The 42,356-nt window shown below is 71.8% G+C and carries 44 protein-coding genes and 1 pseudogene; 16 read left to right on the top strand and 29 right to left on the bottom strand.

What is annotated here, in order from left to right:
- From ABZS42_RS27805 to ABZS42_RS27785, 5 genes and pseudogenes are all read right to left on the bottom strand, one after another.
- Positions 1-274 (bottom strand): FxsA family protein (locus ABZS42_RS27805; RefSeq protein ID WP_355150168.1); only part of this gene is annotated, 274 nt, incomplete at its 3' end.
- Positions 275-349: 75 nt separating this feature from the next.
- On the bottom strand, positions 350-1,135 hold the full coding sequence (locus ABZS42_RS27800; RefSeq protein WP_355150166.1) for a polyprenol monophosphomannose synthase: 786 nt from the start codon (positions 1,133-1,135) through the stop codon (positions 350-352).
- Positions 1,136-1,173: 38 nt separating this feature from the next.
- A complete protein-coding gene (gene lnt / locus ABZS42_RS27795) occupies positions 1,174-2,721 on the bottom strand; it encodes an apolipoprotein N-acyltransferase (protein ID WP_355150175.1) in 1,548 nt (515 codons plus the stop codon).
- Between the two features lie 121 nt (positions 2,722-2,842).
- Positions 2,843-3,457 (bottom strand): class I SAM-dependent methyltransferase, encoded by a 615-nt coding sequence (locus tag ABZS42_RS27790; RefSeq protein ID WP_355150173.1) that lies wholly within the window; start codon positions 3,455-3,457, stop codon positions 2,843-2,845.
- A 27-nt stretch (positions 3,458-3,484) separates the two neighbouring features.
- Positions 3,485-4,426 (bottom strand): annotated as a pseudogene (locus ABZS42_RS27785) (NAD(P)/FAD-dependent oxidoreductase); the annotation flags it as partial.
- Positions 4,427-4,497: 71 nt separating this feature from the next.
- Between ABZS42_RS27785 and ABZS42_RS27780 the strand changes: the two are divergent.
- The gene (locus tag ABZS42_RS27780; protein WP_355150164.1) at positions 4,498-5,079 is read left to right on the top strand and encodes an XRE family transcriptional regulator; all 582 of its coding nucleotides are present in this window, start codon (positions 4,498-4,500) and stop codon (positions 5,077-5,079) included.
- Positions 5,080-5,489: 410 nt separating this feature from the next.
- Here the strand turns inward: ABZS42_RS27780 and ABZS42_RS27775 are convergent, their stop codons facing one another.
- From ABZS42_RS27775 to ABZS42_RS27750, 6 genes are read right to left on the bottom strand one after another with little or no spacing between them, the layout of a single operon-like run.
- Positions 5,490-6,827, bottom strand: a complete 1,338-nt coding sequence (locus ABZS42_RS27775) for a glutamate mutase L (RefSeq protein ID WP_355150162.1) — start codon at positions 6,825-6,827, stop codon at positions 5,490-5,492.
- The gene (locus ABZS42_RS27770) at positions 6,824-7,222 is read right to left on the bottom strand and encodes a hotdog domain-containing protein (protein WP_355150160.1); all 399 of its coding nucleotides are present in this window, start codon (positions 7,220-7,222) and stop codon (positions 6,824-6,826) included. The genes ABZS42_RS27775 and ABZS42_RS27770 overlap by 4 nt, the downstream gene beginning before the upstream one ends.
- Entirely contained in the window at positions 7,219-7,983 is a 765-nt protein-coding gene (locus ABZS42_RS27765; protein ID WP_355150158.1) for an OAM dimerization domain-containing protein, read from the bottom strand. Before ABZS42_RS27765 ends, ABZS42_RS27770 begins: the two co-directional genes overlap by 4 nt.
- On the bottom strand, positions 7,980-9,590 hold the full coding sequence (locus ABZS42_RS27760; protein ID WP_355150156.1) for a lysine 5,6-aminomutase subunit alpha: 1,611 nt from the start codon (positions 9,588-9,590) through the stop codon (positions 7,980-7,982). Before ABZS42_RS27760 ends, ABZS42_RS27765 begins: the two co-directional genes overlap by 4 nt.
- A 52-nt stretch (positions 9,591-9,642) precedes the next feature.
- Complete coding sequence (locus ABZS42_RS27755; RefSeq protein WP_355150154.1) at positions 9,643-11,208, bottom strand: amidohydrolase family protein; 1,566 nt, start codon at positions 11,206-11,208, stop codon at positions 9,643-9,645.
- 4 nt (positions 11,209-11,212) lie between these two features.
- Positions 11,213-12,262, bottom strand: coding sequence for a zinc-binding alcohol dehydrogenase (locus ABZS42_RS27750; RefSeq protein ID WP_355150172.1), 1,050 nt, complete (start codon positions 12,260-12,262; stop codon positions 11,213-11,215).
- 153 nt (positions 12,263-12,415) lie between these two features.
- Here ABZS42_RS27750 and ABZS42_RS27745 point away from each other — a divergent pair, with 153 nt between their 5' ends.
- Positions 12,416-13,822 carry a lysine 2,3-aminomutase gene (locus ABZS42_RS27745; protein ID WP_355150152.1) on the top strand — a complete coding sequence of 469 codons (1,407 nt, stop codon included), beginning with the start codon at positions 12,416-12,418 and terminating at the stop codon, positions 13,820-13,822.
- 306 nt (positions 13,823-14,128) lie between these two features.
- Positions 14,129-14,263: a hypothetical protein gene (locus tag ABZS42_RS27740; protein WP_355150150.1), complete on the top strand. Its 135-nt coding sequence runs from the start codon at positions 14,129-14,131 to the stop codon at positions 14,261-14,263.
- On the opposite strand, the gene ABZS42_RS27735 is transcribed toward ABZS42_RS27740, so the two are convergent.
- Together ABZS42_RS27735 and ABZS42_RS27730 are read right to left on the bottom strand one after the other, a co-directional pair.
- Positions 14,244-14,573 (bottom strand): YnfA family protein, encoded by a 330-nt coding sequence (locus ABZS42_RS27735; protein WP_076471827.1) that lies wholly within the window; start codon positions 14,571-14,573, stop codon positions 14,244-14,246. The genes ABZS42_RS27740 and ABZS42_RS27735 overlap by 20 nt on opposite strands.
- Before the next feature lie 83 nt (positions 14,574-14,656).
- Entirely contained in the window at positions 14,657-14,848 is a 192-nt protein-coding gene (locus ABZS42_RS27730; RefSeq protein WP_355150147.1) for a CsbD family protein, read from the bottom strand.
- 317 nt (positions 14,849-15,165) lie between these two features.
- On the opposite strand from ABZS42_RS27730, the gene ABZS42_RS27725 reads away from it, so the two are divergent.
- Positions 15,166-15,780: a CatB-related O-acetyltransferase gene (locus ABZS42_RS27725; RefSeq protein ID WP_355150170.1), complete on the top strand. Its 615-nt coding sequence runs from the start codon at positions 15,166-15,168 to the stop codon at positions 15,778-15,780.
- A 66-nt stretch (positions 15,781-15,846) separates the two neighbouring features.
- Here the strand turns inward: ABZS42_RS27725 and ABZS42_RS27720 are convergent, their stop codons facing one another.
- On the bottom strand, positions 15,847-16,557 hold the full coding sequence (locus tag ABZS42_RS27720; protein WP_355150146.1) for an SDR family NAD(P)-dependent oxidoreductase: 711 nt from the start codon (positions 16,555-16,557) through the stop codon (positions 15,847-15,849).
- A gap of 102 nt (positions 16,558-16,659) precedes the next feature.
- Between ABZS42_RS27720 and ABZS42_RS27715 the strand changes: the two genes are divergently transcribed.
- Positions 16,660-17,517, top strand: a complete 858-nt coding sequence (locus tag ABZS42_RS27715; RefSeq protein ID WP_355150144.1) for a helix-turn-helix transcriptional regulator — start codon at positions 16,660-16,662, stop codon at positions 17,515-17,517.
- 169 nt (positions 17,518-17,686) lie between these two features.
- On the opposite strand, the gene ABZS42_RS27710 is transcribed toward ABZS42_RS27715, so the two are convergent.
- Both ABZS42_RS27710 and ABZS42_RS27705 read right to left on the bottom strand, forming a co-directional pair.
- Complete coding sequence (locus tag ABZS42_RS27710; RefSeq protein WP_355150142.1) at positions 17,687-19,654, bottom strand: potassium transporter Kup; 1,968 nt, start codon at positions 19,652-19,654, stop codon at positions 17,687-17,689.
- Between the two features lie 216 nt (positions 19,655-19,870).
- Positions 19,871-20,689 (bottom strand): alpha/beta hydrolase, encoded by an 819-nt coding sequence (locus ABZS42_RS27705; RefSeq protein ID WP_355150140.1) that lies wholly within the window; start codon positions 20,687-20,689, stop codon positions 19,871-19,873.
- 490 nt (positions 20,690-21,179) lie between these two features.
- Here ABZS42_RS27705 and ABZS42_RS27700 point away from each other — a divergent pair, with 490 nt between their 5' ends.
- From ABZS42_RS27700 to ABZS42_RS27685, 4 genes are all read left to right on the top strand, one after another.
- Positions 21,180-22,358 carry an RNA ligase RtcB family protein gene (locus tag ABZS42_RS27700; protein WP_355150138.1) on the top strand — a complete coding sequence of 393 codons (1,179 nt, stop codon included), beginning with the start codon at positions 21,180-21,182 and terminating at the stop codon, positions 22,356-22,358.
- Entirely contained in the window at positions 22,355-23,029 is a 675-nt protein-coding gene (gene prfH, locus ABZS42_RS27695; RefSeq protein WP_355150136.1) for a peptide chain release factor H, read from the top strand. Before ABZS42_RS27700 ends, prfH begins: the two co-directional genes overlap by 4 nt.
- Positions 23,030-23,153: 124 nt before the next feature.
- Positions 23,154-23,564 carry a hypothetical protein gene (locus tag ABZS42_RS27690; RefSeq protein WP_355150134.1) on the top strand — a complete coding sequence of 137 codons (411 nt, stop codon included), beginning with the start codon at positions 23,154-23,156 and terminating at the stop codon, positions 23,562-23,564.
- 138 nt (positions 23,565-23,702) lie between these two features.
- On the top strand, positions 23,703-25,004 hold the full coding sequence (locus tag ABZS42_RS27685; RefSeq protein WP_355150132.1) for a vanadium-dependent haloperoxidase: 1,302 nt from the start codon (positions 23,703-23,705) through the stop codon (positions 25,002-25,004).
- Between the two features lie 86 nt (positions 25,005-25,090).
- Here ABZS42_RS27685 and ABZS42_RS27680 read toward each other — a convergent pair whose 3' ends face one another.
- Together ABZS42_RS27680 and ABZS42_RS27675 are read right to left on the bottom strand one after the other, a co-directional pair.
- The gene (locus ABZS42_RS27680) at positions 25,091-25,435 is read right to left on the bottom strand and encodes a crosslink repair DNA glycosylase YcaQ family protein (RefSeq protein WP_355150130.1); all 345 of its coding nucleotides are present in this window, start codon (positions 25,433-25,435) and stop codon (positions 25,091-25,093) included.
- Positions 25,436-25,447: 12 nt separating this feature from the next.
- Positions 25,448-25,852: a BCCT family transporter gene (locus tag ABZS42_RS27675; protein ID WP_355150128.1), complete on the bottom strand. Its 405-nt coding sequence runs from the start codon at positions 25,850-25,852 to the stop codon at positions 25,448-25,450.
- A 9-nt stretch (positions 25,853-25,861) separates the two neighbouring features.
- Between ABZS42_RS27675 and ABZS42_RS27670 the strand changes: the two genes are divergently transcribed.
- Positions 25,862-26,317: a hypothetical protein gene (locus tag ABZS42_RS27670; protein ID WP_355150126.1), complete on the top strand. Its 456-nt coding sequence runs from the start codon at positions 25,862-25,864 to the stop codon at positions 26,315-26,317.
- 249 nt (positions 26,318-26,566) lie between these two features.
- Here the strand turns inward: ABZS42_RS27670 and ABZS42_RS27665 are convergent, their stop codons facing one another.
- Positions 26,567-26,977 (bottom strand): helix-turn-helix domain-containing protein, encoded by a 411-nt coding sequence (locus tag ABZS42_RS27665; RefSeq protein ID WP_355150124.1) that lies wholly within the window; start codon positions 26,975-26,977, stop codon positions 26,567-26,569.
- Between the two features lie 98 nt (positions 26,978-27,075).
- Here ABZS42_RS27665 and ABZS42_RS27660 point away from each other — a divergent pair, with 98 nt between their 5' ends.
- Entirely contained in the window at positions 27,076-27,933 is an 858-nt protein-coding gene (locus tag ABZS42_RS27660) for an alpha/beta hydrolase (protein WP_355150122.1), read from the top strand.
- Between the two features lie 55 nt (positions 27,934-27,988).
- On the opposite strand, the gene ABZS42_RS27655 is transcribed toward ABZS42_RS27660, so the two are convergent.
- From ABZS42_RS27655 to coxB, 10 genes are all read right to left on the bottom strand, one after another.
- Positions 27,989-28,408: a hypothetical protein gene (locus ABZS42_RS27655; protein WP_355150120.1), complete on the bottom strand. Its 420-nt coding sequence runs from the start codon at positions 28,406-28,408 to the stop codon at positions 27,989-27,991.
- Positions 28,409-28,936: 528 nt separating this feature from the next.
- Positions 28,937-30,670, bottom strand: coding sequence for a cytochrome bc complex cytochrome b subunit (locus tag ABZS42_RS27650; RefSeq protein WP_355150118.1), 1,734 nt, complete (start codon positions 30,668-30,670; stop codon positions 28,937-28,939).
- Positions 30,667-31,533, bottom strand: a complete 867-nt coding sequence (locus ABZS42_RS27645) for a Rieske (2Fe-2S) protein (RefSeq protein ID WP_355150116.1) — start codon at positions 31,531-31,533, stop codon at positions 30,667-30,669. The genes ABZS42_RS27650 and ABZS42_RS27645 overlap by 4 nt, the downstream gene beginning before the upstream one ends.
- Positions 31,530-32,336, bottom strand: a complete 807-nt coding sequence (locus ABZS42_RS27640; RefSeq protein WP_355150114.1) for a c-type cytochrome — start codon at positions 32,334-32,336, stop codon at positions 31,530-31,532. The genes ABZS42_RS27645 and ABZS42_RS27640 overlap by 4 nt, the downstream gene beginning before the upstream one ends.
- Positions 32,337-32,340: 4 nt before the next feature.
- On the bottom strand, positions 32,341-32,730 hold the full coding sequence (locus tag ABZS42_RS27635; protein ID WP_355150112.1) for a c-type cytochrome: 390 nt from the start codon (positions 32,728-32,730) through the stop codon (positions 32,341-32,343).
- Complete coding sequence (locus ABZS42_RS27630; protein ID WP_355150110.1) at positions 32,727-33,608, bottom strand: cytochrome c oxidase assembly protein; 882 nt, start codon at positions 33,606-33,608, stop codon at positions 32,727-32,729. The genes ABZS42_RS27635 and ABZS42_RS27630 overlap by 4 nt, the downstream gene beginning before the upstream one ends.
- On the bottom strand, positions 33,596-33,997 hold the full coding sequence (locus tag ABZS42_RS27625; protein WP_355150108.1) for a hypothetical protein: 402 nt from the start codon (positions 33,995-33,997) through the stop codon (positions 33,596-33,598). Before ABZS42_RS27625 ends, ABZS42_RS27630 begins: the two co-directional genes overlap by 13 nt.
- A gap of 1 nt (position 33,998) precedes the next feature.
- The gene (locus ABZS42_RS27620; protein WP_355150106.1) at positions 33,999-34,622 is read right to left on the bottom strand and encodes a heme-copper oxidase subunit III; all 624 of its coding nucleotides are present in this window, start codon (positions 34,620-34,622) and stop codon (positions 33,999-34,001) included.
- A 55-nt stretch (positions 34,623-34,677) separates the two neighbouring features.
- Complete coding sequence (gene ctaD, locus ABZS42_RS27615; RefSeq protein ID WP_355150104.1) at positions 34,678-36,606, bottom strand: cytochrome c oxidase subunit I; 1,929 nt, start codon at positions 36,604-36,606, stop codon at positions 34,678-34,680.
- Positions 36,607-36,621: 15 nt separating this feature from the next.
- Positions 36,622-37,653: a cytochrome c oxidase subunit II gene (gene coxB, locus ABZS42_RS27610; protein WP_355150102.1), complete on the bottom strand. Its 1,032-nt coding sequence runs from the start codon at positions 37,651-37,653 to the stop codon at positions 36,622-36,624.
- 135 nt (positions 37,654-37,788) lie between these two features.
- On the opposite strand from coxB, the gene ccsA reads away from it, so the two are divergent.
- From ccsA to ABZS42_RS27585, 5 genes are read left to right on the top strand one after another with little or no spacing between them, the layout of a single operon-like run.
- A complete protein-coding gene (gene ccsA / locus ABZS42_RS27605) occupies positions 37,789-38,553 on the top strand; it encodes a cytochrome c biogenesis protein CcsA (RefSeq protein WP_355150100.1) in 765 nt (254 codons plus the stop codon).
- A complete protein-coding gene (locus ABZS42_RS27600) occupies positions 38,550-38,951 on the top strand; it encodes a cytochrome c maturation protein CcmE (protein WP_355150098.1) in 402 nt (133 codons plus the stop codon). Before ccsA ends, ABZS42_RS27600 begins: the two co-directional genes overlap by 4 nt.
- Positions 38,941-40,875 (top strand): cytochrome c-type biogenesis CcmF C-terminal domain-containing protein, encoded by a 1,935-nt coding sequence (locus tag ABZS42_RS27595; protein ID WP_355150096.1) that lies wholly within the window; start codon positions 38,941-38,943, stop codon positions 40,873-40,875. The genes ABZS42_RS27600 and ABZS42_RS27595 overlap by 11 nt, the downstream gene beginning before the upstream one ends.
- On the top strand, positions 40,872-41,429 hold the full coding sequence (locus ABZS42_RS27590) for a TlpA disulfide reductase family protein (RefSeq protein WP_355150094.1): 558 nt from the start codon (positions 40,872-40,874) through the stop codon (positions 41,427-41,429). Before ABZS42_RS27595 ends, ABZS42_RS27590 begins: the two co-directional genes overlap by 4 nt.
- Positions 41,426-42,310: a cytochrome c-type biogenesis protein CcmH gene (locus ABZS42_RS27585; RefSeq protein WP_355150092.1), complete on the top strand. Its 885-nt coding sequence runs from the start codon at positions 41,426-41,428 to the stop codon at positions 42,308-42,310. Before ABZS42_RS27590 ends, ABZS42_RS27585 begins: the two co-directional genes overlap by 4 nt.
- The last annotated feature ends 46 nt before the right edge of the window (positions 42,311-42,356 follow it).

Here is a 42,356-nt window from a genome sequence, read left to right as displayed (position 1 = left end):
CCACGGCGCAGCGGAATGCCGGAACAGGTATGGACGGGACGACGCAGGGTAGGCGATCGGACAGCGCTGACGAACGGGTGGTCGTGCCGGCGCAGCCCCGCCAGGCGCGCATCCCCTCGCGACGCAGCAGCACCAGCCCCAGCAGCGACACCGCGAACACCAGCAGCACCGCCACCCCGAACCCGACGGCCCGCCCCACCAGGACGAACACCGCCAGCTCGATCGCCACCGCGCCCAGCAGAGCCAGTGGTACGAACCTCAGTCCTCGGCGCATCTCACCCCATCGGTCGTCCCGTGGCGCCCTTGGCGCCGGGCGCCCTCGTCCAGCATGACACGTCGGGGCTCAACCTCACGACGCCCGACCCAGGCCGCGCCGCCACGCCCGTCCCCGGTCCTGAACGGCCCAGGTGGTTATCCGCCACAGCGCCTCGGCCACGATCAGCGCGTTCATCTTGCTGCTGCCGTGTTCCCGTTCGGCGAAGGTGATCGGCACCTCGACGATCCGCATGCCCGCCCGGTGCGCCAGACGGGACAGCTCCACCTGGAACGAGTAGCCCTGCGAGCAGACCGACGACAGGTCCATCGCGTCCAACGCGCCGCGCCGGTAGACCCGGTAGCCGCCGGTGGCGTCGGAGACCGGCATACCCAGCGCCAGCCGCGCGTACAGGTTGCCGCAGCGGGACAACGCCAGCCGCCGCAGCGGCCAGTTCACCACCCGCGCGCCCCTGGTCCACCGCGACCCGATCACCACGTCGGCGTCGCGGGCGGCGGAAAGCAGCGCCGGCAGGTCCTCCGGGGCGTGTGACCCGTCGGCGTCCATCTCCACCACCGCGTCGTAGCCGCGTTCCCGCGCCCACTCGAAACCGGCCAGGTAGGCCGCGCCCAGCCCTTCCTTGCCCTTCCGGTGCAGCACGTGCACCCGCGGGTCGGTGGCGGCGAGCGCGTCGGCGATCACCCCGGTGCCGTCGGGACTGTTGTCGTCGGCGACGAGAATTTCCACCGCCGGTGTTTCCCGTCGTACCCGGCCCACAATGTCACTGACATTGTCGGCCTCGTTGTAGGTGGGGATCACCACCAGCACCCTGCCGACACCGTCGACGCCTGCGCGACGTGTCGGGTCGGTCGCCTCGCTCACGGTCCCCCCTCCGCTCCCCGCCGGCGTACCGGCTGGGCCTATCCGGGCCCGACGCGCTGCCGGCGGCGCAACACCGCCGCCGCGGCCAGGGCGGCCACGGCCAGGCCGGCCAACACCACCTCCGGCCACAGTCCCACCCGGGTGGCCAGCGTGCGCCCGTCGGCCAGGGCCAGTTGCCGCACGACCACCTCACGGGTGTTGAACCCGGTGGCGTCGCTTACCCGCCCGTCCGGGGCGACGAACCCGGACACCCCGACCGTGGAGGCCATCAGAGCCGGTCGGCCGTGTTCCACCGCCCGCAACTGCACCATGGCCAACTGCTGGCGGGCCTCAGCCACGTCGAAGGTGGCGTTGTTGGTCTGCACCACGAGCAGCTGTGCGCCGCCGGTGACGGTGTCCCGGACCACCTCGTCGTACGCCACCTCGAAGCAGATCACGTCGCCGAGCGGCACCGCGCCGGCCCGCACCACGCCCGGGGTACTACCCGCCACGAAATCGGACCGCACCCGGTCGACCTCCTTGCTGACCATCCGGGCGATGTTCCGCAGCGGCACGTACTCGGCGAACGGCACCGGGTGCCGCTTCACGTACAGCTGGTCCAGATCGGGGCCGCTGCCGGGGCGCCACAGGATGCCGGCGTTGCGGACCTGCCCGGCGTCGGGACCGAGCAGCACCGCCCCGACCAGGATCGGCGCGCCGATCGTGTCGGCGGCCTGGGAGATCCGCGCCCCGGCGGTCGGGTTGCGCAGCGGATCGATGTCGCTGGAGTTCTCCGGCCACACCACCAGATCGGGGCGCGGCTGCGCACCGGCGGCGACCCGGCCGGCCAGCTCCAGGGTGGCGTCGACGTGGTTGTTGAGCACCGCCTGCCGTTGGGCGTTGAAGTCCAGGCCCAGGCGCGGCACATTGCCCTGCACGATCGCGACGGTGACCGTCGCGCCGCCTCCGGCACGTCCCACCGGCACCAGCAGTCCCGCCGTGCACAGCAGCACCGCCCCGACGGTCAGCCCGGCCACCGGCAGCCACCACCGGGTCTGCCGCCACCGGCCGACGTCCCACCGCCGCCATCCGGCGGCCAGCAGCAGCCCACCGGCCGTGGCGACGGCGAACGTCACCAGCGGGGCGCCGCCGAGCGCGGCCAGCCGCAGCAGCGGCGAGTCGCCCTGGCTGAACGCCAGCCGCCCCCACGGGAACCCACCGAACGGTGTGCGGTCCCGCAGCGCCTCCTGCCCCACCCAGAGCACCCCGGTCAGCGGCGCCCAGCACCACCGGGCCCGGTCGACCAGCGGCGACACCCAGGCCGTGGCGGCGCCGAGCAGCGCCAGATAGCCGGCCTGAAGCAGCGACAGCAGCACCCACGGCAGCAAACCGGTGTGCAGATTCGTCCAGGCCAGCAGCGGCGCGAAGAACGCCAGCCCGGTCAGAAAACCCAGTCCGGCGCCGGCGCGCAGCCGCCGCCGGTGGGTCGCGGCGGCCAGCAACGCCACCCCGACCGGCGCCAGCGGCCACACTCCGTACGGGGGGAACGCCACCAGCAGCGCCAGGCCCGCCGCCACCGCCACCGGCACCGCGACCGCAAGCGGCAGCGGACGCGGGACGGCCGGGCGCGGCCGCGCCCCGTCGGTTCGCTTCTCGTCCGGGTCGACGGTCGTCACGGGCGCCTCAGCACGATCACGGTGGTGAAGGCTACCCGGCCGGGTGGGCCCGTCACGAACGGCGGCGCGCCACGAGTACCGCGTCGTGGATGGTGACCTCCCGCCCCTGCGGGTCCACCACCGTACGGGGCCGCGCCTCGGCCCGCACGTCCCACCCGGCCGGGTCGAGCACCGCCGCGGCATCCTCGGCGGTGTACATCATCTCCGGCAGGTGCATCCGGTTGATGCTGGTGCGCAGGTCCCACGGATGGTGCCCGACGATCAGCAGGGTGCCGCCCACGGCGACGGCGGCGGCCAGCCGGGCGAACAGGACATCGCGTTCATCGCCGGGCAGGTGCATGAACTGGGCGTTCACCAGGTCGTAGCCGGCTTCGACGGGTGGCTGCTCCCGCACGTCGGCGTGGATCCACTCGACGCGGTCGGCGACGCCGGCGTCCTCGGCGTGCGCGGCGGCCCGCTCCAGCGCGACCCGGGAGATGTCCACGGCGGTGACCTGCCAGCCTCGCCGGGCGAGCCACACCGCGTCGGCGCCCTCGCCGCTGCCCACGTCCAGGGCCCGGCCCGGGGGCAGGCCGGTGGCCTCGGCCACCAGCTGCGGGTTGGGTCGTCCGCTCCACACCGACGGCCGGGACGAGTACCGCTGCTCCCACGCCTGCTCGGTGAACATGGTCGCGACCCGGTGCCGGCGTTCCCGCACGGCCTCGCGGGTGTCCTCCGCCACCAGGTCCGCGTTGATCGCCGCGCCGGCGGTCAGGCCGGCGGCGGCGGCGCCGATCACCTGGGCGCGTACGTCGGCGACGTTGCCGGCCACCCACACTCCCGGCACGGTGGTGGCACCGGTCGGGTCGGCGGGGATCTGGGTGCCGGACACGTGCCCGCCCAGCTCCGCTTCGACGGCGGTGAGGCCCAGCTCGGCGAGCAGCCCGGCGCGGGCGGTGAACCGGGGCGCCACCACCAGCGCGTCGAGGTCGACGACAGCGCCGTCGGCCAGCCGCACCCCGGTGAGCGCGTCACTGGCCACCACGAGTTCCTCCACGGGGCCGTCCACAACGGTGATCTCCCGGGCGGAGAGCTGTTCCAGCTCGTCACCGCTGGGCTGCGGCGCGTCGTGCACCAGCAGCAGCACGTGCGGGCTCCACTGCCGCCACAGCAGCGCCTGCTGCACGCCGGTCGGTCCGGTGGCGAGCACCCCGATGCGCCGGTCGCGGGCCTCCCATCCGTGGCAGTACGGGCAGTGCAGCACGTCCCGGCCCCACCGCGTCGCCAGGCCGGGCATGTCGGGTAGCTCGTCGACCAGCCCGGTGGTGACCAGCAGCCGCCGCGCCCGCACCACTGTCGAGTCGGTGAGGGTGAGGGTGAACCCGGTGTCGTCGCGGGCGACACCCGCCACGGCGCCGGTGACGACCTTTCCGCCGTAGCCGGTGACCTCGGCCCGCCCGGCGGCCAGCAGCTCACCTGGCGCGGCGCCCTCCCGGGTCAGGTAGTTGTGCACCCCCTCGGCGGGGGCGTTGCGCGGCTCACCGGCGTCCACCACCAGCACCGAGCGGCGCGCCCGCGCCAGGGCCAGCGCCCCGGCGAGTCCCGCCGCACCGCCGCCGACCACCACCACGTCATACCTGTCGCCCACCTGAGACACCTCCCGGTCGTGTTCCGCTCGCCGCCCACGCTGCACCCACCACCGCCACAACGACAAGTAATGTTGCTGGTATGGCAAACGACGAGGTGTTGCTAGCCGAGGTCGGCCCGCGGCTACGGGCCCTGCGTAAACAACGCGGCACCACACTGAGCCAGCTCGCCGACGACACCGGCATCTCGGTGAGCACCCTGTCCCGGCTGGAGTCCGGCGGCCGCCGCCCCACCCTGGAACTACTGCTGCCGCTGGCCCGCGCCCACCAGGTGCCCCTCGACGAACTCGTCGGCGCACCCCACGTCGGCGACCCGCGCGTACAGGCCCGCCCGATCGTGCGCCACGGCATGACGTTCCTGCCGCTGACCCGCCGCCCGGGTGGGCCGCAGGCGTTCAAACAGATCCTGCCGCCCGGCACCCCCACCGGCGACCCCGGCCAGCAGACCCACGAGGGCTACGAGTGGCTCTACGTGCTCTCCGGCCGGCTGCGGCTGCTGCTCGGCGACCACGACCTGATCCTCACCCCGGGGGAGGTCGCCGAATTCGACACCCGGGTACCGCACCGACTGCTCAACCCGGGCCCCGACACCGCCGAGGTGATCAACCTGTTCGGCCCGCAAGGGGAACGCCTGCACGTGCGGGCCCGACCCCACGCCCGCTGACCCCACCACGACCGGCGCCCGGACATGAAAATCGGGGCGCGGCCAACGCCGCGCCCCGATGCTCCCAGGCCCTTCCCGGCCGGTGGGGCAAGAATGCGGCACGCCGACCTTCGGACCGACCAGACGCGGACTGGCTGCCCCCGCCGGGCCGTTGTCTACTGGCCGTGCGCCTCACTCCACCCGTACACCGGTTACCGCGGCCGGTTCGCGCCGCCCCGCCGACCCCCGCCCGCTGGACCTGGCCGCCGCGACGAACAACTGTGTCGCTCGGCCAGCGGACGAAGGGACGAAGCGAACAACAGCCGCTTCCCGTAGTAGGACTCAAAGACGGTACGTGCTGCCCCCCAGGCCGTGTCAACCCGCCCCCGGCCTTTCGCGTGTCGCAGCCCGGCGTGTCGTGACCGGAAACATCAATCCACGCCCAGATGCCGACCCAGCAACACCCCCGCCACCTGCGGATGCTCCGCCGCGAGCAACCCACCGGCAGCCAACACGTACTCCACGTCCACCACCGGCCGCGCCGCCCTCGGCAACGGCCACCCACCGGCGTGATCGGCCAGCACCGCGCTGAGCACCTGCACCGCCTGCCCGGCCGGGGCGTGCCGCAGCACACCACCGGAACCCACGACCAGCCGCACGTCCCGCAGATCCCGGCCGGCCCGCTCACCGGTGGCGCCACCGCGGGCATGCCGGCGCAGCGCCACCGTCGCGGCCAACTCCGCGATCCGCCGCTCCGCCTCCTGCTGCGCCGCGCCTGCGGGCAAAAACCCCGGCTCGGCGGCCCGCACCGCCGCCGCCCGCGTCAGCTCCTCCTGCTCCCCCGGACCGAGCAGCCGCTCCTCGGCCGCCGCCCGCACCACCCCCGGCGCACTCCACCGCATCCCCAGGTCCCCCTCCACGGTGCGGGCCCGCCACAGCGAACCGGCCACCTCACGACCCGGCCCGGTGGCCCGCTCGTCAGGAGTCAGCACCGAATACACATCGGTGGTCGCCCCACCGACGTCCACCACCGCCAGGTCCCCGCCGACCCGGTCGGCGAGCACCTCCACCCCGGTCAGCACCGCGTCCGGGGTGGCCGCCCGCACCAGCCGCGCGAACCGGGCCCCCCGCGACAACCGCTTCCCGCCGATCACATGCCGCAGGAACACCTCCCGGATCGCCGAACGCGCCGACTCGGGCGCGAGCACGCCGATGCGGGGCAGCACATTGTCGGCCACCGTCACCGGCACCCCGGCCACCGCCAACGCCGCCGCCAGCTCCGCCCGCACCTCGACGTTGCCGGCCAGCACCACCGGCACCCGCCACCGGGCCCGCGCCAGCCGGGTCGCGTTGTGCGTCAACACCTCGGCGTCCCCACCGTCGGTGCCACCGACCAGCAACACCACATCCGGGCGGGCCGCCCGCAACGCACGAAGCTCCGCCGCACCCAACCGGCCCGCAGCCACGTGCACCACGTTCGCGCCCGCCGACAAACCCACCCGCCGGCCCGCCTGCGCGGTCACGAGCTGCTCGTAGCCGACCACCGCCAACCGCAGCCCACCGCCGGCCGACGAGCACACGTACCAGGCCGGATCCCCAGCGCCCAGACCGGCCGTCGCCGCCGCGACGGCCGCGTCCAGGCCGTGCAGCACGTCCGTGCCGACCGTCGTCGGCGCCGCGGCCGCCGCCACCAGCTCACCGCCGTCCAGGTCGACCACCGCCACCTTCGTGTACGTCGACCCGACGTCGGCGCAGACCGCGACGTTCACGCCGCCGGCGGCACGACCACCGTGCCGGTGGCGGTGACCGCCACGACCGGCGCGTCCAGCACCTCCGCGGCCGACTCACCCCGATCCGGGCGGCCCCGGCACACCACCGCGCAGCTCAACTCCAACGTCCGGCTGCGGGTGCCGATCCGGGCGACCCGCGCGGTCACCTCCACCACGTCGCCGGCCCGGATCGGAGCGAGGAACCGCACATCGGCGTAACCGGCGAACAACCCCTCGTCGCCGTCGGTACGGATGCACACCTCGGTGGCGACATCCCCGAACAAGCCCAACGCGTACGCCCCGTCGACCAGGTTCCCCGCATAGTGGGCGTGCGAGTACGGCACGTACCGCCGGTGCGTCACCATCAACCCCAACCGCGGATCCTGCCCCGTCATACCTTCGCCTTCCTGTTCGTGACCAGCGCGTGCGTCAGGTAACTGGCCACCTCACCCGGCGTGGTGCCCCGGCCGAAGATCCGGTCCACACCCAACTCCTCGGCCATCGTCTCGTCGAACCGCGGCCCACCCACGATCAGCAACGGACGCCGCCCCGCCGGCATGGCCTCCCGGAACGCCGCCGACATCTCCCGCGTGTTGTGCAGATGCGCGTCGCGCTGCGTCACCACCTGCGACACCAGCACCGCGTCCGCCTTCTCCACCCGGGCCGCCTCCACCAGCTCCGGCACGCTCACCTGCGCACCGAGGTTGGTCACCTTCAACTCCCGGTAGTACTCCAGGCCCTTCTCCCCCGCGATGCCCTTGACGTTCAAAATCGCGTCGATGCCCACCGTGTGCGCGTCCGTGCCGATGCACGCCCCCACCACCGACAACTTGCGCCGCAGCTTCTGCCGCACCAGGGCGTTGACCTCCTTGGCCGACAGCAACGGATAGTCCCGCTCCACCACCTGCACCGCGGACACGTCCACCAGATGGTTCACCCGCCCGTACACGACGAAGAACGTGTACCCGTCGCCCATCTGCTTCGCGTGCACCAGCATCGCCGGGTCGATGCCCATCTTCGCGGCCAACTGGATCGCCGCGCCCTCGGCCCGCTTGTCGTGCGGCACCGGCAACGTGAACGACACCTGCACCATCCCGTCACCGGTGGTGTCCCCGTACGGCCGCACGATCTTCTTCTCGACACCGCCCGCGCTCACGACCGGCCCGCCGTCACACCCGAGCCCGCCACGTCACCACGCACACCCGCCGGTTCCGCCTCCAGGATCTCCGTGGCCGGATTCCAGTAGTCCGCCTCGTGCCGCGCCACCCCGTCCAAGCCCTTGCCCCGGTCCGGTGGGCGTTTCATGATGCCGAACGTGCCCTCGGCGATCGCCGTCAACAACGACTGCCCACCGATCCGCTCCAAAAGGTCCACCGCCTCACGCAGCACCGCGTACGCCCGCTGCTGGATGAACCCGCCCGGCGCCGGCACGAAATCCTCGTGCAACCCACCCGCCGCGCCCAGCACGTAACGCACGTTCTGCAACGCGATGTCCCGGTCCGACAACCACGGCGTCACCACCGCCTCGGTCATCATCCCCACCAGCAGGATGCCCTGCCCGGTCATCGTCCCCGCCAGGTTGAAGAACCCGTCGAGCAGGTTCCCGCGGAACACGTCCCCGGTCATGTGCTTCGTCGGCGGCATCCACTTCAGCGGCGCGTCCGGGAACAACTCCCGCGCCAGCAACGCGTGCGCCAACTCCAGCCGGAACGACTCCGGCACATCCGGGTTGATCTCGAACGCGTGCCCCAACCCCAACTGCCAGTCCGCCAACCCCGCCTCGTGCGCGAAGAACTCGTTGAGCAGCTGCGACACCGTCACCGTGTGCGCCTCCTCCACCGCGTCGGCGGTGGTGAGGTAGTTGTCCTCCCCGGTGTTGATGATGATTCCCGCCCGCGCGTGCACCTGCCGCGAGAACCGCTGATCCACGAACGTCCGAATCGGATTGATGTCCCGGAACAGGATCCCGTACATCGAGTCGTTCAACATCATGTCCAGGCGTTCCAGGCCCGCCAGGGTCGCCATCTCCGGCATGCACAACCCGGACGCGTAGTTCGTCAACCGCACGTACCGGCCCAGTTCCTTCGACGACACATCCAACGCCGCCCGCATCAACCGGAAGTTCTCCTGCGTCGCATACGTGCCGGCGAACCCCTCCCGCGTCGCACCCTCCGGCACGTAGTCCAGCAACGACTGCCCGGTCGACCGGATCACCGCGATCACGTCCGCGCCCGCCCGCGCCGCCGCCTGCGCCTGCGGAATGTCCTCATAGATGTCACCGGTCGCCACGATCAGGTAGATCCACGGCCGCTGCTTCGGATCCCCGTACCGCCGCACCAGACGATCCCGCTCGGCCCGGCGCCGGTCGATCTGCCGCACCCCCGCGGCGACCGCCCTCCGGGCCGCCCGCCGGGCAGCCGTGGCGGCCTTGCCGGTGGGCTGGCTGAACCGCACCGACCCGGCGGCGGCCTTCTGCGCCAGCAACGTCACATCCGTCAGATCCTCCCGCGTGAGCGCGTCGAACACCGCCGCCGCCACCCCGTGGCCCAGACCCACATCCGCCACCACCGCATCCACCAGACGGTTCACCCACGGAATACCGTCCGGGTCGGCGCCGGTCACCCCGGCCAGCCGCAACACCGCCCGCTCCACCGACACCGTCGTATGGCTACGGGCCAGGTCCACCACCGGCTGCCCCGCGCGCCGCGCCAACTCCCGCGCCCGCGCCACCAGCACCGGATCAAGATCAAGCTTCCCGGTCACGCCGCCGCCCCGCTTCGACACGCCACGCCGACATGCCCGATGATTCGCTTCCTCACGCAGACCCTTCCTCATAGATCACGTCACCGCGCAACACCGTGCGACGGCACACCGGCAGCGGCGTCGGATCCTGCGGCCCCCGCAACTCCGGATCGTCGGCCAGCAACACCGGCAAACCCCGATCAACCCCCGCCGGCGTGTCCCACACCGCGAACGTCGCCGGCGCACCCAACGCGAGCACCCCCTCGTTGTCCAGATGCACCGCCCGCCACCCGCCACGGGTGTGCGCCGCGAACGCCGCCCGCACACTCATCCGCTGCGCAGCACTGTGATGCGCCGCCGCCGCCCGCACCGACCCCCACGGATCCACCGGCGTCACCGGCGAATCCGACCCGAACGCCAACGCCACCCCGACGGAATGCATCGCACCCATCGGATTCGACGCCAACGACCGCGCCAACCCCAACCGCGACTCGTACATGCCACCCGCGCCACCCCACAACCGGTCGAACGCCGGCTGCATGCTCGCCACGATCCCGTACTCCACGAACCCGGCGATCAGCCGCTTGTCCACGATCTCCGCATGCTCGATGCGGTGCCGCGCCGCACGCACCCGCTCCACACCCAGCTGCCGCACCACCGACGCGAACCCCTCAAGGACCGTGCCGATCGCCGCGTCCCCGATCGCGTGGAACCCGCCCTGCAACCCGTGCGCCGCACAGTCCAGCAGATGCTCACGCACCTGCTCCGCCGACAGGTAGCCATGCCCGACGCCCTCCCCGTCCAGGTACGGCTGCGACAGATGAGCGGTACGCGAACCCAACGCCCCGTCCGCGAACAGATCACCACCGGCACCCACCGCACCCAACTCCCGGGCCCGCGCGGCACCACCCAACTCACCCCAGTACCCGTACACCTCCGGCACACCCGCACCCGAGATGCCCAGCAAACCCGTGAAGTCCTCCTCGTCGGAGATCCCCGGCCCACCGCACTCGTGCACCGCCGCGACCCCCAACGACGCCGCCTGCGCCAACGCCAGCCGCTGCGCCGCCACCCGCTGCGCCCGCGGCACCGACCCGAACGCCGCGGCCCGAACCACGTGGTGCGCGTCACGACGCACCCACCCCGACTCGTCGAACCCCGCCGCGGCCACCACCTCCGGCACCGCCGCCAGCATCGCCCGCGACACCAACGCCGAATGGATCGACGCCTGCGACAGGTACACCCGCCGACCACCGGCCGCCCGGTCCAACGCCACCGCGTCCGGCAACTGCGGCGCGCCCCAACGCGACTCGTCCCAGCCGTGACCCAGCACCACCGCGTCCACCGGCAAGCCCGCCGCGAACCCGGCCACCGCGTCCAACAGCTCCCCCGCCGAACGCACCCCCGACAGATCCAGCCCCGACAACGCCAACCCGGTATCCGTCGCATGCACGTGCGCGTCCACGAACGCCGGCGTCACCAACGCCCCGCCCAGATCCACCACCCGATCGGCCACGGGCGCGTCCGCGTCCACCCCCAGCCAAGTGATCCGCCCACCGGAAACCAGCAGCGCGGTCGCGTTCGGGTCGGCGGGGCAGTGCAACATGCCACCGCGGTACAACGTCGAGGGGTTCGTCATGACCTCAGTCTGCCGCCAACCGGGACTCGAAGAGCCGACGGACCCCCGGCTCCGCGCGCAGCAACCCCAACGCCAACTCCGCGTGCCCCGGCACGTACCCGTTGCCCACCAGCATCGTCACGTCCGCCGCGAGGCCCTCCGCGCCCAGCGCCGCCCCGGCGAAACTCGTCGCCATCGAGAAGAAGATCACGGTGCCGCCGTCCGCGGTGCCCAGGATCGCCCCGTGCTCGCAACCCGGCACGTCCACGCACACCACCGTCACGTCCGCCGGCACACCCAACGCCGTGGTCACCGCCGTCGACACCGCCACCGGATCCCTGGCGTCGGCCAACGCCACCGCATCGGCCAAACCCGCCGCCGCCAGCGCGTCCCGCTCCGCCGCCACCGGCACCACCCCGACCGTACGGCCCGCGCCCGCCCGCCGCGCCGCCGCAAGAGACAGCGAGCCACTCTTACCCGCCCCGCCGATCACCGCCACCGTCACCGGCCGGGCATCACCGTCCCGCACCCGATCCGTCACATATCGTGACACCACCCGCGCCGTCAACGCCGGCGCCCCACACACGTCCAGCACCGCCAGCGACAACTGCGGATCCTCGTCCGGCGGCAACACCGCGGCGATCGACCGGGCGAACAAGATCGCGTACCCGTCGCACGGCACCTGCTCACTGCGACCGTCCCAGCGCGCCAACCCGTCGGTGATCACCAGCGGCGTCAACGTCAACGACACCAGCGTCGCCACCCGCCGCCCCGGCGCCAACCCCAGCGGCGACCGGCGGCCCGCCTCCTCCACAGTGCCGATCAGCATCCCGCCCGAACCGGTCACCGGGTTTTGCATCTTCCCCCGCGTGCCGACGATCTCCAGCACCTCGGCGCGCACCGCATCCCCGTCACCGCCGTGCTTCTCCCACAGCTGCCGGAAACTCGCCGCGTCCAGGTTCAGCCGCTCCACCCGGATCCGCACCTCGTTCGCCGCGATCTCCGGACTCGCATCCAGCCGCCAGGCCGCCTGCGGCAGCACCCCCGCCGGTTCCACGACGCGGTGCAGACCCACCGGTGACGTCACGCCGACCTCCCCCTGTCCAACCGCCCGAAGCCCCGGTCAAGGCTCGCATCGCGGGAAAACTTCCGGCAGACTAATTTCTAGGCCGCAGATTTTCCAGTAGCCTTCGGGCGGCTGATCAACCGCACGACACGAGGAGGGGCCGTGACCCAGACCCAACCGGTGGAGACCATCCCCACAGCCCGCCCCACCCCGGTCGCCGCGCCCACCGCCGGCCAGCCCTACGAATACCGACGAACCCCACTCGTCGAACCCGACTGGACCCGCTTCCCCGGCTGGCGCGACATCACCCGCGAACAGTGGGAATCCGCCCAATGGCAACGGGTCAACTGCATCAAGAACATCAAGCAACTCCGCGCCGTCCTCGGCGACCTGGTCGACGACACCTTCTACGACGACCTCGCCACCGACCAGAGCGCGCACGCCACCATGTCGATGCTCGTACCGCCGCAGATGCTCAACACCATGGTCCCGTTCGCCCCCATGACCACCGAGGCGTTCCTGGCCGACCCCATCCGGCGCTACATGATCCCCGTCGCCTCCGACCGGCGCATCGACTGGCCCTCACACCCCTACGCCAGCCGCGACTCACTGCACGAACACGACATGTGGGTCGCCGAAGGCCTCACCCACCGCTACCCCACCAAGGTCCTCGCCGAGCTGCTCTCCACCTGCCCGCAGTACTGCGGGCACTGCACCCGCATGGACCTCGTCGGCAACTCCACCCCCGCCGTCGACAAGCTCAAACTCACCCTCAAACCCGTCGACCGCTACGACGCCCACATCAGCTACCTCAAGGCCCACCCGGGCGTACGCGACGTGGTCGTCTCCGGCGGCGACGTCGCCAACGTGCCGTGGCGCAACCTCGAGTCGTACCTGATGCACCTGCTGGAGATCGAGACCATCCGCGACATCCGGCTCGCCACCAAGGCGCTCATGGGCCTACCACAGCACTGGCTCCAGCCCGACGTGGTCGAAGGCCTCGAACGCGTCGCTCGCACCGCCGCCCGCCGCGGCGTCAACCTCGCCATCCACACCCACGTCAACCACGCCCAGTCACTCACCCCACTGGTCGCCCGCGCCGCCCAGACCGCCCTCGACGTCGGAGTCCGTGACGTCCGCAACCAGGGTGTCCTCATGCGCGGCGTCAACGCCACCAGCCGCGACCTGCTCGACCTCTGCTTCGCCCTGCAAGGCGAGGCCGGCATCCTGCCCTACTACTTCTACATGTGCGACATGATCCCCAACGCCGAACACTGGCGGGTCCCCGTCTGGCACGCCCAGCAGCTCCAGCACGACATCATGGGCTACCTGCCCGGCTACGCCACCCCACGGATCGTCTGCGACGTCCCCTTCGTCGGCAAACGCTGGGTACACATGCTCACCGAGTACGACCGCGAGCGCGGCATCTCCTACTGGACCAAGAACTACCGCACCTCCATCGAATCCGCCGACCTCGAAGCCCTCAACCGCCGATACGCCTACTACGACCCGATCGACACCCTGCCCGAATCCGGCCAGGCATGGTGGACCGAACACCGCGACGACTGACAACGACGAGCCGTCACCCCCGCCCACCGCGGGGGTGACGGGAAACAGCCGACCTCCACCAGCCCGACCAGCCGACTACCCCGCACCCTCGAGGAACACCTCGACTGGAGTGGGCTGGGCCGCGTCATCCTGATCTTCGGCCTGCTCCGGTACCTATACTCCGGCTACGCCTGGCTGAGCGCGGCCGCCAGCTTCCACATCCGCGCCCCGCACTTCGTCGAACGGCACAGCCTGCTCGTCATCGCCGACGCCCGCCGGATCCTCGGTACCGGCCGTCGTCCCAGCCGACTGATCACCGCCGCCCTGGTGCTCGCCACCATCCCGCTCGGCGCCACCGTCGGCGCCGCGTTGCGTCTCGCCGTGGTGATCGTGCTCCTGGCCGGGATGCTGCTGATCGACGGTCACCCGGGAGGCCGCCGGGTCAACGCGGCGCGTACATGATCACCGCGACTCCGAACAGGCAGATGACGGCGCCGGTCACGTCCCACCGGTCCGGGCGGAACCCGTCCACCAGCACACCCCACACCAGCGATCCGGCCACGAACACGCCACCGTACGCGGCGAGGATCCGGCCGAAGTTCGGATCGGGCTGGAACGTCGCCACGAAGCCGTAGATCCCGAGCGCGACCACCCCAGCGGCGACGAACCACAGCCCCCGGTGCTCCCGCCACCCCTGCCAGACGAGCCAGGCCCCGCCGATCTCGGCGAGCGCGGCCAGGGCGAAAAGCAGCAACGAACGCAGCACGGTCACGCCCTGAGGGTAGTTCGACCGGCCGCGCCGGATACGGAGCGGCGGCCCAGGGATCAACCCCTGGGCCGCCGCCGCTCACACCGTCACCGGAAGGCGTCGCGTGCGTTCTTGCCGGTTTCCTTGGCGCTCTGACCGGCCTGCTTGACCCGCGCCTCGCTCTGCTGCGTGGCGCCCTCCGCCCGCATGCTCTCGTTGTTGGTCATATCGCCGACCCGCTCCTTCGCGGCACCGGTCATCTGCTCCATCTTGTTCTTGGCCTTGTCGGTGAAGCTCATCTCGCCTCCTTGGTTGCGGCGTTCCCCCGGTGCGTGCCCGGTGTGGCTCGGTGCAAACGAGGTGCGAGGGCGCACGTCGCGTAAGGCATCCTAGGAAGATAGGTTGTAGCCTGATCGGGGCGTTGGAGTGTGTCGGAAGCGGTGCGTCACGTCTGCCGCCGACTGGAGAGCCCTCACCGATCCGAGGCGACACGGGCCGGAAAATGGGTGTGCTGGACAGGCGGGATCTCGCGATCATGGGCCTGGTCACGGACCCACGACCCACGAGGAGCCGCTCCCCCATGCCTCTGCCCGCCGACCCGACCCGCCTCCATCCGATGCCCGAGCAGCCACGCGTGGTGCTGCTCAAGCCGCTGGTGAAGTCCCCTCTGATCGAGGTCGGGGAGTACTCCTACTACGACGACCCGGACGACGCGACCGCGTTCGAGACGCGCAACGTGCTCTACCACTACGGGCCGGAGAAGCTGATCATCGGCAAGTTCTGCGCGCTCGGCACCGGTGTGCGGTTCATCATGAACGGCGCCAACCACCGGATGGACGGTCCCTCGACCTTCCCCTTCCCCACCATGGGCGGCCTTTGGTCCGAACACTTCGACCTGCTCACCGGCCTACCCAACCGAGGCGACACCGTCGTCGGAAACGACGTCTGGTTCGGCTACGGCACAACGATCATGCCGGGCGTACGGATCGGACACGGCGCGATCATCGGAACCGGCGCCGTGGTCACCGCCGACGTAGCCGACTACGGCATCGTCGCCGGCAACCCGGCTCGCCTCATCCGCACCCGCTACAGCGACCAGGACATCGCCCGGCTGCTGGCCGTGGCCTGGTGGGACTGGCCCACCGACCAAATCACCGCGCACCTGCGCACCATCATGTCGGGCAGTGTCGCCGAACTCGAAGCCGCCGCCCGCGACGTTCCGCGAGACTGACGTGGGCCGTCCCGAGACGGGTGGACTCCACGGCGCCGGTCTCGTACCGATGGCCGCTGCCGGAGATCACCAAGGCAGGCGGCCGTTGGCGTCGAAGTAGGCCCCGGTCGGGCCGTCCCGGTCCACCTGGGCCATCCTGACGATGATCTCGACGCCCTCCTCGACGGTCTGCGTGCCCGTTCGGCCGTTCAGGTCCGTCGCCGTGAATCCGGGCTCCACCGCGTTGATCCTCATCTCGGGCAACGCCTTCGCGTACTGCACCGTCACCATGTTGACCGCCGCCTTCGAGGCGGGATACGCCACCCCCGGATACCCGTACGCCGGCGCAGTCGGGTCGGTCAGCATGCTCACCGACGCCAGCCCGCTACTCACGTTCACCACCACCGGGGCGGCGGAACGCCGCAGCAGGGGCAGGAACGCGTGAGTGACCCGGACCAGTCCGAAGACGTTCGTCTCGAACATCGTCCGCATGTCCTCGGCGGTCACCTCCGCCGCACCGACGATCCCGTTGTCCGGTTTGCGGGCCTCGATGCCGGCGTTGTTGACCAGCACGTCCAGGCCGCTGCCCGCCGCCTCGACGGTCCGCACCGCCGCCGCGACCGAGGAGTCGTCGGTGACGTCGAGCAGGACGAACCGTGCGCCGAGGCGCTCGGCGGCGGCACGGCCGCGATCCGCGTTCCGGCTACCGATCCAGACGGTGTGCCCCGCAGCCAGCAGCCGCCGGGCGGTCTCGAACCCGAGTCCCTTGTTGGCTCCAGTGATCAATGTCGTCGTCATGCCCTCAACGCTGCACCGGCAGCCGGCGACCAGCCAGGCGTCCAGCCTTCCTGGGAACACCAGGGCCACCCTGGGCGTCGTCCGACGGGGCAGACTGGGGACATGACGACGGCGGAGTTCGGGCAGTCGGTGCGGCGCTGGCGCGACCGGGTGCCGCCCGAGGCCGCGGGCCTGCCCGCCGGCGGACCTCGACGCGCGGCCGGCCTACGCCGCGAGGAGCTCGCACTGCTCGCCGGCATCTCCGTCGACTACCTCACCCGCCTCGAACAGGGCCGCGCCTCCCACCCCTCGGCACAGGTCGTCGCGGCCCTGGCCAGGGCGCTGCGGCTGTCCGACCCCGAGCGCGCCCACCTCTACCGGATGGCCGGGCTGGCACAGCCGGCCCCGCAGACGATGCCCGCCGTCATCACCCCCAGCGTTCAGCGGCTGCTCGACCGCATGGCCGGTGTACCCGTCGCGGTCTACGACGCCGCCTGGACGCTTCTCGTGGCCAACCCGCCGTACGCGGCGCTGATGGGCGACCCGTCGGCCTGGCGGGGCAACGAACGCAACGGCGTGTGGCGGCACTTCCTCGGTCCCGGCTCCCGGGTCCGGCTCAGCCCGGAGGAGCGGCGCGGGTTCGAAGCCGCCCTCGTCGCCGACCTGCGTACCGCCGCCGGCCGCTACCCGGCCGACCCGCACCTGCGCCGGCTGATCGGGCAGCTACGGGAAGGCAGCGGACGATTCGCCGAACTGTGGGACGCCGGCGCCGTCGGACGGCACGAGACCGCCCGCAAGACCGTCGAGCATCCGTACGTGGGCCCGCTGACGCTGGACTGCGACGTGCTCTCCGTCGCCGGCAGCGATCTACGGATCATGGTTTACACCGCTGCGCCGGACACCGAGGACGCCGAACGGCTCGCCCTGGTCACCGTGCTCGGCACCCAGTCCCTGCCTGCCGGCCGCCCGCCCACCGCCTGAGCCCGGATCGGCTCGGCCGGCGCTGCGGCCGGTCGGACCGACGACGTCTGGGTCTGCCTCGTCAGTGACCGGCTTCCTCGATCCCCTCGACGGTGCCGGTGGGGGTACGCGGCCGGGCGGCGACAAGACGCGCCGCCCGACGGGGCTGTCCCGCGGGCGACGCGACGGCCTACACCTCGATGTACGAACCCATGATGACCGTGCGATCGCGCGGCAGGCAGAAGTGTTCGGCGGCGTCGGCGGTGATGAACGAGGTCGTGATGAACAGCCGCTTGCGCCAGCGTGGCATGGTCGGCCGGCCGCCGGCGCGCAGCTCGATCTTCGACAGGAAGTACGACGCCTCGTCGGCCTCGATCCGCCCCTCGACGTCACGGGCGTTCAGCCGCCGCAGCATCTCGGGCACGTCCGGGGTCTCCATGTAGCCGAAGTAGGCGCTCACGTGGGTGATGCCGTCGTCGGAGTAGCCGAGGTCGTCCACGACGATCCGCTGGTCCACGGAGACCCGGGGCACCGGCTTGGTCTCGATCGAGAGGATCACCACGTGTTCGTGCCGTACGTGGTTGTGCTCGACGTTGGCGCGCATCGCGAGCGGCACGGTCTGCTTGCCGCGGTTGAGGAAGATGGCCGTCCCGGGAACGTGCCGGGCCCGCCTGCCGTCCTTGCGCAGTTCCTCGACGAAGTCACGCAACGAGCCCTCATGCCGTTGGCGTTCGGTGGTGACGATCTCGCGTCCGCGTTTCCACGTCGTCATGATCGTGAACGCGGCGAGGCCGATCAGCAACGGCACCCACGCGCCGTGCAGCAGCTTGGTCGCGTTCGCCCCCAGGAGCAGCAGGTCCCACACCAGCAGCGGCACCGCGCCCAGACCGAGCAGCCACAGCGGGACCTTCCACTTCCAGCGGCCGAGGTAGAACAGGAGAAGCGTGCTGATCGTGATCGTGGCGGTCACCGCCATGCCGTACGCGAAGGCCAGCCCCGCCGAGCTGCCGTAGGCGACGACGAGGGTGAGCACCGCGACCATCAGCAGCCAGTTGACCCACGGCACGTAGACCTGGCCGATGGTGGACTCGGAGGTGTGCAGGATCCTCAGCCGGGGCAGGTAGCCGAGTTCCGCGGCCTGCGAGGCGACCGAGAACGCCCCGGTGATCACTGATTGGGAGGCGATGACCGTCGCGACGGTGGCGAGCAGGGTCAGTGGCAGTCGACCCCAGTCGGGCGCGAGCAGGAAGAACGGACCGCCGATGTTGCTCGGGTCCTTGAGGATCAGCGCACCCTGGCCGAGATAGCTCAGCGCCAACGCGGGAAACACCAGGACGAGCCAGGCCCGGGTTATCGACCGGCGGCCGAAGTGCCCCAGGTCGGCGTAGAGCGCCTCGGCGCCGGTGACGGCGAGCACGATGGCGGCGAGGGCGAAGAACGCGACCTCGAAACGACCGGCCAGGAACCCCAGCGCGTAGGTCGGTGAGAGCGCCTTGAGGATGTCCGGGTGCGCCGTGATGCCCCGCACTCCGCATGCGGCGACGGTGAGGAACCAGACGATCATGATGGGCCCGAAGAGGCGACCGACCGCGGCGCTTCCCCGGCGCTGCGCGAAGAACAGCGCCGCGATGATCACCACGGTGATGGGCACGACGAGCTCACCCAGCGAGGGTTCGACGACCTTGAGGCCCTCGACAGCGGACAGCACGGAGATCGCGGGCGTGATCATGCTGTCGCCGAAGAACAGCGCGGCCCCGAAGATGCCGAGTGCCGCGAGCAGCGGTACGGCGCGCCCGCCGCGCCGTACGTTGCGGCGCAGCAGGGTGATGAGGGCCATGATGCCGCCCTCGCCGTCGTTGTCGGCGCGCAGTGCCAGCAGCACGTACGTGACCGTGACGATGATCATCACGGTCCAGAACACCAGTGATACCACCCCGAACACGTTCTGCGTGCTGATCGGGACGGGATGCGGATCGCTGGGGTTGAACACCGTCTGCATCGCGTAGATCGGGCTGGTGCCGATGTCGCCGAAGACCACCCCCAGCGCGCCGATGACCAGCGCGAGTCGCGCGCTGTCGCGCGCGGCCGCGCTGGTGGCCCCCAACGGCCGCGCCGCCGGTCCGGTCTCGGGCACGCCCGGTTGCTGCCGCTCGGTCACGGCGTTCCCCCCTGTAGCCGGCGACGACACCGGCTCGACGCCCAGGGCACGCGCCCTTGATGCCAGACGTCGGCATATCGGCACATTACCGGCAGAACGGTGGGTCCGGCGGCCGGTCAGGGACAGCCGCGTCGGCAGCCCGAGTCGATCCGCCGAACGGGAACCGAGCTTCGCCGCTCAGCGCGGCGCCCGCGCATGCCGCCCGCGACCGCCGACTCAGCGCTGGAGCAGGGTCCTGACGTCCGCGAACACCCGATCGTCGGCGGCGGCGGCCTGCGGGGAGGTCGCGTCCTGCTGGACGAAGTTGTGCTCCAGGCCGGCCTCCTGGCGGTGCAACACCCGCACCCCGGCCTCGGTGAGCCGACGGGCGTAGGCGTTTCCCTCATCGCGCAGCGCGTCGTGCTCGGCAGTCACGATGATCGTGTCCGGCAGGCCGTGCAGGTCCGGCGCCAGCAGCGGGCTGGCCGCGGCCCGGTCGGCGGCCTCGGGCGTGAACTGCTCGACCGCCCAGACGAGGAAGTCGGTGTCCAACGCGTGACCGGTCCCCTCTTCGACGACACTCGGCTGCGAGAGTGTCAGGTCGGTGTTGGGGAAGAACAGGATCTGCGCCAAAGGCAGCTGCTCACCCGCGTCCCGCAGTCGAAGGCAGGCCATGGTCGCCAGGTAGCCACCGGCGCTGTCGCCGGCGACCGCGGCCGGCCGGGCCCAGCGCAGCACCGCGACCACGTCGTCGATCGCGGCCGGATAGGGGTGTTCGGGCGCGCGCCGGTAGTCGACGGCCAGCACCTCCACGTCACAGGCGTCGGCGAGACGTCGGCACAGGCGGTCATGGGTGTCCAGGTCACCCAGGACGAACCCACCGCCGTGCGCGAACACCACCTGCGGCCGCGCCTGCTCCCCCGGGCGGTAGTGGCGTAACCGCAGACCGTTCGGCCCCTCGACGTCCGCCACACCAACCAGTTCCGGACCCCGGGGGCGGCCGGCTGCTCGCCGGCGTGAGCCTTCGCGGAGTTCGAACGCGTCAAAGGAAGACATCAGGCTCTCCTTCCGTCCACGACTGATCGGAGATCAGCGGATCGGCCCGCCGGGACGACCTCGTTCACGACGCGGACCGCGGCATCGGCCCGCCGGGCTCAGCCGGCCAGGCCGGAGCACCCGGGCGACGCCACGGCCGGCTAAGTACTCTAACGCCCGCTGGACACGGTGTCCGGTTGGGACAGGAAACCCGGTGGGCCGTCCCGGACCGGCTCCGGCGCGACGCTCGAGCGCCCGCGCATGTCGGCCGATCAGCGGCGGACGTCCGCACCCGGAATCCGAGGTGACACGGCGCTGCCCGCCGCACCGCGGTTCGACGCCCGGGCCCCCCACCGCCGGGATCGAAATTCGGTTGCCGCGCCCGGGCCGGTTCCACCAGGGTGTGCCCATGAGGTACTGACGGACAACATCCACTTTCCCGCGCGGCGCCGTGACACGACCGGCGCCGTACGGTCGTCCGCCCCTTCCCCTCAGCGAAAAGCGAGCATCCTTGTCTCTGCACGCCTCCCCTCCCGGATCCCTCCCAGCCTCCGCCCCCGCCACCGTCACCGTGTTCGCCTCGCCCGAGAGCTGGGTCGAGTCGGATGCGCTCCGGCAGTGCCAGCAGGTGGCCGCGCTCGACGGCATGATCCATGTAGCCGGCATGCCGGACCTGCACCCCGGCAAGGGCGCACCGATCGGCGCCGCCATGTCGTCCACCGTGCTGTATCCGTTCCTGGTGGGCTCCGACATCGGTTGCGGCATCGCGGTGTTCCCGATCAAGCTCAAGCGGGCCGTACCCGAGAAGCTCGTCGCCCGGTTTCCCGACCTGGACCAGCCGCTGGACCCGAAGCGGCACGCCGACGACCCGGCCTGGGCCGTCGTGGCGGGCGACATTCCCGCCGGCCATCTCGACGGTCTCGGCACGGTCGGCCGGGGCAACCACTTCGTCGAGCTGGCGCGGGTCGGTACGGTCTTCGAACCGGACCACGCGGCCCGCCTCGGGCTCGCCACCGGAGATCTCGTGCTCGTCGTACACAGCGGCTCCCGCGGGCTCGGCGAGCGGATCCTGCGCGCACACACCGAGGTCCACGGCGCCGGCCCCGCCGCCGACGTCGCCGCCTACCTGACCTCGCACGACGAGGCCGTGCGGTGGGGATCACTCAACCGGCGGCTGCTCGCCGCCCGCGTCGCCCACGCGCTGGGCACGGAACCCACCGACCCGGTCGTCGACGAGTGCCACAACCTCGTCGAGATCCGCGACGGGCGGTACCTGCACCGCAAGGGGGCGGCGCCGGGTGACGGCCGCGACGTGCTCGTCGCCGCCACTCGTGGCACCCCGTCGTACCTGGTGGCCACCCACGCCGGTCCGGACGCCAACCACTCGGTGGCCCATGGCGCGGGCCGCAAGATGTCCCGCGCGGACGCCCTGCGGCGGGGCCGCGCCAAGCACACGGTCGAGGAGCTGCGTCGCACCCCGGTCGGTTCGGTGGTGGTGTGCGGCGAACGACAGTTGCTCTTCGAAGAGGCCCCCTCGGCGTACAAACGCAGCGAACAGGTCGTCGCCGACCTCGTCGAGCACGAGCTGGCCACCCCCGTGGCCACCACGGTGCCCCTGGTCACCTACAAGACGTCCGAGCTCGGGACCGGGCGGCGAGCCGACCGCCGACGTGGGCGGAGGCGGGCGTGAACGTCCACCTGCTCCTCTCCGCCGGGCGCGGCCCGCAGGAGTGCGCGTGGGCGCTCACCCAGCTGCTGCACCGTCTGGAGGCCGACGCCGCCCGGCGGGGCCTGACGACCCGCCGGATCCAGGTCGTGGCCGGCGACCGGCGCGGCACCCACCGGTCCGCGCTCGTCCTGATCAACGGTGCTGACGCCGAGTCGTTCGCCACCTCGTGGACCGGCACGCTGTGCTGGCAGGCGCCCAGCCCGTACCGGGCGAGCACCGGTCGCAAGAACTGGTACGTCGCCGCCCGGCCCTGCCGGACCGACCTCCCGACGACGACGTTCGCGGAGGCCGACGTCGACGTCGTCGCCTGCCGCACCGGCGGCCCGGGCGGCCAGCACCGCAACAAGGCCAGCACCGCCGTACGGGCCACCCACCGCCCCACGGGCCTCGTGATCGTGGTCGACACCGAGCGACACTTCACCCTCAACCGCCGCATCGCCATGCAGCGGCTGCGGCAGCGCATCGAGGACGACGACGAGGCCGACCGGCGTGACCTGCTCACCGACCGGTGGCGGATCCACGACGAACTCGTACGCGGCAACCCGACCCGCACCGAACGCCCGGCAGCGGGTCAGGGCGAGGCTCCGCGGCAGCGACGACGGCACGCCGGCGAGGCCCGCTCACCGCGCTGACGGCCCCGACCGGCGCTCGTCGCCCGGACCGGGGCGGCCCGCCCGGGCCCCGGCGTCGTGACGCTACAGAGACGGTGGGTGGCGGACCATCTGGCGCACGACCTCTCGTCCCGAGGGAGGAAAGATGGATTCCGTCATCCTGCCCGAACTGCCCACCTACCTGTTCGCTCCCAACCTGGCCGGTGTGCTGTCGTTGGCGCTCACCTTCGTGCTGCCGCTGATCGCCGCACTGTTCATGCGTACGTCCTGGTCGGCGTTTCGCAAGGGTCTCGTGCTGCTGCTCGTGTCGGCCGTGAAGACGTTCCTGGAGGCGTGGCTGGTCGCCGTCGAGGCGGACACCGCGTTCAACGTCGCGGAAACGGCGTACGCGGTGGTGGTGAACTTCGGTCTGGCAGTCGTCTTCTACTCCGGGCTGCTGCGGCACACCCCGCTTCAGCAGGCGGTCATCACCCGCGGCCCGGTCAAGGAGCAGCCGGCACCAGCCGAACCGTCGCCCGGCGACACCGTCGGCGAACGCGCCGAGCCAGTGCCGTGAGTGACGTACGGCGGCGGGACCACCGATGGCGAAACTCGTGCTAACGTTCGCAATCGTCGATTGATTGTCCCGCGCTGCCTGCGGTCGGCGATTGCCCGTCGTCGGCCACACGCATGCTGATAAACGTCGGGGGAACCCATGTCGAGCCACCGCCCGGCGCTCCGGAAACTCTGGTCCCGCACCATCCCCGCAGCCCTCGCGCTCGGCGTGATGCTCGCGAGCACCGCCACGGCGCCAGCGGCGGCCGCCGCGGACCGGGCCGCCGGCAACAGCACGACCAATCCCGTCGTCGCCTGGGACCTCCAGGCGCAGACGGCGATCTGGGACGTCGCGGCACAGCAACCGAACGAGCAGGTACGCAGCTTCGCGATGGTGAACGGCGCCGTCTACGACGCGGTGAACGCCATCGCGGGGACGCCGTACCAGTCTTACCTGGTCGCGCCGGCCGCCCGGGGCACCGAATCGGTGGACGCGGCCGTCGCCACGGCCGCCCACGGCGTGCTCGCCGCTCTCTTCCCCGCCCAGCAGGAACGGCTCCGGGCCGAGTACGACGAGGCGCTCAGCGTGATCCCCGACGGCCCATCGAAGCGGGGCGGCGTCCGGGTCGGGTCCCGGACCGCCGCCGCGATGGTCGCCGCACGGCAGGACGACGGAGCGTACGGCGACCAGCAGTGGACGGTCGGCACCGAGCCCGGTGAATGGCGTCCCACGCCGCCGCTGTTCCTGTCCCAGGGGGCGTGGACGGGGCACATGCGGCCGTTCCTGCTGCCCCGCGCGTCGCTGTTCCGCACGCCCGGCCCACCGGCGGTGACCAGCAGGGCGTACGCCCGTGAGGTCGCCGAGGTCGAGCAGGTCGGCGCGGCGTCGAGCACGGTACGCACCCAGGACCAGACCGAGGCCGCGCTCTGGTGGCACGACCGGCGATCCGCCTCGTGGGAGATCAAGCGTCAGCTCGCCACCACCCAACGGTTGAGCACCCTGCAGACCGCGCGCTTCTTCGCGATGACCGACCTCATCGTGGCCGACTCCGGCGTTGCCTGCTTCAGCCAGAAGGAGTACTGGAGCTACTGGCGTCCTGTCACCGCGATCCAGCAGGCCGGCAACGACGGCAACCCTCGGACGGCGGCCGATCCGGACTGGGCGCCGCTGCTCGTCACGCCCCCCTTCCCCGAATACCCGTCCGGTCACGCCTGTGGCACCGGCGCGCGCATGTCGCTGTACCGGCACTTCTTCGGCACGGACGATGTGACGTTCAGCGGATCCAGCGTGGACTCCGGCACGACCCGGCACTTCACCAGTTTCTCCCAGGCGCTCGACGAGCTCATCGGCGCGCGCGTCTGGGGCGGCGTGCACTTCCGCAGCGCCGACGTCGACGGCGCAAACCTCGGTGCGGCCGTCTTCCGCTACGCGGTGCGGCACCACTTCCGCCCACTGAGATAGTCCGCCGTCGCCGACGGCCGGAGCTAGTGCAGTGAACAGAGACGTTCACCGGGCCGCGACGGGCCCAGACGATCCTGGATACCGCACTAGGTGGCGAATTTGACGTCGGCAAGGGGGATGCCGAGGTACGCGGCGAACCGTTCGGCTTGTTCGCCGATGTTGTCGCGTGTGGTGGCGGAGAGCTTCTGCCACGGCTGCACAGCGACCGTCAACGTGTTGCCGGCTTTGCGGGGACGCCAGGAGCCGACCAGTTCACCATCGACCGGGACGGCGCCGGGGCGGCCCGGCACCGGCCACAACTCCTTGGCATGGGCCGTGCCCGACACGAGAGCTGCGCGGTCTCTGACCTGAAGGAAGAGGTCGAACGGGCCGAGCAGGCGAGTTGTCGTGGCGTGCTGGGTTCCTCGACACGGCCGTGGAACCCACCACACGAGACGCGCTGGTCAGGCGGGCGACTCAGCGCTGTCGAGGTCCGCCCTCGTCCGCCCTTCGGCAGCGGCCGCGACGGTACGCGGCTCCGCGCCGGCCATCGCGCTGGGAGGTTCGCGGCGCAGTTCACGCAGCAGCCCGGCGACCATGCCGACCATGCCGACCATGATGAACAGGAACGGCAGTGCGGCCAGGATGGTCAGCGACTGCAACGCGGACAGACCACCGGCGAGCAGCAGCACCGCCGCCACCAGCCCGGTCAGGGTGCCCCAGAGCGCGACCAGCCAGGCCTTCGGCTCAATGTCGCCGCGTGAGGACAGGGTGCCCATCACCACCGAGGCGGCGTCGGCCCCGCTGACGAAGAAGAGCGCCACCAGCACCATGACCAGGATGGCGGTCACCGGTACCTGCTCGCCCACCCTGAGCAGGTGGGGCGGGCGTCCGGCCGCGAACCCGTGCGCGAGGCGCTGCTGTGGCTGACCCGCGGCCGGTGGCCACGCCGACACGGCCGGCTAATGGTGCCTCGGCTGGCCACGCCGTGGCAGGACACCGGCTCGGCCGAGCGGATCGGCTGGCGGATGCGCGCGGCGAACCTGCGCAACCACGACCCCGGCGACGCCTCCGTACGCGACGAGTACGTCTTCGAGGTCGACTACCAGCTGTGCGGGCGGTGCCGGATCGGCTGGGTCGAGCAGCCCCACACCCTGGATCCCTACCGCCGTCGCGGCCTGGCCGCGCTGCGTACGGAGAACCCTGGCTTCACCTGGCACACCTTGGGTGGGCATATCGACGGCTCCCCTGCCTTCTGGGACACCATCGGTGCCGACGTGCCCGGCGGCTACCGGCCTCGCGGGGTGTGCGAGCACGTCACCGCTGGCGGCTGACCGCCCGGGCGACGTCGGGCTCAAAACGGCGCGGGGCCGGGCGTGCGTTCCGCGGGCGGGATCGGCGGCGCCTGACCGATGTCCGCCAGTTCCTGCGCCAGGTCGGCCCTCGAGGAACATCGGAACGCAGGCTAGCGCTAAGGATGATCTTGGAATGGACGGGCGGGCGCCGATTTCCGGCACCCGTCCCTTTAAGGGCTTGTGTAGGCAACCGGCTGGCCAACATTGCGGTTGATTGCGGGGTGGAACCTACGACGAGATCTCTTCGGTCTCAGCGTTATCTGAGTTCCGAGAGGTGCCGTTGTTGACCGCCACGATCTCGGCCATGTGCTCCTCGGCCCATGCCCGCACTGCTGCGAGCGGCTCGTCGAGGCTCACTCCCAGGGGGGTTAGCCCGTAGTGCACCTGCGGTGGCACGGTGTCCTGCACTCGGCGGGTCACCAGTCCGTCAGCAGCAAGGCTCTGCAGCGTGTGAGACAGCATCTTCTGCGACACCCCTGGCACGCGTCGGCGCAGCTCGGCAAAGCGCACCTCGACGGGATGCGCCTCGGCCAGCACCTTGATCGTCATCGACGTCCATTTGGTGCCGATGCGGTCGAGTAGCAGCCGCGTCGGACAGTTCGGGGCGAACAGGTCTCCACGACGTGCAGAGGTGGTCACCTCCAGCTCACCGCCTTCCTCGTAAGTGCCGTCTTCTCCACCATGGCGGCAGTATCTTACGGTAACCGCGTAACCAGGGGGGACCACCAAGGAGCGCCGTGACCACGGATCAAATTTCTGCAGATCTGCACCTGCGGCGCGTTCCGCTCAAGGACGTCGAACTCAACGTTGCCGTCGCCGGGGACGGTCCGGCGCTCGTACTGCTTCATGGCTGGCCCCACACCTGGCAGGTGTGGGCCTCGGTCCTGCCTCGCCTGGCCCAGGACTACACTGTCATCGCCCCCGACCTCAGGGGTCTAGGCGACAGCTCGCGACCAGCCACCGGGTACGACGCCGGCTCGATCGCCGGTGACATCCGGGATCTGCTCGACGCCCTCGACATCGAGCACGCGGCCCTTGCCGCGATCGACGCCTCCGTCCCGGCCGCCTTCTTGCTGGCGGTCCAGCACCCCGAACGCATATCCCGGATCGTCTTGATGGAATCGGCGCTACCGGCCCTCCCCGGGGCAGAAGGGTTCTTCGCTGCAGGGCCTCCCTGGTGGTTCGGTTTCCATGCAGTGCCCGAACTCGCCGAGACGGTGCTCGTCGGCCGCGAGGCGCCCTACCTCGACCACTTCCTCAGGTCCGGAACCTACGACCTCTGCGGTATCGACCCGCAGATTCGAGACGCATTCGTCGCCGCCTACACCGGAAAGGCCGCGCTGCGCGCCGGTTTCGAGTACTACCGTGCCATGCCAGCCAACGCCGAGCTCATCGGAACCCTGCTCTCCTCGGGTGCACGCCTGACCGTCCCCACACTGGCCATCGGCGGGAACGCCGTAGGAGATGCGCTGCACCAGCAGCTGCACGCGGTCGCCGACGATCTCACGGGACGGCTCCTCCCCAACTGTGGGCACATCGTCCCGCTGGATCAACCCCAGGCGCTCCTGGACACACTGCTCGCGTTCCTGCAGTGACTGTGCACAGGCGCCGAACGCGAGGGTGACATCCGGCCGAGCTTCGGCCGCTGGCTCAGTGCGAGCGGCACGGGGCCGGCGATGTAGCGGGAAGCTGGTCGAGTAGGGCGGCCAGCTGCCGTTCCGGCTCGCAGAAACGATCGTTATCTAGAGCCGGGTATCTGGGTACACGCATTACCTGCATGGTTTCGTCGAGGACGATGTGCGGAAAGAACTGCCGAAGTTCTCCAGCAGGAGACATGAGCAGTCCGGCGCCGTAGCTGCCGGTGCCCTCGACGCCGACTTGGTCGACGACTCCGAGTGCCTGCGCCCAGGCTGTCAGCCGAGCATGGCCGGACGCGGTACTCGGCACGCCGGTCGCGCCGAGCAGGCACCCGTACTGGTCGATCGCCGCGGCTAGGTGCACGTCGGCGTGGGTGTCCACGCCGACCGGGACTCGCACCTCGGCAAGGTCGATCGTCATTGCCACGCCCACCCCAGACCTCCGTCGCGTCGCCTCACTCCGTGCGGCGCCACCGCCAGCGGAATCGCGGGCAGAACTGCAGTGGGATGCTTCGGGCTCCTATCAGGCCACATCGACCCCCGGTCGGCGGCGGCACGGCGACGTCCTCCCGCCGGTCGACGTATCGCTAACAAGGCACCACGGCCCGTTGTTTTTCGGGTCAGACCGCCGGGAAGACGTCGGCGATCATGATGCCTGTAGTTGTTTTTTCGCGGGAGGCTACGGTCGGCCCATATCGTGTACAACCTCCGTGATGTCGGGAGATTCAAGCTCGTTCTGAGCTACTGCGCCGACTGCCTGGTGCCGCTGCTGATCGCGATGACCGGGATACCGGGAGATCGGAAGACGGTCGCTGATCCACGATCGGCGATGGTCCAGCACGGCAGCTCGACGTCCGGGACGTCACTGCAAACCGGACACCACTCTCGGTATCGATCTTAGAGATCACCCTGCGCTTTCATGACAGTTGTGTGAAGTCGCCCGGGGTAGGCACGGGTCTGTTCACGGCGGAGGCTCGCCCGGCCGGTCGGGTCCTCTCTTCCGCGCGCGCCGCTGCCGCAGCGCCGCAACCAGCAGTGACACGCCCATGGCGGCGTTGGCTCCGCGGCGCAACACGGCACGAACCTTGCCCGGCGGTCGGGGCGGCGGCGGGCCCGGTACGACGACCCGGTCGACACCGGGGTAGGCGAGCCGGGCGGCGGAAGCCGCCTCCTGCTCGGTCGACGCCGCCTGGTTGCCCAGGATCGCGACCCCGCGCGGGGCGTCCCGGTAGCGCCAACGCCACACCTCGCCCTCCGGCCACAGCTCGATCCGCTCGCCGGGGCGGTCCCGGGCCGGCCGCTCCGGCTCGTCCACGTCCGCTGTCCCGCCGGTACGGTCACCGGCGGGTGGCCGGCGCGCCTTCGCCAGGTCGGCGCGGGTCAGCTCGCCGACGCGGGCGGCGTCGCCGCGACTGAGGGCCCTGGCCAGCAGGAACGCCAGCGCCCCGGTGACCAGCGGCAGGACGAGCACCACGACGCGCAGCACCGAGAGCAGGTCGTAGACGGACACCCGCAGCAGCCGGGCGATGATGTCGTCGCCCGCCGCGACGACCAGCACCGCGTAGAAGGTGAGCGCGGCGACTCCGACGCCCATCCGGACCGGATGCTCGCGTGGACGGTCCAACAGGTGGTGCTGCCGGCGGTCGCGGGTGCGCAGCCGTTCGAGGAACGGCCAGGCGTACAGGGCCAGGAACGTGACGCCGCCGATCACCGCACCGGGAATGAACGGTGACGGCACCAGGTACCGGCCGATGCGCACCTCCCACGCGGGGAACAGCCGCAACGCGCCGTCGCCCCAGGTCACATACCAGTCGGGCTGGGCCGGTGAGGTCGCCTCGGCCGGCGAGAACGGGCCGTAGAGCCAGACCGGGTTGATCTGCACCAGCCCGCCGAGCGCGAAGAGCACCGCCACCACCCAGGCGAACAGCGCCAGTGACCGCAGCGTGTAGCTGGGCCAGAACCGGGAGCCGACCACGTTGTGCTCCGTGCGTCCCGGGCCGGGGAACTGGCTGTGCTTCTGCCGTACGACCATCGCCAGGTGCACGCTGATCAGGGCGACCAGCACGGCGGGTACCAGCAGCACGTGGCTGACGAACAGCCGCGGGATCATCTCGTCGGAGGGGAACTCGCCGCCGAGGGCGAGGAACGCCAGCCACGCTCCGATCACCGGGATCGACTCCACCACCGAGACGATGATCCGCAGTCCCATGCCGGAGAGCAGGTCGTCGGGCATCGAGTAGCCGGTGAAGCCGTTGGCCAGGGCGAGGGTCAGCATGGTGACGCCGACCAGCCAGTTGAGCTCCCGGGGCTTGCGGAACGCTCCGGTGAAGAAGATCCGGATCAGGTGCACGACGATCGCGGCGACGAAGACCACGGCAGCCCAGTGGTGCGTCTGCCGGATCAGCAGCCCCGCCCGGACGTCCCAACTCAACCGGACCGTTGAGGCGTACGCGGCGGAGGTGCTGCTGCCGTCAAGTGGCGCGTACGAGCCGTGGTAGACCCGGTCGGCGGAGCTGGCCTCGAAGAAGAAGGTCAGGTAGACGCCGGTGAGGATCAGGGCGATGAACGAGTAGAGGGCGATCTCGCCGAGCATGAACGACCAGTGGTCCGGGAAGACCTTCGCGAGTGCCTTCCGGGTGATCGGGGAGAGCCGCAGTCGGTCGTCGACCCCGCGCGCGAGCCGGTCGAGGATCATGGCCAGTTCCAGAAGCCGGCGCCGGGCGGCGCGGTGAAGTCCGCGGTGGCGCGCAGGAACCCGTCCGGGCCCACCTCGATCGGCAGTCCGGGCAGCGGCCGGGCGGCCGGGCCGGCGACGGGTTCGGCTCCGGCGAACAGATCGAAGGACGACTGGTGGCAGGGGCAGAGCACCCGGCCGGTCTCGTGCAGGTAGAGCCGGACCGGGCAGCCGGCGTGGGTGCAGAGCAGGGAGTGGACGACCAGCCCGTCGAGGTGGCCGCCGGCGGGCGGCCGGGTGAAGCGCTCCGGTTGCAGGCGAACCGCGAAGGCGGGAGCGTCCCCGGCATCGAGGTCGCCCTCGGGGAAGACCGCGACCACGGTGCCGGTGGGTACGTCCGCGGGGCGCAGCGGTCTGCCGTCGGCCGTGACCAGCCGGACGCCGGGTCGCCACGGGGTGTCCTTGAGCGCCTCGACCGGGCGGGTGCGGTCCCACGGCAGCAGTGAACGGAGCGGGAACAGGGCCGCGGCGCCGAGCGCGGTCAACGCGAGGGCGAGCGCACCGAGCAGGCCACGACGACGGATCGGGCTGTCCGGAGCCGCGAGCGCGTCGCCGGCCATCGCCTGCTCCCTCGGCGGTGGCGTGAACCCCTCGTGTTCCTCGACGTACCCGCCGGTCGGCACCAGTCGCCGCCCCCAGACGGCGAGGCCGGTCGCCAGCCCGGCGAACGCGACGGCGAGGCAGACGCCCTCCCACTGTGTCTGTCCACCGAGGCCGTACGTGACGGCGAAGCCGATCGCGCCGGCGGCGCTGACCAGGAAGGAGCACACGATGCGGCGGTTCACCCCTGGCGGGGCGGGCGGCACCGGGGGGCGCCTGCTCATTCCTCGGCCCTCCTGCCCAGCCAGCGGGCCGCCGCGACGAGCAGCCCGAGGGTGGCGATCCAGGCGACCAGACCCTCGGCGAGCGGGCCGAGCCGGCCCAGCGGGTTCCCGCCCCGGTCCAGCCGCTCGCTCTGCAGCCGCCGCACGTACGTGGTGAGGTCGTCGACCTGCTGATCGGTGAGCACCTGGCTGGGAAACACCGGCATGAGCCCGGGTCCGACCCGCACCGCCTCGGCGATCTGCACGGCCGTGGCCTCGTACAGGGGCGGGGCGTCGCGGCCGTCGGTCAGTGCGGCGCCCGCGCCGGTGGCGCCGTGACAGGGTGCGCAGTTGGCGGCGAAGATCTCCCGCCCGGCGGGGAGGTCGCCGGGGACGACCCGGGGAACCTGCGGCCCGCCCCCGCCGAAGCTGGCCACATGGTCGACGAGCGCGGCGATCTCGTCGGCGGAGAAGACCGGCTCGTCGCGGCGGGGCTGCGGCATCTCGTCGGCGATGGGCATCCGGCCGGTGCCGACCTGGAAGTCCACCGAGGCGGGGCCGACGCCGACCAGGGAGGGGCCGCGTTGACTGCCCTGCCCCTGCTCGCCGTGGCAGCTCGCGCAGTGCTGCCGGTACAGCTCCGCCCCGCGCTGCCCGGTGGGCGCGGTGGTGGCGGGCGTGGCCGTGGCGGTCGGTGTCGGGCCGGGATCGGGTTGGGTGGCCAGCGCCGCCGGCCCTGCGGCGAGCACCAGAGCCGTTCCGACGGCGAGGGCCCGGCGGGGCCTGAGCCGTTGCGCCGCGCCGGGCGAGGCGTGCTGCTGCATCCGGTCAGTCCAGGGTGTAGAGATAGGCGGCGATGTCCTGCGCGTCGATCGGGGTGACGCCGAGATCCGGCATGGCGGTTCCCGGCTCGACGGCCTGCGGGTCGGCGATCCAGTGCTGAAGATTGTCCGCGTTGTTCACCAGCGCCCCCGCGATGTACGAGCGCGCGCCGAACCGGGTCAGCGGCGGCCCGACCAGCCCGTCGGCCCGGTCGATGCCGGGAATGGTGTGGCAGGAGCCGCAGCCGTACTGGGTGATGAGGGCGGCCCCCCGGTCCGGTTGACCGGCACGGATCTCCGGGGGCGGCGGCCGGTCGGCGCGGGCGCAGGAGGTGACGGCGAGCACCGCCACCGGCACCAGCAGGGTGAGCCGCCGGGCACGCGAAGGTTTGGTCATCGCAGCACTCCCTCGGTTCGGGCGGCGGCCGCGGATCCGGCCGGCTCGGGCGGACCCACTGCGTCCGGATGTTGCCGCTGCAGCCGCAGCAGCCAACGCAGGAACACCGTCAACGCCGCGACGAGGACCGCCACGTCCATCGGCGCCCACATGAGCAGGCCGGCCAGTTGCTGGTCGGCGAGGGGCTCGGGGCCGAGCGCCCGGAGCGGGTAGACCGGCCGAGGTGCGAAGGTGAGGACGGCGCCCAGCGCGGAGGCCGGCAGCATCGTTGCGACCAGCAGCAGCAACGCGACAGGTGCGGGCAGCCGGTGCCGGGCCACGCCGAGAATCGGCGCCCAGAGCAGCCAGGATCCGGCGACGAAACAGACGTGTTCCAGGGCGTGCACGACGGGCCGGTCCAGTGCCGCGACGTACGGCGCCGGCAGATGCCAGACCCACAGCACCAGGGTCTGTGCCGCGCCGGCCACCAGGGCGGTGTTCACCGGCCTGCGCAGCCAACGGGCGCCGCCGGCGGACCGGAGCCGGGCCAGCCGTCGCCGCAGCCGGACCGGGCAGGCCAGGCTGAGCGGCAGCCCCGCGGCGCCTGCGGCGAGCAGCGGACCGGCCACCAGCAGCAGCACCATGTGCTGGGTCATGTGGCCCGCGAAGGACCGCTGCGCCAGCCCGGCCAGCGGACCGCTGTCGGCGGCGAGCACGACCAGCACACCACCGCCGAAGGCGACGACCCGCCAACCCGGCAGCACCTCCCCGGCTCCCCGGCGCGCCCACAACTCGTGGACACCCCGGCCGTAGCCGGCGGCCAGCAGGGCGACTGCCACGGCGAGCAGGATGGTGAGCAGCCCGGCCTCGACGGAGCCGGCCGCGCTCATCGCTGACATGGCGGGAACACCAGCAGCGCGACGCCACCCAGCAGGATGATGGCCAGGAACAGCAGGTTCGCCCAGAGGCCGAGTGCGGCGAGCAACCGGGTGCGGCCGAGGGTCCCTTCGGCGATCCCGTCGGGTCGGGTGTGGGCGGTCCGCCGCCAGGCGAGCGCGGCAGCGAGGAGCGCACCTACGGTGGCGAGCGCCGGTACGACCACGGCGAGCGCGACGACCACCCGCAGCGGTACCACGCCGACGTGATCCGAGCCGCCGGCGCAGGTGAGTTCGTCGATGCCCCAGGCCAGCATCAGGTGGATCGCCCACGCGAGGGCGCCGCCCAGCACCGCGTACCAGAGCAGCAGCCCACCGGCGAGGCGGGTACGCGGACCGGGCTGGGCGCTCATGTCACAACCTCGGCGAGAGGTAGATGGTGAACAGGATCGCGGCCCAGACCGCGTCGACGAAGTGCCAGTAGATGGCGGCGTTGCGGACCCGGTCGTGGCGGTGGGCGCCGAAGCTGCCGCCGCGCAGGGCGGCGGCGAGCAGCCAGCTCAGCATGGTCAGCCCGATGAGCACGTGCAGGCCGTGGAAGCCGGTGATGACGAAGAAGAGCGAGCCGTAGGCGTTCGTGGTGAGGGTGAAGTGGTGGAACAGCTCGGCGTACTCGGTGGCCTGCAGGGCCAGGAAGGCGCTGCCGAGCAGGAGGGTGGCGGCCAGGCCGTACCGCAGCCGTCGGCGGTCACCGCGGCGGATGCCACGCTCCGCCCAGATCACCGGCAGGCTGCTGGGCAGCAGCACGGCGGTCATCACCAACGGGCGCAGCAGCTTGGGTTGCTCGATGCCGCCGGGTGGCCATTCGCCGCCGTGCTGGAAACGCAGGTAGAAGTAGCTGCCGAGCAGGCACGCGAACAGGGTCGCCTCGGTGGTGACGAACATGACCATGCCCCACCAGCCGGTGGAGCGGCCGACCGGCAGCTCGGTGGTCAGCGCCTCGGTGCTGGTGGCCGCGGCGAGGTTGCGGGCGCTCATCTGGGCCACTCCCTGCGGTCGGTGCCGGAACGCGGCCCACCCGCGCGGTGCCCGCTCATCGGGCCACTCCCAGTTCCTCTTCGGGGCGTCGCGGCGGCCACAGCCACCAGGCGATGATCACGGCCACGGCGACGGCCGCCGCCACGGCGAACGGGTACCAGGCGAACAGCATCGTGGTGAAGAACACGAGCATGGCCAGGGCGAGCAGCAGTGGTTGCAGGGACGCCTCCGGCATCTCGACCACGCGTTCGCGGCGGCCGTCGAGTTCGCTGGTGAACAACGTCCGGCGGCCGTCGGCGAGGATTCGGTCGGGGGTGGCCTCCTCCGCCATGGAGGACCGGCTCGACTGGTCCCAGGTGGGGTGCAGGCTGTGCACCTGCGGCAGGACGGGGAAGTTGTACGGTCTCGGTGGCGAGTCGGTGGACCATTCCAGGGTGTCGCCGCCCCACGGGTCGGGTGGTGCGGGACGGCCGCGGCGGATGGCGTGCACCACGCCGATCAGCACGAGCAGCAGCCCGGCGGCCAGGATGTACGCCCCGATGGTGCTGACCATGTTCCACACGGCCCAGCCGGGCTCGTCGCGGTAGGTGTAGACCCGGCGCGGCATGCCGAACAGGCCGGAGAGGTGCATCGGGAAGAAGGCGACCTGCATGCCCGTGAAGAACAGCCAGAACGCCCACTTGCCGAGCCCTTCGTGGTACATCCGCCCGGTCATCTTCGGCAGCCAGTAGTAGAGGCCGGCGAGGATCGGGAACACCGCGCCGCCGATGAGCACGTAGTGGAAGTGTGCGACCACGAAGTACGAGTCGGTGACCTGCTGGTCGAAGGCGGTCAACGCGAACATGGCGCCGGTGAAGCCGCCGAGCACGAAGGTCACGATGAACCCGATGAGGAACAGCAGCGGCACCCGTACGACCAGGCGGCCGAGCATCATGGTGGCCAGCCAGGCGAATATCTGGATTCCCGAGGGGATGGTGATGATCGTGCTGGCGGCGCTGAAGAAGCTGTAGGACAGGTGCGGCAGGCCGGTGGCGAACATGTGGTGCACCCAGACGCCGAACGAGATGATCGCGATGGACACGATGGCGAGCACGATCAGGACGTAGCCGACCACCCCGCGGCGGGTGAAGGCGGGCAGCACCGCCGAGACGATCCCGAGCGCCGGCATGACGATGATGTACACGTCCGGGTGGCCGAAGATCCAGAACAGGTGCTGCCAGAGCAGCACGTTGCCGGCGGCCTCCGGGTCGAAGAAATGGGTGCCGAACCGGCGGTCGAGGAAGAGCATCGCGTTGTCGAGGTTCAACGCCGGCAGCGCGAAGATCACCATGAAGGCGGTCGCGACGATCGCCCAGACGAACAGCGGGACACGGTTGAGGGACATGCCGGGCGCGCGCAGCTTGAGCGCGGTGACGATGAAGTTGATCGAGCCTGCGGTGGTGGCGATGCCGAGGAAGAGCAGCCCGAGGGTGTATACGTCCATGTGCAGCCCGGGGGTGTTCCGGTCGTCGGTCAACGGCACGTACGCGAACCACCCCCCGTTGGGCGCCGCGCCGAAGGGCAGGCTCGCCCACATGAACAGCCCGGCGAAGAGGAACACCCAGTAGCCGAACGCGTTCAACTTCGGGAACGCCATGTCCCGGGAGCCGATCATCAGCGGGACGAGGTAGTTGCCGAAGCCGAACAGCATCGGGGTGGCGAACAGGAAGATCATCGCCGTGCCGTGCATGGTGAACAGCTGGTTGTACTCCTCCGGGGAGAGCAGGTTCGCCTCGGGCCGGGCGAGCTGGGTACGCATGGCCAGCGCGCTGATCCCGGCCAGGACGAAGAACAGCGAGGCGGTGACCAGGTAGCGCCGCCCGATCCGCTTGTGGTCGACGGTGCTGAACCAGGAGCGCAGCGAGGGCCGTTCGCCCCAGTGCGCTTCGAGGCGGGCCAGGTCCTCCTGGCCGGCGCCCGGTGGCGGCGCGATCGTCGTGGACATGTCCTACCTCCCGCTCTACTCGAGTGACCGCAGGTAGGCGATGAGGTCGGGCAGTCGTTGCGCGTCGACCGGTTGCGGCGGCATGTAGCTGCCGGGCTTGACGGTCTGCGGGTTCACGATCCACCCGCCCAGGTGTCCGGCGTCGTTGGGCACGGCGCCGGCGCCGATGCTCCAGCGCGTGCCGACGTCGGACAGGTCCGGCCCGACCCGGGCGTCGGCGTCGGTGCCGCGGATCGCGTGACAGCCGGCGCAACTGCCCTGGACGAAGACCTGCTGCCCGCGCCGCTCGGCGTCGGTCGTCGGTTGGCGCGCCGGCGCTCCGAGACGGCCCAACCAGGCCTCGAACTGTGGGCGCGGTTCCGCGATCACCTGGAACGCCATGTGCGCGTGCTGGGTGCCGCAGTACTCGGCGCACTGCCCGCGGTAGGTGCCCGCCCGCTCGGCGTGCAGCCAGGTCTCACGCGTCTCGCCCGCGATCAGGTCGGTCTTCGGCATCAGTTGCGGCACCCAGAAGCTGTGCAGGACGTCCGCCGTGCGCAGCCGCACCCGGACCTGTTCTCCGACCGGGATGTGCAGCTCGTTCGCGGTGGCACCGTCGATGCCCGGCACTCGCACCTCCCACCACCACTTGTGGCCGGTGACCTCGATGGTGGGTGCGTCCCGTCCGGGTCCGGCGCCGAGCGCGGCCAGGTCGCGGAGTCCGAGCGCGTAGACCACCACCAGGATCACCAGTGGCACCCCGGCGCCGGCGATCGCGACGAACCGCAGTGGTTGGCCGTGCCGCACCCGGGTGTCACGGCCCCGGCGGAACACCAGCGCCCACACCAGGAGCACCATGACCTCGGCGAAGACCGCTGCGGAGATCCAGAAGAGGACCCACCACAGGTCGGCGATCCGAGCGGCGCCCGTACCCGCCGGGTCGAGGGCGGAGGGCGAGCCGGCCGAACACGCGGCGAGCGTCGGCACGGTGGCGAGCACCAGCGCCGGGCCGACGCGCCGGCTGATCCGGCGTCGCCCGGGATGTTCGAGGTCGTGCGCTCTGTCCACCGGCACCGACCCTAATCATCTCGTCCGTGCTTGCGTCTTATATAGGCAAATGCGATGAATAGACCATTTGCCCGGAATAGAGTCGGCACGCAGAAACGGCCCGGGCAAGCGCCGACTGGCGCGGACAGGGAGATCATGCGAGCGACCACCGTGGACCTCGCCCTCGACACTCGCGGCGGAGCTGCCGGCCGGCGAACGTTGGGCTGGACGGCCGGCGGCCTGTCCGCGGCCGCGGCTCTCGCCGGAGGGTTCCTGGCCCCGACCGACGCCGCACAGGGTCCGGCACAACGACTCATGTACCTGCACGTGCCGGCCGCGTGGGTGGCGTACCTCGCCTTCGGAGTCGTGCTGGCGGCCAGCGTGGCGTACCTGATCGGCGCCGACCCGCGCTGGGACCGCTTCGCCCGGGCCGGCGCCGAGATCGGTGTCGTGCTGACCGCGCTCGCCATCGGCACCGGGTCCTACTGGGGGCACCTGGTCTGGGGCACCTGGTGGGCCTGGGACCCCCGGTTGGTCAGCACGGCGCTACTGCTGCTGACCTACACCGGCTACCTGGCGCTGCGACGGACGTTGGCCGAGCGCACCGGCGGCCGCGACGGCGACCGCGCGGTGGCCCGGCCGGCGGCCGTGGTCGGCGTGGCCGGCTTCCTGCTGGTCCCCGTGGTGCACTTCTCGGTGCTCTGGTGGCGGTCGCTGCACCAGCAGGCCACGATGCTCGCCCCGGAACGCCCGCCGATCGATCCACGGATGGGCCTCGCGCTGCTGCTCGCCGTGGCGGCGGCCAGCGTCGTCGCGCTCTGCGTCCTGCTGCACCGGGTGGTCCGGCTGGAACGCCGCCGGACCGACCCGGCGGCCACGCCCGCCGACCCGGCCCGGCGCGCCCCGGCCCGGGTCGGATGATCCGGCGTACCGGTCGAGTCGCACTGATCGGCGTGCTGCTCGCCGGCGGGGGTCTGCTGGTCACCAGCGCCTTACGGGACACCCTCACCTACTACCGGACGCCGGGCGAGGTGCTGGCCGAACCGGAGCTGGCGCGGGAGCGCGTACGGCTCGGCGGCGATGTGGTGCCCGGCTCGCTGCGCCGCGAGGGCGACCTGGTGGTGTTCAAGCTGGCCGAGGCGGGACACGAGGTCGTCGTTCACCAGCGTGGCGTACCGCCGGAGACGTTCCGCGAAGGTGAGAGCGCCGTCGTCGAAGGCCGCCTCTCCACCGACGGCGTGTTCCGCGCGGACCATGTGGAGGTCCGGCACGGCAACGAGTACCGGCCGGCCGAGGCGGAGCCGTCGGATGCTCGGTGACCTGGGCACCGCCAGCCTGACCGCCGGACTGATCAGCGCCTCGCTCACCGTCCTGCTCTGGCTGCGGGTCGCCCTGCTCGGCAGGTCCGCGCGGCACGCCCGGGTGGCCACCGTACTGACCCTGCTGGCCGCCGCCCTGGCGTGCGCGGTGCTGGAGACGGCCCTGCTCCGACACGACTTCAGCGTCCGCTTCGTCGCCGAGAACGGCGGGCGGCACGTGTCCGGCTACGACACGGTCACCAGTCTCTGGTCCGCACTCGACGGTTCGCTGCTGCTGTGGTTGCTGGTGCTCTGCGGATACGCCACACTGCTGGCCCGCCGGCCTCACCCAGCCCGGCTGCACGCGTACGCGATGGCGGTCGTCGGCGTGGTGACGACGTTCTTCTTCGCCCTGTCGGCGCTCGCGGCGAACCCGTTCCGGTCGGTGTACCCGACGCCGGTCGACGGCCCCGGCCCGAACCCCCTGCTCCAGCAGCACCCGGCGATGGGCGTGCACCCACCCCTGCTCTACGTCGGCTACCTCGGCCTGGTCGTGCCGTTCGCCCTCGCCCTGGCCGCCCCGCTGGCCGGCCCCGAAGGCCGGGACTGGCTCCGCATCGCCCGGCCGTGGACCCTGGCCGCCTGGTCGGCGCTGACCGCCGGGATCGCGATGGGCGCCTGGTGGTCGTACGCGGTACTCGGCTGGGGTGGCTACTGGGCGTGGGACCCGGTGGAGAACGCCTCGCTGTTGCCCTGGCTGACCGCGACGGCGTTCCTGCACACCATGTTGTCGGGTGCCCTCCGGCGTGCCCGGTGGAACTCCGTCCTCGCCTGCGCCAGCTTCCTGCTGGTGCTGCTGGGCACGTTCCTCACCCGCTCCGGCGCCGTCGCCAGCGTGCACGCGTTCACCGAATCCCCACTCGGCCCGCTGCTGCTCGGTCTCGTGCTGCTGGCGGTCCTGGCATCGACACTGCTCGCCGGCCGGCGCGACCCGTCGCCGCCCGGTCGTGGCCGCACTCCCCTGCTGTCCCGCGCCACGGCAGTCCTGGTCAACGGCGTGCTGCTGGTGACGATCGCCGCGGTCGTGCTGATCGGCACCGTCCTCCCGCTGCTCACCGAGCCACTGACCGGTGCCCGCAGCAGCGTCGGTGCCGGCTACTACCAGCGCACCGCGGTCCCGCTGGCGATCGTGGTGCTCCTGCTCGCCGGGGTCGCTCCCGCCGTGCGGCGGGCGGGTGACCGGGCGGCGGCACGACGGCTGGTGCTGCCCGCGGTCGCCGGGTCGGTGACCGTGGCGGCGGTGGGCCTGCTCAGCCGGCCGGGTGTGCCCGCACTTGTCGCGTTCGGGGCGGCGGCGTTCACCCTGACCGGCCTGGCCGGGGAGCTCGGATCGGTGCTGCGCCGCCGCCGGGGCGTACGGACGGTGCGCCTGGCGGCCGTGCTGGCACACGCCGGCCTCGCGCTGGTCGCGCTCGGCGTCGCGGGGTCCTCGGCGTACGGCCGGGCCCAGGAGCAGACCGTGCGCACCGGCGAGGTGGTACGGGTGTCGGACGTGTCGGTACGGCTGCTGGCCGTCGAACGATCGGCGAGCGACGGGCGGATGGCGGTGCGGGCCCGGCTGGCACTGACCGGTGACGGCGCCGAGCGCACCGTCGAACCGCGACTCTGGTACGACACCGCCCGGGACACCGCGGTCACCGTCCCGTGGATAGACACGGGCCCGCGGCGAGACACCTACGTCACGCTGCTCGCCGTCGCCGCGGACGGTAGCACCGCGACGGTGCGGCTCGCGGTGAATCCACTGGTGGGCGTCCTCTGGTGCGGCGCGGCGCTGATCGTCGGCGGTGGACTCCTGGCGTTCGCCGCGAGCGTGCGGCGGGTCCGGCGACGGCCACCGCCGTCAACTCCGGTCGCTGCGCCCACCGCCGCGAAGGTCACGGCGTGACGGCCGGCCGACTGCGCCGCTTGCCGGTGGGCAGGACGACGGTGCTGCTGCTGGTGGTCGTGGTCGGAGTCGTACTGGCGGCCGGGCTGCGCACCGGCCCGGCCCAGACCACCGGAGCGGCCGGCGACCCGATCCCGGCGCCGGCGCCGGCGCTGAACGGCAACACGCTCGACGGCGGACGGTTCGACCTCACCGAGGCACGCGGCCAGGTGGTCCTGGTGAACGTCTTCGCCTCCTGGTGCGGGCCGTGCCGCGACGAGCTGCCGCTGCTCGCCGACACCGCCCGACGCTGGTCCCCGCACGGTCTGCGGGTCGTCGGACTCAACCTGCGCGACGGACCGGAGGCCGTGCGGGCGCTGCTGGCCGAGACCGGTACGACGGAGATCACCGTGCTGCCGGACCCGGACGGCACCCAGGCCGTCAGATGGGGCGTACGCGGAGTCCCCGAGACCTTCGTGGTGGACCGGGACGGACGGATCGTCGCCCGCCAGCAGGGCGTGGTCACCCGGCAGTGGCTCGACCAGCGGGTGGCGCCGCTGCTGGAGCCGGCATGATCCGGCGGCGGCTGCTCGGCGCGCTGGTGGTCGCGGTATTGGTCGCCGCAGCGGTCACGGGACTGCTCCGCTCGTCGGTACCGGACGCCGACCCGCTCCGCACGGTGACGCAAGGGTTGCGTTGCCCGGCCTGCCAGGGCGAGTCGGTGGCCGACTCGCAGTCGCCGATCGCCGCGGCGATGCGGCAGGCGGCGGCCGAGCAACTGGCCCAGGGACGCAGCCCGGCGGAGATCCGCCGATGGTTCGTCGAGCGCTACGGCGACGAGGTGCTCGCCGACCCGCCCACCCGGGGGCTGTCGCTGCTGCTGTGGGCCGTACCGGCGCTGGCCCTGCTGGGCGCGGGCACGGCCGCCGTACGCACGCTGCGTCCGTCGCGGCGGAAGCGGCCCGTCGAGGCCGGGTCAGGCCGCGCTCCGGGCGGCGCCGCCGCGCAACGTGTCTGGTGGGTGTCCTGCGCCGGGGTGGTGGTGCTGGTGGCCGCGGTGGCGCTCGCTGCCGCCCGCCTGAACGACGCGCAGCCGCAGGCGGGACCCGCGGACCCGGTCGCCGTCACCCTCCAGCTGGCCCGCGACCTTGAGCGGGACCACCGGTACGACGCGGCGGCCGAGCTGTACCGGGAGGTGTTGCGGGACCGCCCGGACGACGGCGTCCAACTCCGGCTCGCCTTCGCGCTGCTGCGCACAGGCGACGCCGCCGGTGCGGAGCGGACGGTGCGGGAGGTGCTGGCCCGCTCGCCCGACTCGCCGGACGGGCTGCTGGTGCTCGGGCTCGCGCAGCGCAGCACCCGGCCGGGGGACGCGCCGGACACGCTGCGCCGGTTCCTCGCCGTCGCGCCGGGCCATCCGGCCGCCCCGGAGATCCGCCGGCTGCTCGGCGCCTGATCCGCGCCTGCGGGCACCCCTGGTTGCACGCGCGCGCCGGCGGATC

Origin of the sequence: Micromonospora sp. NPDC005367, from assembly GCF_040606825.1 — a bacterium.
GTDB lineage: Bacteria > Actinomycetota > Actinomycetes > Mycobacteriales > Micromonosporaceae > Micromonospora.
The sequence above is the reverse complement of the archived record's forward strand: the minus strand, read 5'-3'. Positions and strand labels throughout refer to the sequence as shown.

What these genes read in the sequence shown, in the direction of transcription:
- ABZS42_RS27790 (WP_355150173.1), bottom strand. Translation starts at nt 3,457, where the DNA reads ATGTTCACCGAGCAGGCGTGGGAGCAGCGGTACTCGTCCCGGCCGTCG.
- ABZS42_RS27780 (WP_355150164.1), top strand. Translation starts at nt 4,498, where the DNA reads ATGGCAAACGACGAGGTGTTGCTAGCCGAGGTCGGCCCGCGGCTACGG.
- ABZS42_RS27770 (WP_355150160.1), bottom strand. Translation starts at nt 7,222, where the DNA reads ATGACGGGGCAGGATCCGCGGTTGGGGTTGATGGTGACGCACCGGCGG.
- ABZS42_RS27755 (WP_355150154.1), bottom strand. Translation starts at nt 11,208, where the DNA reads ATGACGAACCCCTCGACGTTGTACCGCGGTGGCATGTTGCACTGCCCC.
- ABZS42_RS27730 (WP_355150147.1), bottom strand. Translation starts at nt 14,848, where the DNA reads ATGAGCTTCACCGACAAGGCCAAGAACAAGATGGAGCAGATGACCGGT.
- ABZS42_RS27725 (WP_355150170.1), top strand. Translation starts at nt 15,166, where the DNA reads ATGCCCGAGCAGCCACGCGTGGTGCTGCTCAAGCCGCTGGTGAAGTCC.
- ABZS42_RS27720 (WP_355150146.1), bottom strand. Translation starts at nt 16,557, where the DNA reads ATGACGACGACATTGATCACTGGAGCCAACAAGGGACTCGGGTTCGAG.
- ABZS42_RS27715 (WP_355150144.1), top strand. Translation starts at nt 16,660, where the DNA reads ATGACGACGGCGGAGTTCGGGCAGTCGGTGCGGCGCTGGCGCGACCGG.
- ABZS42_RS27705 (WP_355150140.1), bottom strand. Translation starts at nt 20,689, where the DNA reads ATGTCTTCCTTTGACGCGTTCGAACTCCGCGAAGGCTCACGCCGGCGA.
- ABZS42_RS27690 (WP_355150134.1), top strand. Translation starts at nt 23,154, where the DNA reads ATGGATTCCGTCATCCTGCCCGAACTGCCCACCTACCTGTTCGCTCCC.
- ABZS42_RS27685 (WP_355150132.1), top strand. Translation starts at nt 23,703, where the DNA reads ATGTCGAGCCACCGCCCGGCGCTCCGGAAACTCTGGTCCCGCACCATC.
- ABZS42_RS27650 (WP_355150118.1), bottom strand. Translation starts at nt 30,670, where the DNA reads ATGATCCTCGACCGGCTCGCGCGCGGGGTCGACGACCGACTGCGGCTC.
- ABZS42_RS27645 (WP_355150116.1), bottom strand. Translation starts at nt 31,533, where the DNA reads ATGAGCAGGCGCCCCCCGGTGCCGCCCGCCCCGCCAGGGGTGAACCGC.
- ABZS42_RS27640 (WP_355150114.1), bottom strand. Translation starts at nt 32,336, where the DNA reads ATGCAGCAGCACGCCTCGCCCGGCGCGGCGCAACGGCTCAGGCCCCGC.
- ABZS42_RS27635 (WP_355150112.1), bottom strand. Translation starts at nt 32,730, where the DNA reads ATGACCAAACCTTCGCGTGCCCGGCGGCTCACCCTGCTGGTGCCGGTG.
- ABZS42_RS27630 (WP_355150110.1), bottom strand. Translation starts at nt 33,608, where the DNA reads ATGTCAGCGATGAGCGCGGCCGGCTCCGTCGAGGCCGGGCTGCTCACC.
- ABZS42_RS27625 (WP_355150108.1), bottom strand. Translation starts at nt 33,997, where the DNA reads ATGAGCGCCCAGCCCGGTCCGCGTACCCGCCTCGCCGGTGGGCTGCTG.
- ABZS42_RS27620 (WP_355150106.1), bottom strand. Translation starts at nt 34,622, where the DNA reads ATGAGCGCCCGCAACCTCGCCGCGGCCACCAGCACCGAGGCGCTGACC.
- ctaD (WP_355150104.1), bottom strand. Translation starts at nt 36,606, where the DNA reads ATGTCCACGACGATCGCGCCGCCACCGGGCGCCGGCCAGGAGGACCTG.
- ccsA (WP_355150100.1), top strand. Translation starts at nt 37,789, where the DNA reads ATGCGAGCGACCACCGTGGACCTCGCCCTCGACACTCGCGGCGGAGCT.
- ABZS42_RS27600 (WP_355150098.1), top strand. Translation starts at nt 38,550, where the DNA reads ATGATCCGGCGTACCGGTCGAGTCGCACTGATCGGCGTGCTGCTCGCC.
- ABZS42_RS27595 (WP_355150096.1), top strand. Translation starts at nt 38,941, where the DNA reads ATGCTCGGTGACCTGGGCACCGCCAGCCTGACCGCCGGACTGATCAGC.
- ABZS42_RS27585 (WP_355150092.1), top strand. Translation starts at nt 41,426, where the DNA reads ATGATCCGGCGGCGGCTGCTCGGCGCGCTGGTGGTCGCGGTATTGGTC.